Here is a 57,671-nt window from a genome sequence, read left to right as displayed (position 1 = left end):
ACAGCAGGCACGTCCGGGATTTTGATAGAAGTCTGAATGAGGTTGCTCGTACATTTGGCAATGATTTTTCCTTCCGTACTGACAATTTCCCCTTCCACATGCACGATGTTTCTGCCCGAACGGATCACTTTGGATTTGGCAATGATAACCTGTCCGGGAACGGCCGGGTTCAGAAAGTCACAATTCAGGTTTACAGAAGTAAATGCAAATTCCCGGCCCATTGCATAAACCATCGTGCCGACGATGTCATCCAGAATCGTGGCTGCAATGCCGCCATGCAACGTCCGCATCGGATTGCACATGTCTTCCCGAACGACGTATTCTATTTGCATGAAGTCCATGCCTACATCCATAAGCTTGCCGTTCAACCAGTTGGCTACCGGCGAAAAATCCTGGCTTGCCGGCTTTCCAATAAATTGCTTAAGGAAATCAATCCTTTTGTTTTCAGAATCCATTAAGGAATTAGATATGTGCACGTTTGAAAAGTCACCGTTCTATACGGCAACATTATAAAAATAGTAATTATCTCAGAAAGATACAGGGTAATCCGTCATTGATATGGATTTTATTGCTACGTATCAAAGGTAATTACTACCTTTGCCGGAGTTTTTGCCAGAGATAAAAGCATACTCATATATGAATTTTACGTTATCGCAAGTTCCTGTCCGTACTGAAAAACCCAGGGAAAAGGGGATCACCATGGTAATGGATAAAGGACTAAGTATCAGGGAAACAGAAGATATGATTTCCACTGCATCGCCTTATATAGATATCGTAAAGCTTGGCTGGGCCACTTCTTTTGTAACTCCGAATCTGAATGAAAAACTGGCTGTTTACAAAAGCGCCAACATTCCCGTTTATTTTGGCGGAACGTTGTTTGAAGCCTTTGTTGTAAGAAACCAGTTTGACGATTACCGAAAGCTGCTTGACAAATACGATCTGAAATATGCGGAAGTTTCCGACGGTTCCATTGAAATGGCGCAGGATGTCAAATGTGAATATATCCATACGCTTTCCAAGCAGGTGACCGTACTTTCCGAAGTAGGCTCAAAGGATGAAAACAAGATCATTCCGCCTTACAAATGGATTCAGCTGATCAAATCGGAACTTCAGGCAGGCGCATGGAAAGTAATCGGCGAAGCCAGAGAATCCGGAAATGTAGGTTTGTTCAGGGCAAGCGGTGAAGTACGGCAAGGACTTGTTGAAGAAATCCTGACCGAAATCGCTTTTGAGGACATGCTCTGGGAAGCACCTCAGAAATCGCAGCAAGTCTGGTTTGTAAAACTTCTGGGCGCCAATGTAAATTTAGGAAATATTGCCCCGAGTGAACTCATTCCGCTTGAAACAATCCGTTTGGGACTGCGTGGAGATACTTTTAATCACTTCCTGAATACAAAAACCAAGCAAAAGTGGAAAATCGATTCCAAATAATATCACATACTTAAATACAGACTTGTTAAATTAAATTAGCTATGGAATTTTTAACGCAGTTCATTGATTTTTTTCTTCATCTGGACAAGCATTTGTTCAATATCGTGGAACAATACGGCACGCTTACTTATGTCATTCTGTTCCTGATTGTTTTTACTGAAACCGGACTTGTAATCATGCCTTTGCTGCCGGGCGATTCACTGTTATTCGCTGCCGGAGCCATTGCGGCTAATCAGGGAACCGGCCTGAATGTCTGGCTGATCATCATTGTACTGATCATTGCGGCGCTTCTGGGCGACAATGTCAATTACTTTATGGGTAAAAAGTTTGGCGGAGAAATCAAGAAACGGGAGCGTATATTATTCCTGAAAAGAGAATACCTTGAAAAAACCGAGGCATTTTATGAAAAGCATGGCGGAAGCACTGTAATCATGGCACGATTCATTCCGATTGTGCGTACAGTTGCTCCGTTCGTAGCCGGTGCCGGAAGTATGAATTATTCAAAATACATTGTCTATTGCGTCATAGGAGCCGTTTTGTGGGTTCCATCGCTTACATTGCTTGGCTTTTTCTTTGGCAATATGGAAATTGTTAAAAAGAATTTCGAGCTGGTTATTTTCGGTATTATCGGATTCTCTATTCTTCCAATGATCTTTCAGTATTTTAAAAGCCGCTTTACAAAACCGACTGCTGCGTAGGCGTTTGGCTGTTAGCTGTATAAATTGACCTATTTATATCGTAATTAAAAAGAGCTGTTAACTATGCGTTAACAGCTCTTTTCTTGTCAGGATAAAAAAACTGCCAGCTCAGAGCCGGCAGTTTTTTGTTTTTATTTGTTGAAAGCTCTTGGCCGTTAGCGTCTAGCCAAATAAAATGTACGCTAACAGCTAAAAGCCAAGAGCTAACCGCTAAAAGCTAATAGCCAACAGCTTACTATGATTTCGAAGAGTAATTTGGTGCTTCTTTCTGGATCATGACATCGTGCGGATGACTTTCTTTTACTCCGGCAGAAGTTATTTTTACAAATTGTGCCTTTTGCAATTCGGTAATATTGGAAGCACCGCAATAACCCATTCCGGCTTTCAGCCCACCAACCATTTGATAAACGATTTCCGATACTTTCCCTTTAAACGGAACCCGTCCGACAATTCCTTCCGGAACAAGCTTCTTGATATCATCTTCCGCATCCTGAAAATACCGGTCTTTGGAACCGTCTTCCATCGCTTCAACGGATCCCATTCCGCGGTAAGCCTTGAACTTCCGTCCTTCATAAATGACGATTTCGCCCGGCGCTTCATCGCTTCCGGCCAGCATGGAACCGATCATGATTGTACTTGCACCGCCGGCCAAAGCCTTTGTAATATCACCTGAAAAACGGATTCCGCCATCGGCAATCACAGGAACGTCTGTGCCTTTCAGCGCCTCGGCCGCCCACATAACGGCCGTAAGCTGCGGCACCCCGATACCGGCAATGATCCGTGTTGTGCAGATACTTCCCGGTCCCACTCCTACTTTCACTGCGTCCGCGCCGGCTTCTGCAAGTGCTTTTGCACCTTCGCCGGTTGCTACATTCCCTGCAATTACGTCCAGTTTCGGGAAGTGCTGTTTTACAGATTTCAAAGCTTCAATTACACCAAAAGAATGGCCGTGCGCCGTATCAAGGCTGATGACATCCACTCCGGCTTTTACCAGTGCTTCCACTCTTTTCAACAAATCATGCGTTACGCCTACTGCTGCTCCAACGCGCAGCCTTCCGTATTCATCCTTGCACGCATTCGGGTGCGATTTGCGTTTGAGTATATCTTTGTAAGTGATCAAGCCGGTAAGGCGATACTCAGCATCTACAATCGGAAGCTTTTCAATTTTGTATTCCTGCAGGATTTTTTCCGCGTCGTCCAACGACAAACCTTCGGATGCTGTAATCAGCTTTTCCTTGGTCATGATTTCGGTTACAGATTTTGACATTTCTTTTTCAAAACGAAGATCCCTGTTTGTCAGAATACCGATAAGCTTGTGATCTTTGTCAATAACCGGAATACCGCCGATTTTGAACTCACGCATGATCTGATGCGCATCGCCTAACGTTGCAGTATCTGAAAGTGTAATCGGGTCGAGAATCATTCCGCTTTCCGAACGTTTTACCTTCCGCACCTGCTCCGCCTGAGCTTCAAGGCTCATATTTTTGTGAATAATACCGATTCCACCTTCCTGCGCCATGGCAATAGCAAGGTCAAATTCAGTTACAGTATCCATTGCTGCAGAAACCAGGGGAACGTTCAGCTCAATGTTACGGGTAAGTTTGGTTTTTGTTGTTGTATTGCGAGGCAGGATCTCTGAATAACCAGGTATTAGAAGAACGTCGTCGTAAGTGAGTGCCTCAAGGAGGACTTTGGATAGCTCTGTGCTCATAGCAAATAAACGATTGTTATTTGCCGGGCAAAATTATGAAGAAGTTTGCAGTAAATAAAATAAATTGCACTTTCCCGATAAATATTCTTGGCAAAGTTTTTCAAAGCGGCAAAATTCAGGAAACCAGCACCCTCACTTTCTTGATCCTTTTCTTGTCAGCCGATTGTACTTTAAAAGTGATTTCCCTGTGAACGGCAATTTCTCCTGTACGCGGCAATCTTGAAAACAGTTCCAGCAGCAGGCCCGCCAGCGATTCGCTGTTTCCGCGGACTTCATCAAAATAGTCCGTTTCAAGGTTCAGGATTCTGCAAAGATCGTTAATGAGTACTTTTCCCTCAAAAACGTATGTATTGTCATCAACCTGCGTGTAATTTACTTCTTCATCTTCATCGTATTCATCGTTGATATCGCCAAAGATTTCCTCTATGATATCTTCCAGCGTAATGAGGCCGCTGGTTCCGCCGTATTCATCCACAACAATGGCCATATGCACACGGCGGTTCTGGAAATCTTTCATCAGATCGTCGAGGTGCTTGCTTTCCGGAATAAAATAGACAGGCCGTAAAAGTTTCTGCCATTGAAAATGCTCGTCCAGATGAATATGCGGCAGCAAATCCTTTACGTTCAGAATTCCTTCAATATGGTCGAGATCATCACGGAAAACGGGAACGCGCGAATAACCGGATTTATTGATCTTATCCATCAGCTCATGAAAATCCAGTTCAATATCAAAAGCGGTAATATGCAGCCGCGCCTGCATGGCTTTTTTGGCGTTCGTCTGCCTGAAATTGGCAAGTCCTCTTAAAAGGTCCGTTTCTTCTTCGCTTTCCGCTTTGGCTTCCAGCATTTCCGTTGAAATGTCGGCACCTTCCGGAGTAAGCACGCCAAAAGAATAGCCAAGGTTCATGATCGGCTGAGTAAGCGGACGACAGATTTTGATCAGAAACTGTGTTGTTCCTGCAATTCTGGGAATAAGTTCGTTGGCTCGCCGCGCACAGTTATACCGTACAACTGCATCCAGCCAAACCCAGACAGCAATGCTGCCGATTGCAATCCAGTGAAGCAGCTCCGTTGTACTGTTTTGAAATTGCAGCCAGAAAAGTCTTGCAGCCAGCAACAACGCAAGCAATGTAACCGCTCGCTGAACCAATGAAAGTGCCAATTGCTGAATCCGGCTTGGAACGTTGCTAACGGATTCGTTTTTGCGTTCCCATGGATTTTCCATTGCCCCGGAAGCAGCATAGGCGGCCCGTACACCCGAAAGAAAAACAGAAATAAAGAAGAAAACAATGATAAGAATAAGGTCGTATGGAGCCAGAAAATCAGTGGGTATGATGACTCCGGCTAATACAGCTTGCGTACATTTTCGGGGATATGAAATCCCCGTACGCGTTCGGGCGAGAGGATCGTCACTTTCAGTTGATTCTTTCACGAAATGTCAGGAAAAGTTTACAACAAACTTTCATTTGTTTAAATGTAGCGATTCTGCTCATAAATATTATTCCAAATAGTTTCAAAAATTGAAATAAGCATTTTTCCGGGCAGAACCGCTTTCATAAACAGGAATGTTATATATCAGAACGGCAAATCATCGTCATCGTTGCCTGCTGCCAGTGCCGGCGGAATCGGATCGGATGAACGCGCAGGCTGACTGCTTCTTGGCGCTAATGATTGGGTATAACCCTGATTCGGGTCGGTTCCTGCGCCGGAGCCGGCCGGGCCGCCGAGTAAAGTCATGCTGTTGGCACGAATGGTTATTCCGGTTCTTTGCTGTCCTTCCTTGTCAGTCCAGCTATCGGTACGGATACGGCCTTCGATATAAACCTGATTCCCTTTTTTAAGATATTTTTCGGCCACTTTGGCAAGCCCTTCCCACAGTTCAATCCGGTGCCATTCGGTATTGTCAACTCTTTCGCCGTTTTTATTGGTATACGATTCCGTCGTAGCAATGTTGAATTTAGCCACTGCCGATCCGCTTTCGAGGTATCTTACTTCGGGATCACTTCCCAGATTTCCTATTAAAATTACTTTATTAACACTTCCTGCCATGATTTCTGATTGTCAATGATTTTTAAAAACAGATTTTAAAGATAACGGATCCGAAAGCTTTTTATACCTTCCTACCAATTTTAAACGAATGAATCCTGTAAAAATACTTTATAGATGTGAAATGATACCGGCATAAACAATATCCGGATTCTTTTACAAATAATGCACTTCTTTCAAAACGGTATCGATCAGGATCGGTTTTGGCAGTTCTTCCACTTCTTCTTTTGAGTAAAATGCAAGGTTTTCAGGCAAATCCGGACTTTTTTCCAGCGGAACTGTGATCCACCAGAAATGCACATGCAGCTTCTGATGTGAAAGTACGTGGATGTATTCTTTAGGTATTTCCCTGATGATGCCTGTTTGCGACAGTTCATTCAGCGTTTTATAACCGGCAAAATCTTCAGGTGAGACGAGCGGCTTTGCGGATTCTACAAGAAAGAAGTCGTAAAGCCCTTTCCAGATATCCTTTGCAGTTCTTTCCCTAAGGGCAAGCTTTTCTCCTTTCTGAATGATGAAATAATTAAAGAAACGCTTTTTTACAGCTCCTTTTTTGGATTTAACCGGAAGCTGATTCTGCATTTTAAACGCATATGCATAACAGATGTCATTAAAAGGACAAACGGAACAATCCGGCGATACGGGCACACACTGGATAGCACCGAACTCGATCATGGCCTGGTTATAGGTTGCCGGATCTTCATGTGAAACAAGCTCTTTTGCCAGCGCTGCAAACTCCTTTTTACCTTCATTGCTCAGCATGTCCGACTGAATTCCGAAAATTCTCGACATAACGCGGTATACATTGCCGTCGATGGCAGCAACTGCTTCGCCGAAAGCAAAGGAAGCAATGGCGGCTGCAGTGTAGTTTCCAAGCCCTTTCAGCTTTGACAGTTTTGCAGCCGTTTCAGGAAATCTGCCTCCGTATTCATTCACAATCTGCCTTGCTGTAAAATGCATGTTTCTTGCTCTTGAGTAATAGCCAAGTCCCTGCCAGAGCCGCAGCACATCGCGCTCATCCGCATTGGCCAGGTCGAATACAGTCGGATAATGATGCAGGAATTTCTCATAATACGGAGTTCCATGTGCCACGCGTGTCTGCTGTAAAATTATTTCAGACAACCATATTTTATACGGGTCGGTAGTCTGTCGCCAGAGCAGCGGACGATGGTTTTTGAGATACCAAGATTTAAGTTTTTTATTAAAATCAATTACCTGAAAATGATCTGGTACCATAATGTTTGTACTTATGTACGCTGTTTTTTAACCATTTAGAAAAAAAATGAAAATGCCATTCTTTTAAATTCTGGTAAAATTACCGTACCTTTGTGTTCCCAAATTTCAGAGGAGCAAGTAAATAAATGAAATAATATCCACTTAAAGTAAACAATCAAAGTGACTAAGGCAGACGTAATCGCACAGATTTCTGAGAAAACAGGTGTAGACAAGGGCGATGTTCAACAAACGCTAGAATCGTTTTTCACCGTAGTAAAGGACTCCCTTTCTGATGGTGAGAACCTTTATGTAAGAGGTTTCGGTAGTTTCATTAATAAAAAGCGTGCGCGTAAGGTTGCCCGTAATATTTCGAAGGGAACTTCAATGATTATCGATGAGCATTTTGTGCCAAGCTTCAAGCCTGCAAAAGTTTTTGTTGAGCAAGTTAAGGAAAGTGACAAACTGAAAGCAGTCGCTGAAAAGTAATTCCCTGAAAAGGCGTAGGTTATAAAAGTATGAAAAAGTCTATTTTACTTTCATGTGTATTTGCAGTAGCGCTGGTTGGAACGCTTTTCAGCCTTCCCAAGGTTGTTGTGAATACAAAAGGAAAAGAAATGGACAAAGAGAGAAGCCAGACGGCCGCAGCTGCAAAACCATCTGCTCCGGAAACATCTCCGCAGTCGCATGATGGAGCCACTTTATCACCGGATCAGCAGAAAATAGTCGATCAGCTCAGAAGTGGCTTCATTCAGGCGGGTGAAAAAGAAAAGATAACGGCCGGATTGAAGTTGTCCGATAAATTTGCAGAACTTCAGAAATTTGACAGTGCCGCTTTCTACGCAGAGAAAGTTACCCTTTTATCTCCGACCATTGACAATCTTGTAAGAACCGGCGATCGTTATTACGAAGCATACGGTTTTGCAGTGGATGATCAGAAAGCAAAAAATCTCGGCGCTAAAACCCGGGAATATTACCAGAAAGCAATTGACCAGAATCCTGGCTTACTCGCTGCAAAAGCCAACATGGCTATGACTTACGTAAATACAGAAAATCCCATGCAGGGTATTCTGATGCTGCGCGAAGTCATTGATACGGATCCTACCAATGAACTTGCATTGTTCAATCTGGGGATTTTATCCATGCGGTCCAACCAGTATTCCAAAGCTGCCGACAGATTCAGACAGATTTTAACGAATAACCCTGCCAATACAAAAGCAAAATTCTATTTGGGGCTGACTCTTGTAGAACTGGGCGATAAGGAACAAGCGCGTAAGATTCTGTCGGAGGTCAAAAAAGAAGAAAAAGATCCGGTTATTCAACAGGCTATCGGCGAACTGGAAGACCGGATGAATAATGGATAAACAGAAATAAGAAAATCATTTTTTATTTATAAACGACACAAGTTATGCCTTGCGGAAAGAAAAGAAAAAGACATAAGATTTCCACTCACAAGAGAAAGAAACGCCTTAGAAAAAACAGACATAAGAAGAAATAATAATCATGACCGGATTTTGACAAAAAATCCGGTCATGCCTTCTTCACCTCGTATGTATTGCCCCTTTCAGTCTTGAAATGCGGGAGGTTAATTATCAACATTATATAGCCATTCAGTTGGTTGAACATTGAGTAACGAATTACTAATCAATTCTACTCAAAAGGGAGAACGTATAGCCCTTTTGCAGGATAAACGTCTTTTAGAATATCACGTCGAAACACCGGATCAGAGCTTTACCGTCGGGGATATTTATCTTGGTACGGTCAGAAAGCTGGTCGCGGGGCTGAATGCCGCGTTTGTGGATGTCGGATTTGAAAAAGATGCGTTTCTGCATTATCTGGATTTAGGGCCTAACATCAATTCTCTCAACAAGCTTACAAAGGATGTAATTTCCAAGCGTGTCAATTCAGGCAAACTGAACAATTTCAAGATGGAACCTGAAATTGAAAAGCTTGGAAAAATTGATAAAGTCCTTTCAAAGAATCAGCCGATTCTTGTACAGATCGTCAAAGAGCCTATCTCTACAAAAGGCCCGCGTCTGTCCTGTGATATTTCCATAGCAGGCCGTTACATTGTACTGGTTCCTTTTTCCAATTCTGTAAACCTTTCCAAAAAGATTACGGATAAACAGGAAAGAAACCGGTTACAGCGCCTGATGTCGTCCATCAAGCCGGCCAATTTCGGTGTAATCATCCGCACCGTTGCGACCGGAAAAGATGTGGACGAACTGAACAAGGATTTGCAGGATTGCCTTGATAAATGGGAAAACGGTATTAAAAACCTTCGTGATGCCAAGCCGCGCGACCGCGTAATCGGTGAAATGAATCGTGCCTCTTCCATTATCCGTGACATGCTTAATGAATCTTTTGACAGCATTACTGTGGATTCAAAAGAGGTTTACGACGACATCAAAGCCTATATTCACAACATTGCGCCGGACAAGGAAAACATTCTCAGGTTACATAATGGCAAAAACAAGATCTTCGAACAATTCGGTCTGGAAAAACAGATCAAATCCTTGTTCGGACGTTCTGTAAGCTTGCCAAACGGCGGTTATCTGATCATTGAACATACCGAAGCTTTACACGTTATTGACGTTAACAGCGGAAATAAGTCCAATTCGGAAGAAGATCAGGAAGCTACTGCTTTAAGCGTGAATGTGGAGGCAGCCAAAGAAATTGCCAGACAACTGCGTCTTCGCGATATGGGCGGAATTATCGTCGTGGATTTTATCGACATGAAAAAAGCGGAAAACAAACGTACGCTTTTTGATATCATGCGCGATGAAATGAAAGGCGACCGTTCGAAATACACGATCCTTCCGCTTTCAAAATTCGGCCTGCTGCAAATTACACGCCAGCGCGTACGGCCGGAAATGAATATCGTAACGCGTGAAACCTGCCCTACTTGTGGCGGAACGGGTACGATTCAGGCTAGTATTCTTGTATCGGATGTGATTGCCAACAATCTGGATTATATTCTGACCAAGCAGAACGAGCGGGGAATCACAATTTCACTTCATCCCTTCCTTCACTCCTACTTTACAAAAGGGCTGATTTCAGAACAGGTGAAATGGCTTTTTCGTTACAAAACATGGGTTAAGCTGATTAAAGACTCGTCTCTTGGCGTTGTGGATTTCAAATTCCATAATCAGTACGGAGAAGAAATAGAGATTGTTCCCGGAAACTAGAACGGCATTTGAAAGTCGGCGTTGCTATTTACCTTTCCAGACAGGAGTTCTTTTTTCTTTGAAAGCCCGTGTGCCTTCTCTTGCATCTTCCGTTTGAAGCAAATGATCCAGTTGTGCTTTAAGAAAAGCATGCTGCTCATTTGGAGGAATATTCCTTAATTTTGTCAGTGCTTTCATTCCCGACTGAATGGCCAAAGGTGCATTCCGGCAAATTTCTGTTGCAAGCGTTTTTACGTGTTCAGCAATACTTTCCTTTTCTGTAACTGAAGTAACAAGTCCTGCCTGAAAAGCTTCATCGGCATTGTAGGATTTACCGGTTATTGCCATTTCCAGTATCTTTCTGGGCGGAATAATGTTCAGCAATGAAGCCATAACCTGCATCGGCCATATGCCGCGTTTTACTTCCGGCAGACTGAAAGTGCATTCATTGGTACAAACTACGAATGTGCAGCCGCAAACCATCAGAAATCCTCCCGCAATAACAGCGCCTTCCACTTGTGCAATGCTTGGTTTCAGCAATTCGGCAAAGGCATCTCCGAGCCTTATTTCTTCACGCGCAGCCGGCAAGGAAGTGTTTTCTGTATCCGCGGCTAAGTCATGAAAGGCATTCAGGTCAGCTCCGGCGCAGAAAACAGGTCCTTCTGCATTGATGATAATGCACCTTACATCGCTGTGATAATGTGCAAAGGCCAGCGCAAAAGTAATTTCGGCAGCCATGGAAGGAGTGAACGCATTGCGCTTGTGCGGCCGGTTCAGCGTTATGGTAAAAGTGTGATCCGCCAGAGAAGTTTTAATATATAAAAATCTGGCAGCATCAAATGACCGAACGTCTTCTTCTGTGTAAAATCGCATGGCAATTAATTGTCTTTCAGTTTAAATAAAAGATAATTTCCTTAATCTGCGGTAACCTGTTCCAGCATTTTTATATACTGCGCAATGCCTTCTTCTATTTCCCGGAGATAAATAAATTCATCTGCACTATGCGATCGTGCTGAATGACCGGGTCCCATTTTCAACGACGGACAATCCAGTAGAGCCTGATCGGAAGTTGTTGGCGAACCGTAAGCAGTCCGGCCGAGCTTCAAGCCTTCCTGAACAATCGGATGTTCCATCGGAATGCTGGACGGACGCAGCCGGATTGATCTCGCGGAAACCTCAGACTGAATATTGTTCTGAATCACTTCAATTATTTCTTCAAGCGAATATTGTTCCGTAACCCTAACATCAATCGTGAAAGTACAGGCGTCGGGCACTACATTATGCTGCGTTCCCGCATTGATAATTGTGACCGACATTTTGATCGGGCCCAGCGTCGGTGAAACTTTCGGAAAACGAAAATCTGAAACCCACTGAATATCATTCAGTGCTTTATAAATGGCATTTTCTCCTTCTTCCCTTGCTGCATGTCCGGATTTTCCTTTGGCTGTACAATCCAGCACCAGCAAGCCTTTTTCAGCAACTGCAAGGTTCATTTCCGTGGGTTCGCCCACGATAGCAAATGAAATTTCGGGCAGTTCAGGAATGACGATTTCCAAACCGTCTTTTCCGGATATTTCTTCTTCAGCCGTTGCAGCCATAACCAGATTATAACGCAGATCTTCACGATTATAAAAGTGACAAAAAGTTGCAATCAGTGAAACAAGGCATCCTCCGGCATCATTACTTCCCAAACCAAACAATTTTTCATCATCAGTAATGGCTTTGAAAGGGTCCAGCGTCCAGGATTTATTGGGCTTTACCGTATCATGGTGGGAATTCAGCAAAATCGTAGGCTTTCTTTCATCAAAATGAAGGTTATAAGCCCATATGTTGTTTTTCCTGGTGTGAAAAGGAATATTCTTCCTGGTAAAAAAATCAACAATCAATGCTGCAGTCTGCGTTTCTTCCCTGCTGAACGAAGGCGATTCAATCAACTGCTTTAAAAGCGTAATTGCTTCTTCCGAGTACAACTTTAAATTTTCCTGCGTCATTACCATCTTACCTGTCCGTCCCCTTTTACAATCCATTTTTCAGTCACGAGCTTTTCCAGCGCAAACGGCCCTCTTGCATGTAATTTCTGCGTAGAAATCCCGATTTCCGCGCCAAGTGCAAAAACGCCGCCGTCTGTAAAACGGGTAGAAGCATTGGCGTAAACCGAAGCTGCATCCACTTCTTTAAGGAATGTTTCAACTGCATGTTCATCTTCGGACACAATAGCCTCGGAATGACGTGAAGAATACATTTCGATATTTTTCAATGCATCGTCCAATCCGTCCACAATTTTTACCGAACATTTGAAATCCAGAAATTCTCTTCCGAAATCGTCCGGTTGTGCTTTTTGCAAGTACGGATAACCTGCGTTTTCCAGAATTTGATAAGAAGTTTCATCTGCGAAAACCTCCACATTCCATTTGATAAAATCCTCTTTTAATTTCGGCAAAAAGCTTTCTGCGACCTCGCGATCAACAAGGATTGTATCCAGCGCATTGCATGCCGAGGGTTTCGACACTTTCGCATTGACCACAATCTGCACTCCTTTATCCAGATCGCCTGTTTTTTCAATATACGTATGACAAACGCCGGCTCCGGTTTCAATCGTCGGAACAAGCGAATTTTGCCTAACATATTTAATAAGTCCTTCCGATCCACGCGGAATAATGATATCTACATATTGCGTGGCTGTGAGCAGTTCGCCCACAAATTCACGACCAGTCGGCAACAACGTGACAGCCGCAGCCGGAATGTTAAACTGCTCTAGCGCTTTATGAATCAGACTTACCAGATATGTATTGGAATAATGCGCTTCCTTTCCGCCTTTAAGTACGCATGCATTGGCAGAACGCAGGCAAAGCGAAGCCACATCAATCGTTACATTCGGGCGGGATTCGTAAATGACACCCACAACGCCGAGCGGCACGGCAATTTTCTTTAAAGAAAGCCCTTGTTCAATCGTTTTTTCAGGAAAAATATCGCCGGAAGGATCGGGCAGTGCGGCTACATCACGCAGACTCTGCGCCAGATCTTTTATTCTTTTTTCATTCAGAAGCAGCCGGTCCTTTTTCGGGTCGGCATCGTCCATCAATGCAAGATCTTTCCGGTTTTCCATGATGATGTTTTCGGTATTGGATAAAACCAGTTCAGAAAGCGCAACAAGCAATTCGGAACGCTGCCCGTCCGACAGACGGCGAACTGCGGCAGATGCATTTCTGGTTTCTTTTAAAAGAGGTAAGATAGATTCCATCAGAGTAAAACGATATCGTTGGCATGCGCCACTTCAAAATTCAGTGTTTTCAGGTTTTCACGTATGGCCGAGGAAGTTTCCCTCGCTCTTGCCACGGCAATCATTTCTTTTTCGTGCGAATAAATTTCGATGATTTCTCCGGATTCAAAATCACCATCCACTTCGGTCACGCCCACTGCCAGAAGACTTTTTCTTTTTAACAAAGCCTTCGAAGCGCCTTCATCAATCTGTAATCTGCCGGATACGAGCCCTCCGCTTCCAAGCCAGCGGTTGCGGGCGGATAATGTACTTTTCCCCGGCTGAATAAGCGTACCGGCATTTCCCTGCAATGCTTCCAGCAATTCATCCTTTCCGTTCATTCCAAAAATAATAACCCGGATTGCCATACGCGCTGCAAGTTTGGCAAAGGTAAGTTTGGAAGCCATTCCGCCAAGTCCGAGGAATGATTTATCGGTTCTTACAAATTTAAAAACTTCATTCACATTGGATACGTTCCTCAAGATTTTCCCCTGCTCATCAAGAAGCCCGCCTACCGACGTGCAGAACATCAGTATTTCCGCGCCGAAGCCGACTGCCAGCAAAGTGGCAAGTTCGTCATTATCCGAAAATTTCAGCTCACGGTCACTAACCACGTCATTTTCATTGACAATCGGAATGATATTGTTTTCCCAGAGTTCTTCAAACGTTTCCTTTAACTGAAGAAATTTACTTCTGTTTGCAAAATGCTGCCTTTCACAAAGACTTTGTGCAATATATATTTTATTAGGCGCAAAGTGCGTCGCATACAACCCGACAAGCAACGGATTTCCGACTGAAGCAGCAGCTTTTCGCTGCGTCATCGTGCCTTTGTAATCCTGAATGTATGCTTTTCCAGCACCTACCGCTCCGGAGGAAACAATGATAATGCGATAGCCGGAATGAATTTCCGAAACCTGGCGCGCTATTTCCGAAATGATCCGGATATCCGGCTCGCCGGAAGGAAGTGTAATAGAAGCTGTACCGAACTTTATTACTAGTATTGGTTTTGACACTTTAATATCTGAAATAATGGCATGCTGCAAGTTCCGCACATGCTTTTTGAAAGCCGATTTTGGGCTAAAAATAAATCATTTCGAATGAAATTGGATACATTACTGCTTTATACCGGCATTATTTGAATCAGAACGGGTTTTCAGGTACGCTTCCGTCGAATTTTATTTTCAGTTTCAAGGCTTGTTTCAAAAGTTCAAGATAGGTGTTTCTGGGAATTTCAACGGCGCCGTAACGCAGCACATTGTCATTCATGAACTGGGTATCCAGCAAAGCAAACCGGTTTTTACGCAAGATCTGGATCAGATAATGAAATGCAACCTTGGAAGCATTGCTCTCTGCCGAAAACATGGATTCCCCGAAAAATGCACCGTTTATAGATACACCGTAAAGCCCGCCCGCCAGCTTGCCGTTCCGGTAAGCTTCCACACTGTGTGCAAAGCCCATATGATGCAATGCGGTATACGTAGCGATAATTTCTTCCGAAATCCAGGTTCCGGATTCATCGGCTCGCGGCCCTGAGCATCCCCGCATGACGCCTTCAAAATCGGTGTTTACTCTTATTTCAAACTGTTTTTTATTCAGAACCGGACGCAATGATTTGGCAGGCTTATAGATTTCAATAGGAATAATGGCCCTTGGGTCCGGTGAATACCAGTAAATGGTGCCGTCTGCCTCAGCCATCGGGAATATGCCGTTGATATATCCATACAGTAAATCATCGGTTGTAATCTCTGACATTGAAGCAGTTGGTTAGTATTTCTTGGCAGCTGTTATAAATTAATGCATCAAACGAACCATAAAAATATATTTTCTGTTTCTTTGGAGTGACAATTTTTTTTTCAAAATTTGCACCTTACTACGACACACAACAAAATCAATGAACAACAACGGCATACATACTGTTCTTCATACTACGCCTTTCCGATTCAGGTCCCCCCGGACCGCATAATTTTCTTTTACCTACGTGGTAAAGCTTTTATACCCCTTATTTCTTTATAATTCCTGAAACGTCCCATCGTTTTTATTCTGGGTATATTAATTATTGTTTCGAACATTTTTGTCAGAGTAGCCATCAATGAAAAATACCGAAGTAGTGGGCAGTAAGTTTATCGTTCAGACTGCCAATGAAAATCATTTCCGTTTTGCCGATATTATCTGTGCAGAAATGGAAGAGAGCGCTAAAAAGCGTGGTACCGGAATAGCCAAACGTTCTCCTGTTTATATCATGGAGAAAATGGTAGAAGGAAAAGCAATTATTGCAACAACGGAAACCGGCGAATGGGTTGGTTTCTGCTATATAGAAACGTGGGAACACGGAAAGTTCGTAGCCAATTCGGGCCTTATCGTACATCCTGATTTCCGCAACAGCGGCATGGCCAAGGCGATCAAGCAAAAAGCGTTTGAATTGTCGCGCACCAAATACCCGGATGCTAAAATTATTGGTATTACGACGAGCTTGCCGGTGATGAAAATCAATTCGGATCTGGGTTACGAACCCGTTACATTCAGCGAACTTCCTGCGGACGACGCGTTCTGGAAAGGCTGTGCAAGCTGCGTGAATTATGATGTTTTGACGCGTACCGGCAGAAAGCACTGCCTTTGCACCGGAATGATGTACAACCCGGACGAAAAGAAAAAACCGGAAGTGGAAAAAACCTCGTGGGATTTCCTGAAAGAGTCAAGCCTTTATGAGCGCTGGATGCGTATCAAGCAACGCATTTTATTGCGAAGGGAAGAACGCGCCAAAAAGAAAAACGCCGGGGCCGTGCTCGTACATTAAAGTACCGCATTCATTTACAGATTTTATATATCTTTTAAATACCTCGCCCGGCAGCCAAAGCAAGCCGAAGCGAGGTATTTTTTGTTACTTTGTAGTTCCATTTCCAGCATTTAACAGAATCCCGTTTTTATAATGTCACAGCCAAAAGTAGTATTAGCGTTCAGCGGAGGATTAGATACCTCCTTTTGTGTTAAATATTTAGCCGAGGATAAAGGTTATGAAGTTCATTCTGTTCTGGTGGATACCGGCGGCTTTTCCGATGAAGAACTAAGAACGATTGAAGCCAATGCGTACGCTCTTGGCGTAAAAAAACATGCAACGATTTCCAAGACGAGCGATTATTATAACGATTGCATTAAATACCTGATCTTCGGAAATGTTCTTAAAAACAATACGTATCCGCTTTCCGTAAGTGCAGAACGCGTGTTTCAGGCGGTTGCCGTTGCTGAATACGCCAAAGAAATTGGCGCAAATGCCATTGCACACGGAAGTACCGGAGCCGGAAACGATCAGGTTCGTTTTGACATGGCTTTTCGCATCATCATTCCGGAAGCTGAAATTATAACGCCGATCCGCGACCTTAAACTTTCCCGCGAAGCGGAAATCGAATATCTGACCAATAAAGGCGTCGGCCGCGAATGGGCGAAAGCAGCTTACAGCATCAATAAAGGACTTTGGGGAACTTCCGTTGGCGGAAAAGAAACACTGACTTCTGAACAATATCTGCCGGAATCGGCATGGCCTACGCAGGTTTCCAAAACCGAGCCTGAAAAAATAACGCTTGAATTTGTAAAGGGCGAATTGAAAGCAGTTGCTGGAGAGACTTTCGAGAATCCGGTTCAGGCCATTCAGAAGCTGGCAGCAATTGCGCAGCCTTTCGGAATCGGGCGAGATATTCACGTCGGCGATACGATTATCGGTATCAAAGGCCGTGTCGGCTTTGAAGCTGCTGCGCCATTGATCATCATTAAAGCGCATCATACGCTTGAAAAACACGTGCTAAGCGAGCAGCAGCTTTACTGGAAAGAACAACTTTCAAACTGGTACGGAAGTCTGCTGCATAAAGGTCAGTTTGTAGAACCGGTGATGCGCAACATTGAAGCTTTCCTAACGGACACGCAATCGCATGTTACGGGAAAAGTTCATGTTTTTCTGGCACCCTACCGTTTTCATGTGGAAGGAATCAAATCACCGTTTGACCTGATGTCCTCCAAATTTGGCAGTTACGGCGAAATGAACAATGCCTGGACCGGCGATGACGTGCGCGGGTTCTCAAAAGTAGCTTCCAACCAAGTGATGATTTTCCAGAAAGTAAGTGAGTCTGCAGAAGATTAAATGAGTTACAATTTTTAAACAAGTTTAATCCATGGACTCATTAATAAATAACATTGCAAATCCTATCAACATAGGAATAATTGGTGCGGCGGGATATACAGGCGGGGAACTGATCCGGATTCTGATTAATCATCCGAATGTAAAAATCGCTTTTGCACATAGTAAAAGTCAGGCTGGAAAACCGGTTTATGCAACGCATACGGATCTTCTGGGCGATACAGAACTGGTTTTTACTGTAAATGATATTCAGACATTATTGAATGAAACGGATCTTCATGCCATTTTCCTTTGTTCCGGACATGGCGAATCAAAAAAATTTCTGTCCGAATTTTCCGTTCCGGATGCTGTAAAAATTATTGATCTAAGTACCGATTTCCGGAATGAATCGGAAGGATTTATTTATGGTTTGCCGGAGCTGCAAAGAGAAAAAATAAAATCTGCGACCAAAATTGCAAATCCCGGCTGTTTCGCAACAAGTATAGAACTGGCAATTCTTCCATTGGCAAGTGCCGGATTGATTCAGGATGAAATTCATGTCAGCGCAGTTACGGGAAGTACAGGCGCAGGTCAGGCATTGAGCCCGACAACGCATTTTACATGGCGGAACAACAACGTTTCGATTTATAAGGCGTTCACGCATCAGCATTTAACCGAAATCAACATGAGCGTCGGGAAATTGCAGAACGGATTTGATCAAGCCATTAATTTTATTCCATACCGCGGCGATTACACGCGCGGTATTATGGCCAATGTTTACACGACTTTCAGCGGCACCATTGAAGAAGCAAAAAGTCTGTACAAAGATTATTACGCATCGCATCCTTTTACGCATGTAAGTGATATGCCGGTTGATCTGAAACAGGTTGTTAATACCAATAAATGCCTGATCAGCCTGGAAGTTCATGATGGAAAGCTGTTGATTACAAGCATTATAGACAATCTCACAAAAGGTGCTTCCGGACAGGCTGTACAAAATTTAAACCTGCTTTTCGGATTGTCGGAAGATGCCGGATTGAGACTGAAAGCACCCGCTTTTTAATTATTAAGTAAAAATCAGAAGACATCTTAATCAAACGGAAATGTCACATTTATTTGATGTATACCCTATTTACGATATAGAGCCGGTCAAGGCGCAGGGCAGCTATTTGTGGGATCAGAACGGGACTAAATACCTGGATCTGTATGGCGGGCATGCTGTTATTTCCGTCGGCCATTGCCACCCTTATTATGTTGAAATGCTGACCAAGCAGCTTCATGCAATAAGCTTTTACTCCAATTCGGTTAAAATATCCTTGCAGGAAGAACTTGCTGAGAAACTTGGCGCACTTTCCGGATATCCTGATTACAAGCTGTTTCTATGTAATTCGGGAGCGGAAGCCAACGAAAATGCGTTAAAACTGGCTTCTTTCCATAACGGACGCACAAAGGTTGTTTCCTTCACAAAAAGTTTTCACGGACGTACTGCAGGTGCCGTTGCTGCAACGGACAATCCATCCATTGTTGCTCCGGTAAATTACAATAAGCATGTTTCTTTTCTGCCTTTCAACGATGTTGAGTCATTGGAACAAGGCATTACGGATGAAGTTTGTGCCGTTATCGTAGAAGGGATTCAGGGTGTTGGCGGAATCAATGTTTGTACAGATGAGTTTTTACAGGCATTGAGACGCAAATGCGATGAAACCGGAGCTATTCTCATAATGGATAGCGTACAATGCGGTTACGGGCGTACCGGAAAGTTCTTTTCTTTCCAGTTCAGCGGCATTGAGGCGGATATTATTTCCATGGCAAAAGGAATGGGCAACGGGTTTCCGATCGGAGGAATTCTGATTTCTCCCAAATTCAAGGCAAGCTATGGTTTGCTGGGAACGACTTTTGGCGGAAATCACCTGGCATGTGCCGCCGGCGTTGCTGTTCTGGATATTATGAAAAATGAAAACCTGATGGAAAATGCAGCCGAAATTGGCAATTACCTTTTTAAAGGAATTGAAGAAATCGGCGGATACAAGGAGTTGAGAGGACGCGGGCTGATGATCGGAATAGAATATGATTTTGCAGTGAAGGATTTACGGAACAAACTGCTGTTTGAACATAAAATGTTTACAGGAGTTGCCGGCGCAAATACAATCCGGTTGCTGCCTTCGCTGGCATTGGGCAAAAATGAAGCCGATATGTTCCTCGAAGCTTTGAAAAAAGAAGTATCGGTTGCTGCCATTTGAATTTAATAATTACACCTGAATATTGATATAAAAAGGAACGGTACCTATCCGGAACTTTGCTACTGATCTGAACTGATGAAACATTTTCTTTCCATAAAAGACGTAACCGACTTGAATCAGCTTATTACAAACGGCATCGCTGCAAAGCGTGATCCTTTCAGTAATATAGAGCTTGGTAAAAACAAAACGATCGGACTGCTGTTTTTCAATTCAAGCTTGAGAACCCGGATCAGCACGCAAAAAGCGGCGCAGAATCTTGGGCTTAACGTGATTACAATGAATGTGGGACAAGATGGCTGGGGTCTGGAAATGGAAGAAGGTGTCATCATGAACGGTGATAAAGCGGAACATGTAAAAGAAGCGGCGGCGGTAATCGGCAGTTATTGCGACATGATCGGAATCCGGTCATTTGCGGGTCTTCAGGATCGGGAAAAGGATTACTCAGAAATTGTTTTCGAGCAGTTTAAAAAATATGCCGACGTTCCGATCATCAATCTGGAGTCTGCGACAAGGCATCCGCTGCAATCCCTTGCGGACTGCATTACCATTGAGGAATTCAAGATAAAACAGCGCCCCAAAGTTGTGCTGACATGGCTTCCGCATTTCAAGGCATTGCCGCAGGCCGTTGCCAATTCTTTTTGCGAATGGATGAACCCGATGGATGTTGAGCTGGTTATCACGCATCCCGAAGGCTACGATCTGGCACCGGAATTCGTCGGCAAAGGGCAGGTTATTTATGATCAGGACAAAGCACTGGAAGGAGCCGATTTCGTATATGGAAAAAACTGGTCGTCATACCAGCATTACGGACAAGTACTTACCAGCGATCCTTCCTGGATGATTACCGAAGCCAAGATGGCTTTGACCGACAATGGAAAATTTATGCATTGCCTGCCTTTACGGCGCAATATGAAAGTGGCCGACGAAGTGCTGGACGGCCCGAGATCGCTTGTTATTGAACAAGCGGCAAACCGTGAATGGTCTGCGCAGGCTGTACTTCGCGAAGTGTTGCTGGAATTGTAGTAATTGCAATTCCGCAAACGAACTTTTAAAGATCAGGATGCAGTTAATATTAAATCAGCATCTTCAAAATACCTGAAACCAATACTTGTAATGAGTACCGAAACACTGACTCAGCCTCTAAGAACGACTAAAAAATCAATTCATAAAACGGGCGTTCTGATTGTAAATCTGGGAACGCCGGATACGCCTTCTGTTCCTGACGTACGTAAATACCTGCGTCAGTTTTTAATGGATGAAAGGGTTATAGATATTCCTTATCTGAACAGATGGATGCTTATCAATCTGATTATTGCGCCGTTTCGCGCTCCGAAATCTGCAAAAGTGTACAAGCAGCTCTGGCGGCCTGACGGTTCTCCGCTGAAAATCTATGGCTATTCGGTAAAAGACAAACTCCAGAAAGTGCTTGGTAACGATTATGTCGTGGAACTTGCCATGCGTTACCAAAGCCCGAGCATTGAAAACGGTTTGAAAGAATTAAGAAAACAATGCCTTTCTGAAATTATTGTAGTGCCGTTTTTTCCACAATATGCGTCTGCCTCAACGGGTTCGGTTTACAAAGAAGTCATGCGTGTTGTGCAGGACTGGGAAGTGCTTCCTGAAATTCGTTTTGTAAACCGCTTTTTAGATCATCCCAAGTTCATTCAGGGTTTTGTGGATTTAGGCAAGAAATACATGGCTGAACGTGAATACGATCATTTCGTATTCAGTTATCACGGTTTGCCTGAAAGACAAATTACCAAAGGTGACGTCACGGGAAGTTTTTGTCAGTTTGGAAGCTGCTGCAATCAGCTTGATCACAGAAACCAGCATTGTTACCGTGCACAATGTTTTGAAACCACACGGCTTTTGGTGAAAGGACTCGGGATTCCAGAAGGGAAATACACAACCTGTTTCCAGTCAAGGCTTGGCAAAAATCCATGGATCAAGCCCTACACGGATGAAGTAATTCCTGAACTGACCAAAAAAGGCGTAAAAAATGCACTGGCATTTTCCCCGGCTTTTGTTTCCGACTGTCTGGAAACGACGATTGAAGTGGGTGAAGAATATAAAGAAATTTTTGAAAAAGAAGGCGGCATTCACTGGCAGCTTGTAGAAAGCCTGAACGACAGCGACATCTGGATTGAAGCGCTGGAAGATATGATTAAAAATCCGGCTGTATAATACAGCCGGATTTACGTTTTACAGAGCGATGCTTTCTTTGCGGTACAATGCCGCAAGCGTATTTACAGCATAATCTATTTCTTCTTCAGTATTGTATTTGCCAAATGAAAAACGAACATTGGCGCGGTCCGGATCAATCTGAAGCTCGTTCAGCACATGCGAACCAATTTCCGTTCCGCTCGAACAGGCGCTGCCGCCAGACACGGCAATTCCGGCAATATCCAGATTAAACAGCAGCATATCGCTGATTTCAGAAGGCGGAAGACTTACATTCAGAACTGTATAAAGGCTTTTATCAAGATCGGCCGAATTGCCATTGAAAGTAACGCCTTCAATATTCCCGCGCAGTTTTTCAATCATGCGTGCTTTAAGACCTTTGATGTGCTTTTCATGCGAGTCCATGTCACGATAAGCAATTTCCAGCGCCTTGGCAAGACCGACAATTCCGTAAATATTCTCTGTTCCGCCCCGCATATTGCGTTCCTGAGCACCTCCATGTACAAACGGCACTATCTTGATGCCCGGCCTTACGTATAAAAACCCTACTCCTTTCGGACCGTTGAATTTATGCGCTGCGCCAACAATAAAATTGGTTTTCAATTGCTGCAGATCATGTTTATAATGACCCATTGTCTGTACCGTATCGCAGTGAAAAACCGCATTATGTTTTTCACAGATTGCTCCTGCTGTATCCAGGTCGAGCAGATTGCCGATTTCATTGTTGCCGTGCATCAGGGAAACAAGTGAACGCGGATTTGCAGCCAGCAATGTTTCCAGATGCTCAAGATCTACTTCCCCTTTTTCATTGATATCCACATAACTAAGCTGGATCTGGCCTGTTTTATGAAGATGTTCAAGCGTATGCAGAACGGCATGGTGCTCGATTCGGGAAGTAATGGCATGTTTCAGCCCGAGTGTTTCAATACTGGAACGGATTGCCGTATTATCTGCTTCGGTACCGCCTGAAGTAAAGAATATTTCAGCAGGCGCTGCATTCAGAATACCTGCAATACTCTTTCTTGCTCTTTCTATTGCTGAACGTGCTGCACGTCCCTGTGAATGAATGGAGGACGGATTGCCGTATTGCTCCGTCATGATTGGTAACATTACTTCCAGTACTTCCGGATCAAGGCGGGTAGTGGCAGCATTATCGAGGTAAGCTTTCATACTCAATAATTTAATAAGTCAAACAATGGCATGAAACCAAAGTGTAACTTCATTTTAACAAAAATCACCCGCGGAACGGGTGAAAGTATTTTACAATATGCGGTCATAAAACCGGATTGCTGTTAATTTTTGGGCTCCGAGATAATTTCCTTGATGTCAGAAATAATCTTGTTGGCAAGGTTCGTAGCGGTAGTCTGCGTTTCCGATTCGGAGTATATTCTGATGATCGGCTCTGTATTGGATTTTCGTAAATGCACCCATTCGCGGTCGAATTCAATGCGGACGCCATCTATGGTATTCAGCGGTTGTTTGGAATACCTGGCCTGAATGCGGCTCAATATGTTATCAACATTAATTTCAGGCGTGAGTTCAATTTTATTTTTTGAAATATAATAGTTTGGATAAGACCTGCGCAGGACTGAAGCCGTTTTGCCGAACTTGGCCAGATGAGAAAGGAACAATGCAATTCCCACCAACGCATCCCGGCCATAATGGCTTTCCGGATAAATGATGCCGCCGTTTCCTTCTCCGCCGATAACGGCATTGTTTTCCTTCATTGCATTCACGACATTGACTTCACCAACTGCCGAAGCAAAGTATTTTCCACCGGCTTTTAGGGTAACATCCTTCAATGCAGCTGTGGATGACAAGTTGGAAACCGTATTTCCGGGCGTATTTTTAAGTACATAATCGGCTACGGCCACAAGTGTATATTCTTCTCCGAACGGACTTCCGTCTTCACACATCAGCGCAAGACGGTCCACATCCGGGTCCACAACAATTCCGAGGTTAAATGATCCGTCCTTTAATTCTTTACTGATTTCACGGAGATGCTCCGGAAGCGGTTCCGGGTTATGGGCAAAGTTTCCGGTAGGCTCGCAGTTGAGCTTTTTTATATTTTTTGGAGAAACACCAAGTGCTTCCAGCAACATGGGTACGATAAAGCCGCCTGTGGAATTTACGGCATCAACAACAATTCGGAAATTGGCATTTCTGATCGCGTCAACATCAACCAAAGGAAGTGCAAGTACCTGATCCAGATGTTTCTGAATATAGGTATCATCTGAACTGTAACTTCCCAGTTTTTTAACATCTGCAAATACGAAATCTTCCTGGTCAGCGATTCTTAAAACTTCTTCGCCTTCGGACTCTGAAATAAATTCGCCGTCATGATTCAGAAGTTTAAGTGCGTTCCATTGAATAGGATTGTGACTTGCTGTAAGAATAATTCCGCCTGCTGCTGCCTCGGCAATAACTGCAATTTCTACGGTCGGCGTAGTAGAAAGACCAAGGTCTATAACATGCAGTCCAACGCCCTGCAATGTACCTGCTACCAGCCGGCTGATCATTTCACCCGATAACCTTGCATCTCTTCCGATCACCACTTTGGTATTCTGTGGATTGGTGCGTCTGAGCCAGGTTCCGTATGCCGCTGAAAATTTAACAACATCAATCGGAGTCAGCGCCTCACCCGATTTTCCACCCACAATACCTCTGATTCCTGAGATAGATTTGATTAATGTCACGATCTAGAATTCCTCTTTTTGTTTGGTTGCAAAAATACTAAATTTCCCTCTCTGCTGCCGGTTTTTCTTCAAACAAAAACAACATTCGGATTTGTGTATTTTCTGCCGGTCAAAGCAGCTCTATACGTACGTTCGTCAGCAAACGGGAACCTGAATAGCCGAGAAAAGAACCCATAACCGGTGCCAGCTTGTCGAAATCTGCCGAAGCACCCATACTTATATGCCTGTCTACTACGGATTTGCCTTCTGTCGGATCAAAGCCCCGCCATCCTGCGCCGGGCAAATATACTTCCGCCCATGCATGCAATTCGTGTGCCTGCTGAGGATTTCCGTACAAATAACCACTTACAAATCTTGCCGCAATACCTGCACTTCTGCAAGCACTAATGTACAACCGGGCAAATTCCCGGCATGAACCGCTGTGGCTGTCCAGTGTCTCAGCCGGTGCAAAGGCACTTCCGTATGCACGGCTCCGGTATGTAAAAGTGGAACTGATATGCCTGCTGAGCTCTACAAGAAACGGTATGGTTTGCCCATCAACCTGATCAGCAATTTCCTTTGCAAATGTTTCAACCTGAGCAGTCAGGTCACTTTTATCAAGGTAAGGAATCAGATATTTGAAGGTGCTGTTATCATATAGAAAAGGAATCCTGCTTGTCTCGAAAGGAAACAGGACAAAATCAAAAACATTCACAGGCTCCGAACTGACCGTCATTTCGGCTTCCACCAGCAAACGGCTGCAAGGCTGATTGTAAAAATAGACAAGATGCTGAACGTTCCCCTCGGCATCCACATTTTTTACCACTTTGGAAGGCAGCGGATCAATATACAGGGAATAGTCCAGCAATCGCTGATGCGGATAGGACCTCGGATAAAGATAAAGTACATGCGTTGTCAGTACAACCGGGGAGTCGTACCGGTATTCAAGCGTATGCCGGACTTTCAGTTTCATGAAATTTCTATTTTCCAAAAGCGGTATGAATCCGAACAGACCTGAAAAGCAGTTGTTTCAACATTAATTCATCCATTGCGTCCTGAAATGGCCCGAAGAAGTTTGTCCCATCGACTGGCTTTGCGACTGTCCGGTATCCAATCCGAAGTACATGTCAAAAATCGCATTGTCTACTTCGTTATTTTTTACCTGAAACTGGTCCAGATATTCATGCAAACCCATTTTGAACACATCTTCCACTTCGGTAAATTCCAGTTCACTGCGGATTTTGCTCAATGCACGTTCAGCCGGGTTCGTATGTCCGCGTTCGGGAATAGAACCTGCAATGGCGTACAGAGAAAGTTCCGCCTGCCGTACACAGTAGGCAATGGATCTTGGAAAAAGCTTGTCCAGGATCAGAAATGCCACAATGTTCATGGGCGTCAAGGCTCTGTGCGTTTGCCTGTACATATTATAAGCACTTACGGATTTCAGCACCGCTGTCCAGAGCATCAGATCAAGCGTGGAACCGGAAGTTCCGGAATCCTGAAGAAGCGTAAAATACTTGACGTCGAGAAAGCGCGAACATTTGTCTGCACGCTCGATATGCCTTCCGAGCCGGCCAAAATGCCATGCTTCGTTGCGTGTAATGGAAGCGTCCACAACGCCGTGAAAAAGCTGGCAGTTTTTACGGATGTCCGTAAAGTAGGATTGCATATGATCCATATTCCGGAAATGGTCCGGTGAAGTTCCGCGTATCGAAAGGTAAAAAGTATTGATGCTTTCCCACATTTCCTTGGAAATGGTTTCCCGTATCGTGCGGGCATTTTCCCGGGCTTCATACAGGCAGCTTATGATGGAATTGGGGTTCCGCTTGTCAAATGTCATGAAATGGATAACATCTTCCTTTGTAGGCTTTTCGTAATATTTGTAAAAAAGGAAATGATCGGCAGTTGCAATCAAAAGCGGTTCCCATTGCTCATCAACATCCGGAGGAAGATCCAACGCAAGATTAAAATTGACTCCTACAAAACGGGCATAGTTTTCAGCCCGTTCCATGTAACGATTCATCCAGTAAATTGAATTGGCAACTCGGCTAAGCATAAATAAAAGGTAATATCTTTAAAATGATTAATCAAAATAATTACTAAGCAGTCAATTCAAAATACCTAATAAAATTCTGCAAATACAAGGATATGCGAAAAGTAATATAAGTTCACAAAAGATTCTAATTCTGGCGTTTTCTGATGAAATGCCCCGGGCCTTTCTGAAAAGGTTAATTTTCGTAAATTAACAGGTCTTAAATCATAACCCGTTATTCTGTGTCAAATAAAGAACAATTTATTGCAGCCATTCAGAAATCGTACAAAACGGACAGGCCCGTTATCCATTTGGGATCAGCTATTCTGGATGGTGAAATACTAACCGAAGCGCGCGTAAACCTGCCCTTGCGGATGATGAACAGGCACGGGCTCGTTGCAGGTGCTACCGGCTCCGGAAAAACCCGTACCCTGCAGTTGCTTGCCGAACAGCTTTCGGCGGCGGGGGTGCCTGTTTTCATGTCGGATATCAAAGGAGATTTGTCCGGGATTGCACAGCCGGGAACAGTCAATGCTGCCATGCAGGAACGCTCCGAAATACTCGGAACTTCCTTTGAACCAAAGGGCTATCCGGTCGAACTGTATTCACTGAGCGGACAGAAAGGTGCGCAGATGCGTGCTACTGTTCTGGAATTCGGTCCGGTGCTGCTTTCTAAAATATTCGAGCTGAACGAAACGCAGTCGGGTGTTTTGTCGGTTCTTTTTAAATATGCTGACGACAAGGATCTGCCGATGGTTGATCTGAATGACCTTAAAAAAGTACTCCATTATCTGGCAGAAGGTCCGGGTGCAGCCGAAATCAAAGCGGATTACGGAAGCATTTCATCTTCCACAGCGGGTACAATCTTAAGAAAAATCGTTGCGCTGGAACAACAGGGTGTCGGAACCATATTCGGGGAAAAATCTTTTGAAATTACCGACCTGATCGACCGTGTGGACGGACAGGGCGTAATCAGTCTGCTCAATATTTCGGATGTTCAGGACAAGCCCGCCTTGTTCTCCACGTTCATGCTCAGCCTGCTTGCCGAATTGTATCAGAAACTGCCGGAAGCCGGCGATCTGGACAAACCGAAGCTTGTATTTTTTCTCGATGAAGCGCACTTGCTTTTCAAAGGTGCACCCAAAGCGTTTCTGGACCAGATTGAACAGGTTGTCAGACTGATCCGGTCAAAAGGCGTCGGAATTTTCTTTTGTACCCAAATGGCGCAGGATATTCCCGTTTCGGTACTTTCCCAGCTTGGAAACCGTGTCCAGCATGTATTAAGGTCGTTTACACCGCAGGATGCAGATGCTTTAAAACAAACGGTGAAGACTTATCCGAAATCGGACTTTTACGAAATTGACCAGATTCTTACAACACTCGGAATCGGGCAGGCACTGATCACGGTTTTGAACGAAAAAGGAATTCCGACGGAAGTTGCTGCCACACATTTGCTGCCGCCGACATCGGTTATGGGTCCTATGGTGCAGGCAGATTACGAAAACCATATCAGGCAGTCGAGCCTTTATGCCAAATACAAAGATCCTGTCGATCCTGAAAGTGCTTACGAAATACTGACCCGAAGAATGGAAGAACATGCCCGAACGGAGGCTGTCAGCAAAGAGGAAAAAAAGCCTGCTCCCAGAAGAGAGAAAGAAGAAAAAAGCGTTGTTTCAGAAGCATTGTCGTCGCCATTGGCCAAGCAAATCGGCCGGGAAGTTGTACGGGGTGTTTTCGGAATGCTGTTTGGCAAATCCACTTCGAGAACCAGAAAAACAGGCGGAGGCTTGTTCGGGTTTTAACAGATAAAAAGCCGCAGCCGTTGATGTACGGCTGCGGCTGTAAACGTTGTTAATCCGTTATTTTTACCGAAATCTTCTGCCCGGCTGCGGGAACATCAAAAGCGCAATCAGTGAATTTCGGGGCGGAGAATTTCGGACGGAAGTCTTTGCTGAAACCGTACGGTTCCTTTGGTATTCCGACCAGATTTTTATCCATTTCATTGTTGTTGTTCAGATCGTGATAAACAGCCAGTGCATACCGGCCGGGTTCCAGTTCAAAGGTAGCGTTCTGATTTCCGGCAGACTGAACATCAATCAGCTTGTAAATGCCCGGTTTGTCGCCACCAAATTTTTCATTGGGTTTGTAGATTCCGATCCAGAGTTTGCCTTTAGCCTTTTTTACATTCGTAATTTCTACATTCAATGTAGTTTTTGGCGCTGAGCCAAAATTCAGAAATGCGTACAGAACAGATAAAATCAGTAATTTCATTTTGCGTCTTTGTTTTTTGTTTGCCATCCGACCACACATCGGTGATCGGAAAGTTTATCCAGATTTTCTTTTACTGCGAGCCTTGTTTTTGCGTTATCAAAGGCGTGCCGGTATGTTTCCTTCAACTCTCTCCGCTTGATTGCTTCCAGAAACCGGCGCGCATCTTCCTCATTTTCCAGCAACAGTTCCGGCACAAGCGCTGGTTTGTCATCACTTCCTTTTGCAACCATGGTCACATAGGACGTATTGGTATGGCGCTGGATCCCGGTACGCACATTTTCTGCAATCACCCGTATTCCGATCACCAGCGAAGTTCTTCCGACATAATTAACCGATGCATGCAGTGAAACCAGATCGCCCACTTCAACAGGCTCTAAAAAATCCACGCCATCCACAGAAACCGTAACACAATAATTTCCGGCATGCCGCGCCGCACAGGAATAAGCAACTTTATCCATCAGCGAAAGCAGGATTCCGCCATGTATTTTCCCGCCGAAATTAGCATAAGAAGGAATCATCAGTTCAGTTAATGTAGTCTGCGAAAAACGTACGGAGCGAGGTTCCATATTCATAAAATAGAGGGCAATGAGCTTATTTATTTAAGAAAACCGTCTTGCCGGATTTTGCAGAAGTCCTGGCTGCTTCCAGAATTTCAACCACCGTTACATTGACCGGCAGTCCGTACAGATCATTTTTATCCAGCTTCAGTCGCCCCTGAACGACGTCGGCCAGAACGGAAAACGGATCGGTATAAGGAGCAGGCCGCGGGTCCAGCTTAATGGTTTCTTCGGGTGATTTTTCATTAAGCCTTTGTCTTACAACCGTTGGATTTACGGCAACAGCATAGCCTTTGTTTCCATACACTTCCATGTCTTTTCTTGCAAAAGACCAGTTCCACGAGCCCTGAATGATGCATTGCGCTTTCGGGTATTGCAAAATAATGGATGCTTCGTCATCCACGTTCTTGTAAATGTCCGGCTTATTCTGATGCGTAACGGCCGTTACGGAAACCGGGCGCTCCCCTTTCAGCAGCCAAGTCATGAGATTGGCACCGTAACATCCGAAATCGATCAATGCGCCTGCGCCGTTCTTTTCCGGATCGGTCAGTATCTCAAAAAATTCCTTACTAACACCGATTTCCTTTGGTCCCTGATGACCGTCATTGACCATTACTTTTCTTATATCGCCCAGTTTCCCCTGCTGCACCAGATCATTGACGTACTGATTACTTGCATACCAGGAAGTCTCGTAATTGGTCAGTACCTGAATGGCATTCTGTTCCGCGAGTTTCCGAATTTCCTTTGCATCAGAAAAAGTGGTGGCCAAAGGTTTTTCCACCATCACATGGATTTTCCGGGGTGCGCATGCACGGACAATCGTAATGTGTTCATTTATTGCCCCAAATGCAGAAACCGCTTCCGGTTTTACCTGGTCCAGCATTTTGTTGAGATCTGAGAAAAACAGTTTTTTATCCAGTTTGTATTTTTCGGCAAAAAGATTCACCAGTTCAGGATTCGGCTCATAAATACCGACGAGTTCCATGTCTTTCTTATCAGCGCGGTTAAATACCCAGCCTACATGGCCATGACTCAGGCCGGCCACTGCAAGCCGCACGGGCGACTGGGCCATTGTATTTATACTTAATAAACCCATCAATAATAACAATGCTGTTTTCATAATTCAGGACAATTTATCAATGATATCTTTAATGACTTCCTGCAGATAGGCGCCGTTGTATGGCCCGTACCAGTTCATGGTTTTGGTTTCATAAAGGTCGCGGTCAAAATACTTGTCATGCGTAATGTATCCGATATACCCCCCGTTGAAACTGGTTACGATCAGATTAAGACCCTTTGTTTTGGCATATGCATCCAGACCGGCCACGAGCTCGCCGGAAAAGTCGCACGGCATGCCGACCAGCAGCATATTCCCGATCCTCAATGCTTTTATATAAACAGGATATTCGCCGAATGCTTTTTTGAAAGCCCACGGACGCAAAACAATGTTCATCGTGAGCCGGGGCGTAGGCTCACGCAGCGGAAGCGGCAATGTCACGGCCTCCAGAACGGCGCCTTTCGTTTCGGCTTTTACCGAATTTTCGGAAAGTATTGCCTGCTGTACGCCGTATGCCTGGTTTTTCACTTCATCAAAATCGTCCTTGCCTTTTTCTATCGGGCCCATGCTTCCTACTGCTCCGGCCATATACATGGCAAAATCATACCGGTCTTTTTCAAGCGAATCCACGAGCATGCCCGGATAATCGCGTGACAAAACGATGTTGGATGAATTCAGGACTGTGGAATGCGCCGCATAGGAACTCAGAATGGCTTTTTTACCATTCTTTGTCACAAAAGCTGCCGAACGGATTTCCGGATCTATTTCTCCTTCTTCGCCTACAAGCCTGTTCCGGATATCCAGCGAATCCAGGGATTCCATATAAGTAAGCTGCGCGGGTTCCATTTCGGCTTTTGCCTTTACAATGGCCTGATAAAATGCATCAGCAAGCCTTTCCACTGTTTCGGGATCGTATTTCCCTGAAAAAAACAAGGATGAAATTCCGGTTCCCCAGCCGCCCACGCTGTTATGGCTGTGCGTTGCACCGAAAAAAACCTGATCAAACGGAATTTCCTTTTCGGTAAGCCGGGATTGTAATAGTTTAATGACGGTCGGCGGAATAATGAGCAGGTCGGCAGCGACAATTGCTGCCTTTGTAATGCCGTTATCGAGCACAATTGCTCTTACATATACCGAATCATGCACGCTGGTGTAAACTTTTCCTCTTCTTTTGCCGTATCCGGCTGTCGGTGTCGGTGAAGGCGGCGTAATATTCACTTTTGCCCATCCTGCCCTGAATTCCTTGTTTGCTCCCGAAGTATCGGATTTTACCTGACCAATAATCTTTTTCCATTGACGATAGTAAGGCATTTCCCTGTAAGGCGTGCTGTCCATGGTTGTAATCATGGTGGCAACTGTAAGCAATAAAAGCAGAATTACTGAACCAATTACAATAAAAAGGATTTTAACAAATTTCATTTGCACTTTTCTTTGGAAGGTTATTCACGTAAAGATAAATAAACAGCCTGAATAAAAATGATAATAAAAAAGGGAGGTCTTCGGAATGCCGGTTATCACAAAAAAACCCGGCAAAGCCTTGAAAAGCTGTCGGGTTTCCATTACGATATCAAAAATGATCCGAAATCAGGATTGTTTTATCAGTTGTATGCTGGCAATCAGTTTTACATCTTCACCGATTACAAGTCCGCCGGCATCGGTAAGCTGCATGTAGTTCAGGCCGAACTCCTGCCTGCTGAGCCTTCCTTCTACGTCGAAACCTACGCGTATATTCCCTTCTGCATCGCGTTCGGAGCCGTTGTATTCGGCATCCAGTTCAATGGGCTTGGTGATTCCTTTCAAGGTCAGAAGTCCCGAAAGCTTGTAGGCATCGCCTTTCACCTTATGAAAATAATTGGACTGAAACGTAATGTGCGGATATTGCTCGGCATCAAAAAAATCAGCCGATTTCAGGTGCTCGTCACGCTTGTCCACGTTGGTATCGATACTGTTTACGTCCAGTGAAAAGTGTATTTCTGCATTTTCAAAGTTATTCAGATCCGAAGTCGCCCCGCCTTCGAAATTGTTGAAAGAGCCGGTGATTGTGGAAATTACAAGATGCTTGATCTTGAATTGTACATCAGAATGTACCGGGTCTACTATCCATTTTGTGACTGACATAATAATTAATTTAGGGATTTCACAATGCTACTATTGGCTGAAATTAATATTCCTGTATGACAAACACTCATTAAAATATTTTAATCCCGGATGCGGGAATGTAATTCAAAATAATGGCACGCAATTTATTATTTGCATGTTACAATGAGATTTACAAAGCTTCACTAAAATCGAACAATACATGAAAATGAAGGGAAGAAGCATATTTACGTATGACGTATATGCTCCCACTACGGTAACAACCATGTTACGCCCGCGACGTCAGGAAGGACAGTCTATTATCATGGAAGGCTTCAATATCGAACCTTCCGTTCCATTTACCGAATACACGGATTTGTACGGCAATCCATGCCAGCGTACGATTTTACCTGTAGGAAAAGTAACCATCACAACCGAAGTACAGGCGCAGGTAAATCCAACCAAACCGATTCCGGACCCGGCACCCGCATACGTGCTGGTGGGCGATTTGCCCGATGATGTCATGCATTATATTCTGCCAAGCCGCTACTGCCAGTCGGATTTGCATGAAATCAACATGCTTGCCATGGAAATAGCCGGGAACCTTACGCCCGGATACGCGCAGGTGGAAGCCATCCGAACCTGGATTCATCAGAACATAAAATATCAGTACGGCGTTACAAATGCAAGCACGACTGCATTGGACGTTGCCCGGAACCGTATAGGCGTCTGCCGTGACTTTACACACCTGGCGATTGCGCTGTGCCGGAATTTATGCATCCCTACGCGTATGACCGTCGGTTATCTCGACAGACTGGAAGTAATGGATCTTCATGCCTGGTTTGAAGTTTATATTGGCGGAGAATGGTTCACTTTTGATGCGGTACAGGAAAAAACCGATGGTTACCGCATTGAAATTGCGCATGGCCGTGATGCCGCAGATGTAGCCATGGTAACGCAGTATGGAAACGCAACGCTGCAATCCCTGCATGTGGAGGCCGAATTGCTGGAACCTGAGCCTGCACAGTAAGTACTAACTATTTATAAAAAAAGGCCATTAACCGGAACAATTTCCTTTTAATGGCCTTTTACTTTGATTAATATATGAGCACTTCATTCATCAGATCACATTCAGATCCCGTCCTACTTTCGTAAATGCAGCAACAGCCTTTTCAAGATGTTCCTGCTCATGTCCGGCAGAAATCTGAACCCTGATCCGGGCTTTGCCCTGCGGTACAACGGGGTAAAAAAATCCGATTACATAAATGCCTTCTTCCAGCAGTCTGGCGGCAAATTCCTGCGCCAGCTTTGCATCATAAAGCATAACGGGCACAATGGGATGCTCGCCGGGAAGAATATCAAATCCGGCATTGGTCATTTCTTTGCGGAAGTAAGCTGCATTTCTTTCCAGTTTGTCGCGCAGATTTGTAGAAGCAGAAAGCAGGTCCAGTACTTTTATGGACGCTCCGACAATAGAAGGTGCAAGTGTATTGGAAAACAGATAAGGCCGTGAACGCTGGCGCAGGATTTCAACGATTTCCTTTTTTGCTGCCGTAAAACCGCCCGATGCCCCGCCAAGTGCTTTCCCGTACGTTCCGGTAATGATATCAACCCTGCCCATTACATTCCGGAATTCGTGTGTTCCACGGCCTGTTTTCCCCATGAATCCGCTTGCATGGCATTCATCAATCATCACCATTGCATTGTATTTGTCGGCCAGGTCGCAGATTTTATCAAGCTGTGCGATGGTTCCGTCCATGGAAAAAACGCCATCCGTTACAATCAGGATGCGGCGGCTTCCTTTGGCCTGTACGAGTTGCACTTCCAGATCTTCCATACTGTTATGCTTGTAACGGAAACGCTTCGCCTTGCACAACCGGATTCCGTCGATCAAAGACGCATGATTCAGTTCATCCGAAATAATGGCGTCCTCTTCATTCAGTAACGGCTCGAACAAACCGCCGTTTGCATCGAAAGCGGCTGCGTACAGAATACAATCTTCCATGCCCAGGAATTCAGCCGTTTTCCATTCCAGTTCTTTGTGAATATCCTGCGTTCCGCAAATAAAGCGTACAGACGACATTCCGAAACCATGCGTATTGATCGCTTCGATCCCGGCGCGGATTACTTCCGGATGCGAGGATAATCCAAGGTAATTATTGGCGCAAAAATTAAGCACGTCTTTTCCGTCGGTTGCAATACTTGCCGACTGCGGCGTGGTGATCACGCGTTCCTTTTTATATAATCCGGCTGATCTGATACTTTCCAGCTCCTGTTGAAGTTCTTCCTGAATTGATTGGTTCATAATTTCAAATAAGTATTTGCCAAAAATTAGTTGAGGTCAATTGGCTTATATAATTTATTGCATATCAGATATTTATTTTCCTAATGGCTAACTGCTAACAGCTATTTACAAAAACGCACGTTATTGTTTACTGACAGCCTGATATTTCTTTTGTAACTCCGAGATCATTTCTTCCGTCATTTTATCCAGATTGTAAGCCGGCCGCCATGCCCAGTCATTTCTTGCCTGTGCATCGTCTATTTGCCGGGGCCATGAATCCGCGATCTTCTGCCGGAAATCCGGCTTGTAAACGATGCTGAAATCCGGAATTGTTTTGCGGATGCTTGCAGCAATTTCTTCCGGTGAAAAGCTCATTCCGGCCAGATTGTAACTTGTGCGCACTGTAATTTTCTGCTGAGGCGCTTCCATCAAACGGATTGTGGCGTCCATGGCATCACTGATATAAATCATTGGAAGTACGGTGCCTGAGTTCAGAAAACATTCGAAAACTTCCTTTTTAACCGCTTTATGATAAATGTCAACCGCGTAATCCGTAGTTCCTCCGCCCGGCATGGACTGATAACCGATGATTCCGGGATATCTTAATGAACGGACATCAAGCCCGTATCTTTTAAAATAATAATTGGACCAGTTTTCACCCGCAGATTTGCTGATTCCGTAAACAGTTGCCGGATCGAGATAGGACCATTGTGCGGCTTCATCACCGACATGTTCTCCAAAAACGGCAATGGAACTTGGATAAAATACTTTTTTAACGCCGTTTTCTCTGGCTGCTTCCAGTACATTGAAGTACGTCTGCATATTGATATGCCACGTTTCCAAAGGGTTCTGCTCGCCTTTTGCCGAAAGGATGGCAGCAAGATGGTAAATCTGCGTTACTCTGTATTTCCTGACCATTGCAGCCAGCGACGCGGCATTGGTTGCATCCAGTATTTCAAAGCGGCCATTCCGGATCTCGGGAAATTTCAGATCGGAAGCAATCACATGATCACTGCCGTAAATTCCGCGGAGATATTCTGTCAGTACGGATCCGATTTGTCCGTTTGCACCTGTAATCAATACATTTTCATATACCATAATAGCATGTCAGTAAAGCATAAAACACTTGCAATTTGACATTTAAGACTATAAAATTCAATATTTTATACTTTTCCAAGCAAATATTACTGCACTATACCTATTTTGCAAAAAAAATTACTAGTATTTATTAAAATAGCGGCTTTTACAAGTAACTATTATTCAAGTATGGAACAACTGGATAAAATGGATACCAAAATCCTGCGGATCCTTCAGAAGGATGCCAAAAAAACAACCAAGGAAATTGCAACCATGCTTAACCTGACGGTTTCGCCTGTTTATGAAAGAATCCGCCGGCTGGAAAGTCTGGGATTTATCAAACAGTACGTTGCCATTCTGGACAAAAAACTGATCAACAGGCATATTACCACGATTTGCCAGGTTTCCATGCGTTATCATAACGAAGCTTTTATAGAGAAATTTGAGCAGGAAGTCCAGAATCTGGAAGAAGTACAGGAATGTTATCATATGGCGGGGCAAGTGGATTTCCTGCTGAAAATCAACGTAGCCAGCCTGGACGAATACCATGATTTTGTAAAATACAAGCTTTCCAAAATCGATAACATCGGCGTTCTGAACAGCACTTTTGTACTTAAGGAAATCAAGCACACGTCAGAATTTTACATCTGAGCATTGTCGGGATACGGAAAATGTCAGAAGTTTCTTTTCCCGACTTCGAAAGACAGTTTTTTAATGCCGGGAATTCCGCCGGATGTAATTCCCTGAATAATCACATCGTATTGGCCGGTTTGGTCCGAAGTATAAAACTCGATTAATGCCTTTCCGGAAGCATCCGTTGTAACGTCGGGCGCCCAATGCAACAGATTCCGGAAATCGGGAATCCGGCTTGCAGCGTTGCCCGAATCGTATTTGGGCGAATAAAATTCTCTTTCCGCCTGGATTCCTTCGTATGGCGTAACGAAAACATTCGGATCAAGCTCAAAGCCCGCCAGGTCATTCTGGTAAGTTGAAAAACTAACAATTCCTGTAAAGGTTGCCGAACCAAGATAATAGCGTGCGTTCATGAGTTCGATCTTTTTTATTTTAAGCGGATCAAATTGCATGATTTTATCTGCACTAAAAATAGGAATTCCGTCCAGCAAAATCAAAGGGTCTGTTTTATAAAACGTGTTGGGCAGCAGCTTGTCCACCATTCGGAAATGGAATTCTTTCTGGCTTTTTCTTACAAGAACACCTCTTACGTATTCGCGGAGCACTTCTTCCATCGTTGGGAACCTTGTAAAATCATCGAGCATATACTTTTCATCCGGTACGCCGAAGAAGGCAAGCGAATCGCTTGACAATGCCTTAGGCTGTGTAAACACAGTTGGCTGAAATGCATTGGCCGTCTGCATGTTGATCGAACGTGTAAGCAATTGATTTTCCAGTGTTTTATCAAAATAAAAAGGCGGCAGCGTTACGGCTGAAAACTGCTTTGAAAACGGGCTGGCAACTTCGAAACGGTACGTGATATTCCGGCTTTGATCTGCCTGCAGTGTAATTTCTTTCGGCCCTGTAAATTTCCTGACTTCGAACATCACTTTGCCATCCTCGTCACTTTGCGCAGCGTACAGTCTGGCCGGGACGTCAAGCGCTGCCAGAAATGCCTCCACTCCTTTTACCGGCGAATCATCGGCTTTGTTAAGAATTTTTGCATGGATAAAATGGCCGTCATATTCCGGAAGAAACTCGGCCTGCACAGCCTGACTTACAAAAACGTTTTCCCACTTGAATTTTCGCCAGCCGTGCGTGAGCATCAGATTATCAAGCTGCTGATCCGTTTCTTTGGAAGTATTCTGAAAATAGTATTCAGGCGTTTCTACATTCCCGCGCAGGTCGGATGTTAGCCACAGATAACTCGAAATATCCTGCTGCGGCTGCGCATGAATGGAATCCGACAAGTAAATGGCAACGGACATATCTGTCATTTCAGGAGCGGCGGCTGCAACGTTTGCCGACAATTCCAAACTGACTTTTTCTCGGGTTATAAACGATTTATTTAACCGCGCTTCTATGGAAAGCTGTTTTTGAGGCCGTCGGAAATATAAGCGTTCGCAAACAGGTTTTGTTTTTTCGTTAAAAATAGTCAGATGTGAAATGCCTTCGCCGAATTTGTTTTTATCCAGAAGAAACACGGCGCGGCCCTTGTTCAGAAACTTTCTTTCGGCTACAAGGTTTGCCTGGCGCGTATGGCCGAGCAAATACACATATACCGGTTCGTCCGATTCCACATTTCCGGAAACGGTTATTTTTAAAATGTTACTCGTTGAATCGGTTACTTGCATGGCATAGCCCTGCTCTGCTGCAGCCGGCAGCGCATACTCATATTGCTGTCCTTTGCTGTCCGTAATGACTGCTTTATAACTGCCTTCCTGCGGCGTATGCATAAAAAACCCGATTCCGTTCTTTTGCGGGCTGAATGTCTGCAGCGTATCGTTCTGATTGTTCAACAGTACACCTTTGAAATTTATTCCGAGACCGTCCTGGCTTGTGGCGCGGAAAGCAACTTTGCTTTTGATGTTTCTAACCAGATGCCCGCCTTCAGGGAAAAACTGCAAATCATACTTTCCTTCTGCTTTTACAGTACGCCCGGGATCAAATCTTACAAACGGATTGACGATGGAAACAAATGTTTCATAATAGTAGCCAGGATCAAAATTCTTCATCCAGTTTGTATAGCAGCGGACTTTGTAAACGCCGCTCACCAAAGTAGACGGAATCAGAAGCGAGCCGTTTCCCTTGCCGCCTGAAAGGGCGAACTTGGTTTGTATCAATGCATTGTTTTCTGCATCGAGCACTTCAAAATAAGCCACTTTGCTCATATCCAGAAAACGATGCGACGAACCGCTTAGATTATACGCTTTGAACCATACGGTTTCCCCGATCAGATAAAACGGACGGTCCAGATGAACGTACATTTTTTCCTGGATCATGTTTCCCGTATAAAGCCCGAACCTTTGCTGAATGGATTTGACCATGGCATCATCCTGTGCAAATGCCTGAAAACAGCAGACAGAAATTACAAAACAGAGAAAAACAGCAATTCTAGCTTTCATGGCAATCGTTGTAAACAATGAACATATTTGCTTCAAGGCTTCTCTGGATCAAAACCTGAAATTGTAAGTAACGGTTGGAATGGGCTGGCCAAAAATCGACAGCTGGTACCCATTGACTTTCCCTCCAACGGTCTGAAAATAAACGGAAGTCGGATTTTTCCTGCCCAATAAATTATACACAGCGAATGTCCATGAACTGTGCGCCAGTTTTTTCACACGGTGGTTTCCTTCAATATTGATGGCAACGTCTGTTCTGTAATAATCCGGAATGCGGAACTGATTGCGATCTGCGTAATAAACCCGCTGTGCGCCATCAATCATGTATTTCCCGATCGGAGGCGTATACGGCCGGCCTGTACTGTACGTGAAATTGAACGAGAAGCTGAAACGGTGCGAAAACCGGTAGTTGGAAATCAGCGTCAGATCATGCGGCTTGTCGTAGTTGCTCGGGTAAAAATTACCGTCGTTCGGTGCATCGGGCGATTCGCGGTCAACAGCTCTCAAAAGTGTGCGTGCATACGTGTAACCAAGCCATCCGTTCAGCTTTCCGGTCATTTTCTTGATCATGAATTCAATTCCGTATGCTTTGGCTTTGGTCGTAATTACCGCAGCTTCAATGTTGTGGTTCATAATCAGGGAATCACCGCCTTTGTAATCCAGAAAGTTCTGGATGTTCTTGTAATATCCTTCCAGTGAAACTTCCACTTTATTGCCCCGCAGGTTTCTGTAAAGCCCCACGGAAATCTGATCACCGATCTGCGGCTTGATGTACGAATCGCTCAGTTTCCAGATATCAGTCGGAGAAACGGTCATGGTATTTGTGAGCAAATGAATGTACTGCCGTAAGGTATTGTAACTGACTTTCAAAGACAGGTTATCAAAAATGCTGTAACGTAACGAAGCACGAAACTCGGGGCCGCCGTAGGTTTTGATCTTTTTACCGGCTTCATACTTCTGAACGCCTTCCTGATAAATATAGTCGATCGGAAACCCCGGCAGATAGGTATTTACATTCCTTGGCCCCAGGTACTGAAAAAATGAATAACGGATTCCGGCGGTAATGGAAAGGCGCGGGCTTACTTCAAATTTATCTTCAATGTACAAGGCACTTTCGGTTCCCTGCTCGGGTTCCAGTTCATCGGGAACAATGAGCGACTCGGCTCCTTTTGGCTGGAAAGAGCCGGGATGTAATTTGTAGTAAGTCGTGCTGAAACCGAAGTCAACCGTATGTTTCGGATGCAGTATATAACTGAGGTCCGCCTTGAAGCTGGACTGGTTAATGTCAAATTTCAGGTCAAAGGAATTAAGCGGTAAACCTGCTGCGCCCATTGCGTACTGATATTTGCTGTGCGAAGCGGTAAAAACACTGTAAAGTTTTGCATTGAAAGTATGTTTCCACTTCAAGGAAGCCAGCTGGTTCTGATAAGTATAAAGCGTGTCGCCGTATAAACGGAAACGGTCGTCACTGATATATCCTGTCAGGAAAAGGCTGTTTTTTTCATTGATTTCATGACTTACATGCAAATTGACATCGTAAAATGAAGCCGAACTTTTGTTGAAATTCTCATTATCCAGCGTTTTGATAAGCCAGTTGGAATAAGTGGAACGGCCACCGATCAGAAAGGAGGTTTTGTCTTTTACAAGCGGTCCTTCTAGCGTAAGCCGGCCCGTTACCAACCCGATTCCGCCGGAAGCATTGAATTTTTTCTTGTTCCCGTCGCGGCTGTTGATGTCCAGTACCGAAGACAATCTTCCGCCGAACTTTGCAGGGATCGTGCTTTTATAAATTTCCACATCTTTCAGAACATCGGGATTGAATGCCGAAAAGAAGCCGAAAAGGTGGGACGGATTGTAAATAACTGCATCGTTGAACTGAATAAGATTCTGGTCCGTAGAACCTCCTCGTACGTTCAGGCCGGTACTGTTCTCTCCTACCGATTTGATGCCGGGCAGCGTAAGTACGGTTCTTAAAAGGTCCGTTTCTCCAAAAACCGTTGGGACCTGTTTGAGGTTTTTGATCGTCAGTTTTACAGTTCCCATCTGCGTTCCGACCACGTTTCGGTCCATTCCGGCTTTTACCGCTACTTCTTTCAATGCAATAACACTTTCACGCATTTCAACGTCCAGCTTTCCGTCGGAATAAAGTACAACCTGACGCCGGGTTTCACGCATACCGGTGCTTTTTATTCTGACCTGCTGCTTGCCGCGCGGGATAGTCAGCGAGTAAAATCCGAGCGCATCGGTGGAGACACCGATTGAAGGCGACTCGATGAAAACAGCAGCACCAATGACCGGCTCGCCGGTGACCGCATTGCGTACATACCCGGTTATGGTCGAATTTCCAGGCGTAATCCGGTGCTTTTTAATCCCGATTTCATGAATTTTGCTTTCAGCCGTTGACAGCAGCTTATCCTTCGCATCACTTTCCGGACCATAATAGGCAACTGCACTCGAATCATCCGCTTTGTCTGGTTCAAAAAGGCCCGGTGTAAGCTGCGTAATGATTCTTTTTTCCTGTGTGATGTAGACCCTTTTCTGCGCATCAATGGCATATTCAAATTCAGAGCCTTTGAAAACCTGATCCAGTACTTCGCGCACGGACAAATCCTTTACGTCAAGATCCAGCGTAAGGCTGTCGAAGCGGGCGGCATCGTAATAAAAATAGTAACCCGTCTGCGTTTCCACCTGATTTACAAAATCAGCAAAGCGTGCAGAATCGAGGCGCATGGTCAGCTTTTTTTCAGCAGTTTGCTGTGCAAATGTACTTGCAGAGAAAAAAAGTGAACAAAACAGAACGGTCAGAAGTAAAGTTATTTTCATAGCCTGGCTAGTTCGTCATAAGCTGCAACAATCCTGGCAATAGCCAGTTCGCGGTTCTTTTTGAAGCTGATCTTCTGATCTTTCAGTACTTTCCGCAGTTCTTTTTTATGTTCCGGAAACAGGTTGAAAACTGATTTTCTGGAATGGACCGCATTGTAGCGCCCGTCTTTACTGATATAAAAAAAGTCTTTCTGCGGAAAGAGCGCAGTTACTCTTTTTTCCTGAATCGTTTCCTGCCGCTGTTTGGACCGGCGGACAAGCGTGCGGGTTTTCCCATTGTATAAAATGTCATAAAATCCGGTCCGCATTTGTTCATTTATTTGCTTACCGGCTTCAAGCCTTTCAAAATGATGCCCGTTCACCTCGAAATAATCCGTTTTTTCAGATTGCAGCAGCAAATCATCGCCGTTGAAATGCTTGATAACCAACTCATCTTTAAAAATATCGTAAAGCATCGGAATGCTGTCGAATCGCTGGCCGTCGTAAAATATACTTCCCTTTTTCCATTTTCTGTCCTGAAAAAACTGGTGTTCTTCTGACTTGGAGTCATAGACGTAATATTGCCTTCCATTGTAAAGATTCTGCGATTGCGCAGTGGCCGCTTTGTACAATGCAACCGGATACGCTATCGTTTCCCTGACCGAAGATGCGTTTGTAAGTTCGTTCTGGCCAAAGGATTTCAAGGCAATACAAACCGACAGAATAAAGAAAGAAATAGATAAGCGCATGTATTGTGAAATTTTTGTTCAACACCATTAAAACAGATTTACTGGATGCAGTTCGGGGATGTCAATTAAAGTTGTGAGCATGAGTTACATACTTCATTTCAAAAATATTTATTTTATTCAGAATTAATAATTTAAATGTATTTACGGGATAATATAAATGTGATACGCATTCATACCTGTTCTTGCAGAATCTCCTACCTTTGACTTTTCATTTATTCACACATTCTCGTTTTTCAAACTTTTATGAAAATTTTAATTACTGGGGGCGCCGGATTTGTAGGATCTGCTTTGGCGATTTCTTTAAAAACGAATTACCCTGATTATCAGGTTTATGCACTTGACAATCTTAAAAGGCGCGGTTCCGAGCTGAACCTCAGCAGACTGAAAAAACACGGCGTCGAGTTTGTTCATGGCGATATACGCAATAAAGAAGATTTTGATGCGATTCCTGCGGTGGATACGGTCATAGAAGCTTCGGCGGAACCTTCGGTACTTGCCGGACTGGATGGGACGCCAGATTATCTGATCAATACAAACCTTGTCGGAACTGTCAACTGCCTGAATTATGCACTGAAACACAAAGCGGGCTTTATTTTTCTTTCCACAAGCCGGGTTTATCCGATAAAAACAATTGAAACGCTGAATTTCATTGAAGAAGAAACACGGTTTGCCCTGTCGGACGAGCAGCCGGTTGCGGGTGTTTCTGCCAAAGGAATTGCCGAAGACTTTCCGCTGAATGGCGCGCGTTCTTTGTACGGAACTACGAAACTTGCTTCGGAACTGATTATTCAGGAATACAATGAATTTTACAACCTGAAAACGGTGATTAACCGCTGCGGCGTCATTACCGGTCCGTGGCAAATGGGAAAAGTAGATCAGGGCGTGATGGTGTTATGGATTGCCAAACATTATTTTGAACAGCAACTTGGTTACTTCGGTTACGGCGGTACCGGAAAGCAGATCAGAGATATGCTGCATGTTGCCGATCTGTACCGTCTGATTGACTGGCAGCTCCACAATCTGGATCAGGTTAACGGAGAAATCCTTAATGCCGGCGGCGGTCTGGAAAGCAGTGCTTCTTTACAGGAACTCACCGGAATCTGTCAGGAAGTAACCGGCAAAACCATTCCGATCAAAGTTGTTCCGGAAAACCGTACTGCGGATATACGTCTTTATGTTACCGATAACAGTAAGGTTACAGCACTTACAGGCTGGAAACCGCAGATTGGCATCCGGCAGATTGTTGAGGAAATTACAGCATGGCTGGCTGAAAACGAAAAAGAGCTTGCCCCGATTCTGAAATAAGTAGCTTTTAGCTTTTAGCTTTTAGCTTTTAGCTTTTAGCTTTTAGCTTTTAGCTTTTAAAGGAAAAATCGTTTGATGAAGACTAAGTTTCAAAAACTTGTAGTTTCAAATGGTTCTTTGTAATTACTTGACTGATTTTATAAAACGGTTATGGAAAGGACATGAAAATCATCGAATGTCCGCGGGATGCATGGCAGGGCTTTCCGCATTTTATTCCGACGGAGAAAAAAGCCGCTTACCTTAATCAATTGCTGAAAGTCGGATTTCACACGATTGATTTCGGAAGCTTTGTTTCGCCTAAAGCAATGCCACAGGTAAGCGATACGGCCCGGTTGCTGGATCATCTGGACCTTTCAGGAACTGATTCCCGGCTGCTCGCCATTGTTGCCAATGAACGGGGCGCCATGGAAGCCTGCCGCTTTGGGCAGATTCAGGTTCTGGGCTATCCTTTTTCAATTTCGGAAACGTTTCAGCTGCGGAATGCAAATGCTACGGTCCGGCAATCTTTTGAGAAAACCCGAAGCATCGCAGCATTGTGCACGGAAAATGGCAAAGAACTTGTGATTTACATTTCCATGGGATTTGGCAATCCTTACGGTGATTTCTGGAATGTAGCCTATACGCTGGATAAAATACATGAACTTGCCGAATTGGGAATTACAAAATTCTCTCTTGCCGATACAATCGGGATTGCCCGGGAAGATGATATTCACGCCCTGTTTTCACAACTTATTGCAGCTTATCCAAATCTGGAATTCGGTGCCCATTTTCATTCCAAGCCTGGCAACTGGAGACAAAAAATAAATGCCGCATATACCGCAGGCTGCCGGCGTTTTGACGGCGTGCTGCTCGGCTATGGCGGCTGTCCGATGGCGCAGGATGAGCTTGTAGGAAACATCCCGACCGAGCATCTGATTGCCTTTGCTGACGAAAAAAAAGAGCTTCTGAAAATCAATTCAGAAGCTCTTGTAAATGCCCGGGAATTGTTCCTGCGGTTAGTATCGGCGTATGCTCAGGGTTAAATTAAATATTAGCTTGCAATTTCAGGCAAATTTTCTTTTTACAATTGCCAGCAATGCAGATACGGCTTCCCCATTTACATCCCATGCATACTTGGATGCATACCGGTGCCAGATCAGATTTTGCGCTTCTTCAAAACTCTTGACCATATCCAGTTCGTAAATTGCTTTTTCAAAATGCTCGCTGTTTTTGTTAAAAAGCTGATTTACGAACATAAAACGCTGGCCCAAAGGAATGGAACCGGCAATACTTTCTACTTTAACAGGAACATTTCCGTAGGATTTGTCTTCGGTCGGCTTTGGAATATCAACTTTGAAACGATTGTTCAACGAATCCCTTTCCGGCGTGCTTGTCTTGGAAACGATCTCGCTGATAACGGCAGAAACCGGCTCGGCGCGGGAAGGCCCGGGCTTAGCAGATGAAGGTTCCAGTTCATTCAGAGCAGAATCAAAAAAGGATTTGGATTCATTCTTTATATTGGACTGGACCGGTTTCCCGATTTCTTTCGGCCTGAGTTCATTCAGATTGATCGGGAATATATCAGAAAACTGCAACACATAAGGTTCTGTATCGTCCAGCAAATCCGGATTGGCCTTGATTTCATATAACCAGCTTACGGCCTGTGTCTGATAAACGGAAACGGAGCCGCTGTCGGTAAGACGGCCAAGCATTGCTTCTGCAATTCCTTTATGGATATGTGTATATTTTAACAGCTGCTCCGCTTTTTCATGTGTAAATTCAGAATCCGGCGTAGCCCTGATTTTTTCTTCAAAATAGGCAATGGGTGTAAGCAGCAATTTCAGGGATTCCTTTACAGAATCGGTCAGCAAAGGTTCAAGATCCTGACGTTTTACAGCAATATGTTGCGAGGCCGTGTTCATAAATGCCTCAAGAGCTTCCCTTACTTCTTCATTCGCATAATCAAAATACGGACTCCGAAATGTTTCCGCATTGTTTTTCCATTCTTCAAACAACCTGTTTAAAATCCCCAGATTTACTTGTCTGACCGGCGTAAGTTTCAGCAAACCCGCTCCGGTAATTATATCCTGCGTCCGGTATACTTCATTTAAAACAGTGGTAGTAAACCTCGCGGCATATTGGTTAAGTGCATTTACGTTTAAATTATCCGGCATAACGAATATGAGCTTTTGATAACGATTGTGTTTAAAGAAAATATGTTTGATTTGTAAAGATAAAGAAAAATGACTGTTCAGAAGGTCAGTATTGTATCAAACATGTTTATAGAACCATTACACAGAAAAGAAAATATTAACCCCCGAACCGGCTGGATCGAAGTAATTTGCGGTTCCATGTTCTCCGGGAAAACCGAGGAATTGATCCGCAGGCTTAACCGCGCCAAAATCGCACGTCAGAAAATACAGATTTTTAAACCTGCTCTCGATAAACGCTATCATGAAGAGAACATTGTTTCGCACAACGACAATTCCATACGCTCCGTTCCTGTTCATGCCTCTTCCGAAATAATGACACTTGCCAAAAACAGTGAAGTCATTGGCATTGATGAAGTACAGTTTTTTGATGAAGCCATTGTGGAAGTCTGCAATGAACTGGCAAATACCGGAAAGCGCGTGATTTTGGCCGGACTGGATATGGATTATACCGGAAAGCCGTTCGGATGCATGCCGCAGCTCATGGCCATTGCCGAATTTGTGACCAAGGTGCATGCGATATGCATGGTCTGCGGCGAAGTTGCATCTTACTCCTACCGCCTTTCGCCTTCCAGTGAAAGGGTATTGCTGGGCGAAACCGATTTTTACGAAGCCCGCTGCCGGCGCTGTTTCAATCTTGGAGAGAACGCGTGATTACCTTTTGAGTACAAAAACAAAAAGGCCGCCATGAACATGGCGGCCTTCGATATATTTTGACAGATTAAACTTTACACGTTCACCTGATTCATTACTTCTGTTTGCTTGCGAATGGATTCCATGTGAACAAGCTTGAAAAGTTCGTCAACAAGGTTCGGATACAGATTCATGCTTTTTCCCCAACCGGCACGCGTTTCCAGTACTTCACGGAAACGATCCACCTGATAAGCAGCAACGTTATTGTCACGTTTGTATTCGGCAAGCTTTTCAACGAAAGTCATCCGTGCAGCAAGTGTTTCCAGCAATTCGCGGTCAAGGTTGTCTATTTTTCCACGGATGATTTCCAATTGAGACTGGTAATCGCTTCCATATGATTCCTTGCGGACATGCAGGTCATGCAGCATCTGGCTCAGGGAAGCGGGTGTTAACTGCTGGGAAGCATCCGACCACGCCTTGTCCGGATCGCGGTGCGATTCGATGATCAGACCGTCGTAATGCAAGTCCAGTGCGCGTTGTGCCAGTTCATACAAATAGGCGCGTTTCCCTGCCATATGGCTTGGATCACCGATGACAGGCAATTCAGGGAAAATAGTCTTTAATTCAATGGCAATGTTCCACATCGGAGAATTTCGGAACTTGGTTTCCTGCGCATTTGAAAATCCGCGGTGGATTGCACCCAGTTTTTTTACACCCGCCTGATTCAGACGTTCCAGGGCGCCAACCCATAACTGAAGGTCAGGGTTTACCGGATTTTTTACAAGAACAGGAACATCAATTCCTTTCAGGGCATCAGCAAGTTCCTGAACATTGAACGGGTTCACAGTTGTACGCGCACCAAGCCAGAGAATATCCACTCCGTATTTCAATGCCAGTTCAATATGCTGCGGCGTTGCTACTTCAACCGCCACGGGCAATCCTGTCTGTTTTTTAACAGCCTGCAGCCATGGCAAAGCTGCTTCACCCATGCCTTCAAAGCTACCCGGACGAGTCCTCGGCTTCCAGATTCCGGCACGGATCACATGCGCAAAGCCTTCTTCCTTGATCTGGGTTGCGGTTTCCAACATTTGTTCTTCGGTCTCTGCACTGCAAGGCCCGGCGATTACCAAAGGCTTACCTTCGGTATTGATCCAACTGCTTAACGGAAGGATATCTAAAGAAGCATTCATATTCAAAAACTGTCCTTAATAAAAATTGATAACTGTAATATTTTGATCCGGTATTATGTGTATTTCTGGGATTGACCGTACATTTGATATCTAAAAGCAAAAACTTCAAGTGCCTTTTAATTTCTTATTGTGATTACCTATTACAACAAAAACTCACGTAAGAAAAACTTTCAATAAAATGACATATCTCTCACCAAAAGACCATATCCCTGTATTTTTCGAAGACACTTCCGTCGCTTTTGCATCCAAATCGGACGACAGTCTCAGGAAAACCTACTGGTTGTTCAGCCTTATGAATCAGGCTCGAGTGGTAAATTTAGGCACTTTTTTTATAAAGCTTGCACTAAAACTCAACTTACCCATAAAAAATCTTATCCGCATCACTATTTTTGAACAATTCTGTGGTGGTGAGACGATTAACGATTGTGATGATACCATTGCAATGCTTGGCAACTCAGGCATCGGGACCATACTGGATTATTCCGTTGAAGGAGAAGAAAGTGAAACCAGCTTTGAAACAACCGCAGCGGAAATCCTGAAAACCATTGACAAGGCTTCTGTATCGGATACCATTCCGTTTTCTGTATTCAAGGTTACAGGCATTGCCTCGGCGGAACTTCTGGAAAAAATTCAGCGGGACGAGCACCTGTCAGAGCAGGAACAAAATGCATATACGCTGGTCAGGCAACGCATCGAACGGCTCTGCAGGTATGCCAGAGAGAAAGATGTACGCATTTTTATTGATGCTGAAGAAAGCTGGATACAGGGCGTTATCGATGATCTTGCCTACGAAATGATGCAGAAATACAATAAGGAGAAAGCAATCGTTTACAATACTTATCAGCTTTACCGCCACGAAACGCTGGATGCATTGAAAACGGCTTTTCTGATGGCACGCCAGAAAGGTTATTTCCTTGGCGGAAAGCTGGTCAGAGGTGCATATATGGAAAAAGAGCAGCTAAGGGCGAGGGAAAATGAGTATTTTAACCCGATTCATGCTACCAAAGAGGCTACGGACAAAGATTACAATTCCGCCATTGATTTCTGTCTGGATCATCTTGAGCATATTTCCATATGCCTCGGCACACATAATGAGTACAGCTCTCAGTATTGCGCATTGAAAATGAAAAAATTGCGAATCAGTCAGAATGACAACCGGATCTGGTTTGCGCAGTTGCTCGGTATGAGTGATAATATTTCCTTCAATCTTGCCAAAGCCGGGTACAATGTTGCCAAATACGTGCCTTATGGTCCGATTGATGCCGTATTGCCTTATCTGATTCGCCGTGCGGAAGAAAATACATCTATTGCGGGCCAGAGCAGCCGTGAGTTTTTGCTGGTTAAAAGTGAATTGAAGCGGAGGAGAAGTGGTTCTTTATAGCTATCTTATTACTTTCGCGTTATTAAATTTCAATTGTTTATAAAACAGAATGAATCAATCCAGAAATCCGGCCCCGTTTTTACTTCTGAGTTTACTGCTTATCATTATAGATCAGGCATCAAAGCTCTTGGTTCATTACTATATGGAACCCGGGTTTTCAGGTCAGATTTCACTGATCGGAAACTGGATGAAACTTCATTATGTGCTTAATCCGGGCATGGCTTTCGGCATGCAGCTCGGGCACGAATACGGCAAGCTGTTTCTAACGCTTTTCCGTCTGATCGCCATGTTTGCAATTGGCTGGTATCTTGTACATCTTGCCCGATCTGGTGCTACAAAGGGCTTGCTCTGGGCACTTACCCTGATCCTTGCCGGCGCTGTCGGAAACGTTATTGACAGTACTTTTTATGGTGTTCTGTTAAACAACGCGCCATATGGCTCTCCGACACCCTGGTTTCACGGACAGGTTATCGATATGATTTTTGTTGATTTCTGGGAAGGATTTATTCCGGACTGGGTTCCGGTCTGGGGCGGGCAATATTACTCCACCCCGATTTTCAACATTGCCGATTCCTGTATTTTCATTGGTGTATGCAGCATCCTGATCTTTCAGGGCAGCTTCCAGTCAGCGGGAAGCCATTCTGAACAGGAAGATTATAACAAACATAAGGATGAAATTTTGCAGGATGAATCCCAGCAGATAACAGCCGCAGATGACCAGATCAATCCTTCCCCGATTTCGACCCCTGCCATAGAAAACCAAAGTGATGAAAACAAAAAAGAGAGCCTGTAAGCTCTCTTTTTACCTTAATTATCATCCTTGGTCAGCGGAATAAAATCCTTGAATGCCTTTTTGATCGCGGTATCCGTCGCTTCTTTTTTATTTTCCCAGTTCGCATCCAGTTCCAGCGCAACCAAACCGCTCAGGTTCATCAATGATTTGAATTCATCCAGTTTACGGATAAAGTCCGGCTGGCGTCTTGCCGATTTCTGTGAATATTCCCTTGCAAATACATCTCCTTTGTTCTGCAGTTCATTCTTTTTCTGCATTACATAGTTGAACCGGTCGAGCAGCCCGTTAACGGATTTACCGATTACTTCGGTTGCTTCCAGCGTTCCAACCGTTGCCACCGTTGTTCCTCCGATTGTAGTTATATAACCTCTTACATTCTGATCCGTTGCCACAACCGGGGCCAGGCCCGTCGTTGCACCAAGCGAAGCATTCAATAGAGAACGGCTTCTTTTGCCTTTTTTAGCTTTGGAATATGCCTTTTTCAATTCTCCTTCTTTCTCCGTCATTTGTTCCAGAAGCCCCCAGGCATTTACCAGAGCACCACGGTACAAATTATAAACATAGTTGTCACGAACGCTTTCATCCACTGTATTCTTGATTACAAAGTGAACAGTACGTTCTTTTTTATTCTGCGCTTTATCCAGAACATAAAAAGTGATGTTAAAAGCCAGTGTATCAAACGGATCTTTAACAAAATTATAGCCGGGTTCCCAAATAAATTCATAGCTCGTAGCCGTATTCTTCACCAGAGCTTCGGAAGGCACTTTCTTGTTTTCGGAAATAAAGTTGAATGTCACGATATCATCCTCTCCATTTGGATCAGATAATGTAAATCTCAGGTTGATCCGGTTGTTTTCAGCACTGTAAATAACCGAATTCTGCGGAATGATCGTAAAATCAGGCGCAAGGTCCATTTGTGTAATATCCAGCTTCAGACGGCCTTTTGTCCGTTCCTTTGACGGCTGGTCTTCCACATAGAACTCCATGTATTTCGGGCCTTTTTTAAGCATACTAAACTGCGCAAATGAAGGTTCCCAGGTAATTTCTCCGGCAGCAGTCATTTTCATTGCTTCGGGCATTTCTTCCAGGATGGGAACAAATACAAATGGATCGCCGTCCGGGTCCCGGATTGCGCCCATATCTATTTTGTATACGTTCTGCGTTTTATACTGCACATAAAAAGGTTGAAGCTCATCTATCTGAGGAGGACGGTTTACATGCATTACTTTAAGCACAACTTCGCGTGAAGCACTTTCACCGGAAGAAGTTTGTGCCTCGAACACAATCGGGAATGATTTCGAAGTATTGATACGGTCCGCTATATCAAAGGAAGGTGTCCACACAAAATGTCCCGCTGAATCAAAATTCATTTCCTTGACCTGTCCGCTGCTGATGCTGTAAGTAACGGAATCGCTTTTTCCACCTTTCGTCTGTAAATGGAAATTGATTTCCTTTCCTTCCTGCAATACATTCCAGTCGGTTTCGGCCGGGACAATAATCTGTAAAGGGCTGGCAACAGAACTTTTCATACTATCCTGTCCCTGAACCTTGGTAAACAAAAAAAATGTGGTCAGAAGTATCAGTATTTTATGAAGGTGTTTGATAATCATAACGCAAAAAATATAATTAATTCTAAGGGTGAAGAATATTTGATCTTAACGCAAAACTAACAAATCCTATATAAAAGCATTGTGAATACTTGAAAATTGAAATATGTCCCAGAAACGATTCGGCATGAAAAGAAATGCTTCCTGCCAAATCCAGACCCAACCTATACTCAAATCACTACAAAGCAAAAATACCGGAGAACAGTCATTAAACAGACTGCTCTCCGGTATTTTAAGTTCAATACGCCTTTGTTATTTTTTCTTGGGCGTGGTTGTCGATGTGGCCGGAGCCGTTGTTGCCGGAGTAGTTGCTGGCTTTGCCGGTGCCGTTGCTGCCGGTGCTGCTGCCTCCACTTTGTCAGGATCTACGCCCAGTTTCCTCAGGATCAGATTGGTTGCATTGTTTTCTTCCGATGCTGCAAACAAAATGATCGGTGTTGTTCCTTGTCCTGCATCCATGTTCAGGATGTAAAGGAAACCGCTTTCTTTACCAACTTCCTGAATGGCATTGTTCACTTTTGTCAGGATCGGTTCCAGAAGTTGTTGTTGCTTGGTTTGCAGGGAAGTCTGTGCGTTGTTCTGCATTTCCTGAATTCTGGTCTGCAAGTTCTGCAATTCCTTTTCTTTATCTGCACGGATTACGTCAGTCATGTTCGCACCGTTTTTTTGGTACGCTTCATATTTCTCCTGTGCTTCTTTATATGTCTCTCCTAACGCTTTGTCCAACTGTGCCTTTGTAACTTCCAGCTGATTCTGCATTACTTTGCTTTCGGGAAGTTTGCTGATTACATAATCAACATTGGTATAACCGATTTTTGTAAGTCCGCTTGCAGGGGTTGTTTGAGCTAAAAGAGGAGTTGTGACAATGGCCATCAAGACCATAAAAGCTATCAATCGTTGTTTCATTGCTTTGTTACTTATTTAAGTTTACTGGTTCTACTTTTTTGTTTTGGTGAGTTCTGTGTTGGTGTTGGTACTTTCGTCTGTGTCTGTTCCGGCTCATCTGTTCTGCTTGCCTTTTCTTCATTTCCGGACTTGTTGTTCTTGGGATCAATTCCCAGTTCTTCCATTACGTAATCCGAATAATCGTGTTTGGGATTGGTGTAGAGCATGCCGATGTCACTGGATTTATCAAACATAAAGTCAAGACGCCGCTGGCTGCAAACCTTCGTTACTGCTCTCTGCACTTTTTCAAGAACCGGTTTCATCAGTTCTTTTTTCTTCTGGAAAAGTAAACCCTCCATCCCAAAGATTTTACTGTTGTATTCTCCGGCTTCGAGTTCTTTTTCCTTTATTTCGTTTTGCCTTGTTCTTTTCAGATCTTCCGTCAACAAAATTTCTTCGGCCATATAAGCCCGCTGCATCCGGTCTATTTCAGCAAATTTGTCCTGAATCTCTTTTGCCCATTTTTCGGAAAATTTCTTCATTTCCGTTTGGGCCAACTGATACTCAGGCATTTTACTGGTTATAAATTCCATGTCGGTATAACCAATTTTCTGCGCCCATGACGCTGATCCACATAGAATTGACAAAACTAGTAAAATAAAAAACTTCTTCATGGCAGAGAGGTAACAATTTGCAAACTTCTTAACGAAACTTCTGGCTCAGATATTATCTGATCTGTTGTCCAATGGTGAAATGGAACTGAGGACCGCTTCGTTTCGGCTCGCCTTGTATTCTGTCAAATCCGTATCCCCAGTCAATTCCCAACAGACCAAATGCAGGCATAAAAATACGTGCACCCACACCGGCAGAACGCTTAAGATCAAACGGGTTAAACTCCTTATATGTTCCCCAGTTGTTACCGCCTTCGGCAAATCCGAGAATAAATATGGTTGCCTGCGGGTTCAGTGAAACCGGATAGCGAAGTTCCATTACGTACTTGTTATAAACAATACCGCCACCAGATGCCGGATAACCGTTTGCTGCCAATGGACCCACTTTCTGATCCTGATAACCGCGAAGACCAATGATATCCTGATCAGCCAGCGAGAACGAACCCTGACCGGCAAGTCCGGAACCACCCACAATAAAACGTCCAAACGGACTGTATCCTACTTTGTCGCCGTACGCACCGAGAAAACCCATGTGCGTACGTGCACTTAACACCAGTTTTCCGGTAATTGTAGCGTAGTAACTGGCATCAAACATCCATTTATGGTATTCAACCCAGCGGTAAGTATCGGTTTTATCCACAAAATTCTTTTTTCTTAAAGCAGAATAAGGCGGCGTAAATGTTCCGCTCAACGAAATGTTGCTTCCGCTTCTCGGAAACTGAAAATCACTTAGTGTATTTCTTGAAATGGTGGTATTGAATGAAATATTGTTCGACACACCGTTACTGTATCCAATTCTGAATATGTCCAGATCGTCCAGCCTGTATCGCTGATACGAAAGCGAGTGCGTCATCACCAGGTTACGATCCGGTTCTTTTAGACGACGGCCAAGCGATAATGTAATCCCGTTATTGAAGTAGCCGCCACGATAGTTCAGGCCTCTACTGCCGCCATTCAGTCCCTGCGTATAAAACTGATTGTAATCCGTCATTCTGTAAACAGTCCGCTGCAGAGAAACGCCGAAGTTGATCGGTTTTTTTCCTCCAAGCCACGGCTCACTGAACGAAAGTGAATAAGTCTGGTATTGCTTTCCGTTTGCCTGAAAACGCAATGAAAGTTTTTGTCCATCGCCGGAAGGCAAAGGTCTCCATGTTTCGCGGTTCGGGATGTTTTTCAAAGAAAAGTTATTGAATACCAAACCAAGCGTTCCTACAAAACCGATGTATCCGCCCCATCCACCGGACAATTCAATCTGGTCAGAAGGCTTTTCCTCTACGGTATATTCAATATCAACCGTTCCATCGGCCTGGTTCGGGATCGGATTGATCTGGATTTTCTCAGGATCAAAATAGCCCATCTGGGATAACTGACGCTGCGTATTGATGATCTCCGTTTTGCTGAATTTTTGTCCCGGCAATGTAAAAAGTTCTCTTAATACAACGCGGTCGCTTGTTTTGGTATTTCCGTTCAGCAGAATGCGGTTGATTGTTGCCTGTTTTCCTTCAAACATTCTGAGTTCAACATCAATCGAATCACCCTCAACGGCTTTTTCAGTCGGCTCAATCCGGAAATACAAATAACCGTCATCCATATAAATAGAGCTCACATCCGCTCCGGGAATGCCGTTGATTTTTTTGTCAAGTTCTTCCGGATTGTAAACATCCCCTTTTTTGATACCGAGCCTTTCACCCAGATATTTGGACGTATAAAGGTAATTTCCGGACCAGGTTATATCGCGGTAAAAGTATTTGGAACCTTCATCCACTTTCAGGTCAATGCTAATCGTTTCGTCACCGTTCCGGATCGAATCAAATTCTATTATAGCATCACGATAGCCGTTTTTGCGGTAATAAGCGATGAGCTTTTCCTTGTCTTCATCGTATTTTTTGGGAATGTATTTGGAAGGATTAAAAAGGCGGCCGATCCTTTTCTGCTTCGTTCCTTTCATCTTGCGTTTAAGTATTTTATCACTTATCGCCGTATTTCCCTCAATATTGATTTGCTCGATTTTTACCTTTTTGCCTTTAGTTATCGTAAAGTTCAGCGTTGCCTGCCCTCTTGTCGAATCCGGAATCTGCAGCACCTTTACTTTGGTGTTGTAAAAACCTTTATCCATATAGTATTTCTTGATGACAAGCTGGGTATTTTTGATGACTGTCGGCGTTATAACCCGGCCTTTGATCAGCTTTACCTTGTCATTCAGCGTTTCCCTTTCTCCTTTGCGTATTCCCGAAAAAGACACTTTGTAAAGCCTTGGCCTTTCCTTGATATGAATGTTAAGCCATACCTTTTCCTCCTGAATTTTGGTAGCCAGAATCTCCACATCATCCAGTGTTCCGAAATCCATCATACGCTTGATGGATGAAGTTACGGCCGGGCCCGGAATTCTTATTTTGTCACCCGGTTTCAGTCCTGAAATGGAAACCATGGAATTCGGATCCAGAAACTGGGTTCCAGAAACCGTTACTTCCGCTATGGTATATTCCTTGGGATTTACCGGATCAATTCCCATATTGGCCACCGGCGCAGCAGGCTTTGGTGAAGCGCCCAGGCCAACACGCTGTGCATGTGCCGAAAAGCAGCAGCAAAGCATCAACACGGCCAGAGTACCTTTAAGATGTGTTAATGGTTTATTCAAATTTTTCACAAAGTTCATATTGTTCTACTTGGCACTGTTTTCTTTTATTTGTTCACCCGTCTTCCCAAAACGCCGTTCTCTGTTCTGATAGGACAAAATTGCTTCATATAAGTGTTCACGCCTGAAGTCGGGCCAGAAAAGATCTTCGTAAAAATACAGTTCGGCGTAAGCAAGCTGCCACAGCAGGAAGTTGCTGATTCTGTGGTCTCCGCCAGTGCGCAGCATCAGATCCACTTCCGGACGCTCCTTGGTTGAAAGGTTTGCTGCTACAATATCTTCGTTAATTTCTTCCGGCAGTAAAATCCCTTTCCGAACATCCTCCGCAATCTTTTTCGCAGCCTTTGTAATGTCCCATTTGCCACTGTAACCCAATGCAAGAATCAGATTAAGGCCCGTGTTATGCTGTGTGGCATCAATGGCTTCTTTCAATTGTTTCTGACAACTACGCGGCAGACTTTCCGTATCTCCGATGGTATCCAGTTTCACATTGTTTTTGAGCATGGTAGGAAGCTCGTTCCGGATCGATTGAACCAGCAACTCCATCAAAGCCCTTACTTCAAACTCGGGACGTGCCCAGTTTTCGGTAGAAAACGCATAGAGTGTCAAAAATGAAACTCCAAGTTCTGCACAACCTTCCGTTACTTCTCTTACAGCCTTGATCGCATTGCGATGGCCGAATATGCGCGCTGCTCCCTGGTTTTTGGCCCATCTTCCGTTACCGTCCATGATAACGGCGATGTGCTTTGGCAGATTGCCCGTATCAATGAGCTCCTTCATTATTCCTGACCCCTTTAACCTTTTTTAACAAACAATTGAACAATATTTCAGGCTTTTACCAATTCTGAGGAATTTTTATCACAATGGCATTTCAGGAATCACTTTGTCTCTCACCGATACGCAGTCTGAACCCATTTTGTTACGGAATCCAGGAAAATTCCAGCAATCCAAGTGCACTGAATAACCTTAAACCTTCTGATGAACAGTAGATTAACCTTAAAATTATAATGGAATTTAAAATCAGGGCGCAATTTAGGAATAAGTATTACGGCATCAAAATCATTATTTTCAAGCTGAAGATCCTGTAACCGAATTAATTATCAAGAAGATGACGGATGGCTTCGCTGTAAGTACTGCCGCTGGCAAGCTGGGATGCCCGCCGGTCGCGCATAATAACCATAAACTTGCCGTTAAAATGCTTTTGAATCTCTTTGATATGATGTGAATTGACGATTCCTGCACGACTAATGCGCAAGTAATGCTGCGGCAGTTTTTCTTCCAGCGAAGTAAGCGTATAATTCAGCAGATATTTCTGTCCATCGAGCGTATTCAAGAAAACATATTTTTCTTCGGCTTCAAAATGCGTGATTTCCGTTAGCGGAATAAGCAGAATTCGGTCGCCTGTTTTTACGGAAAGTGAAAATATCTCTTTTTTAGGCTTCATTTCTTCCAGTAACCGGATCAGATTTTCCGAATACGGATTCACGTTTCCGTTTGCATTGATTCCGGCATTGATAATGTTCCTAATTTTATCAATGGTTTTGATCAGCCGGTCATTTTCCACCGGTTTTAACAAATAGTCTACGGAATTTTCTTCAAAAGCCCGGATTGCATACTGATCGTAAGCCGTTGAAAATACGACCAAAGGCATTTTGGTCAGCTTGGAAAGCATTTCAAA

51 protein-coding genes (2 of these 51 only partly in view) are annotated in these 57,671 nt (G+C 44.1%); 19 read left to right on the top strand and 32 right to left on the bottom strand.

Annotated elements, in window-relative coordinates; all coding sequences use genetic code 11:
- Nucleotides 1-455, bottom strand: partial view of a PaaI family thioesterase gene (locus FEM55_RS18300; RefSeq protein WP_138282839.1) — the 5' portion only. 13 nt of this gene lie to the left of the window's left edge; the window shows 455 of its 468 coding nt (coding positions 1-455); the start codon lies at nt 453-455; its stop codon lies off the left edge, out of view.
- Between the two features lie 181 nt (nt 456-636).
- On the opposite strand from FEM55_RS18300, the gene FEM55_RS18295 reads away from it, so the two are divergent.
- Both FEM55_RS18295 and FEM55_RS18290 read left to right on the top strand, forming a co-directional pair.
- Nucleotides 637-1,431 carry a phosphosulfolactate synthase gene (locus tag FEM55_RS18295; protein ID WP_138282838.1) on the top strand — a complete coding sequence of 265 codons (795 nt, stop codon included), beginning with the start codon at nt 637-639 and terminating at the stop codon, nt 1,429-1,431.
- Nucleotides 1,432-1,472: 41 nt separating this feature from the next.
- Nucleotides 1,473-2,129, top strand: a complete 657-nt coding sequence (locus FEM55_RS18290) for a DedA family protein (protein ID WP_138282837.1) — start codon at nt 1,473-1,475, stop codon at nt 2,127-2,129.
- Nucleotides 2,130-2,364: 235 nt separating this feature from the next.
- On the opposite strand, the gene guaB is transcribed toward FEM55_RS18290, so the two are convergent.
- From guaB to mutY, 4 genes are all read right to left on the bottom strand, one after another.
- Nucleotides 2,365-3,840 carry an IMP dehydrogenase gene (gene guaB / locus FEM55_RS18285; protein ID WP_138282836.1) on the bottom strand — a complete coding sequence of 492 codons (1,476 nt, stop codon included), beginning with the start codon at nt 3,838-3,840 and terminating at the stop codon, nt 2,365-2,367.
- Between the two features lie 115 nt (nt 3,841-3,955).
- On the bottom strand, nt 3,956-5,272 hold the full coding sequence (locus FEM55_RS18280; protein WP_138282835.1) for a transporter associated domain-containing protein: 1,317 nt from the start codon (nt 5,270-5,272) through the stop codon (nt 3,956-3,958).
- 143 nt (nt 5,273-5,415) lie between these two features.
- A complete protein-coding gene (locus tag FEM55_RS18275; RefSeq protein WP_138282834.1) occupies nt 5,416-5,889 on the bottom strand; it encodes a single-stranded DNA-binding protein in 474 nt (157 codons plus the stop codon).
- A 153-nt stretch (nt 5,890-6,042) separates the two neighbouring features.
- Entirely contained in the window at nt 6,043-7,122 is a 1,080-nt protein-coding gene (gene mutY, locus FEM55_RS18270) for an A/G-specific adenine glycosylase (protein WP_138282833.1), read from the bottom strand.
- A gap of 159 nt (nt 7,123-7,281) precedes the next feature.
- Between mutY and FEM55_RS18265 the strand changes: the two genes are divergently transcribed.
- From FEM55_RS18265 to FEM55_RS18255, 3 genes are all read left to right on the top strand, one after another.
- Entirely contained in the window at nt 7,282-7,587 is a 306-nt protein-coding gene (locus FEM55_RS18265; protein WP_015813879.1) for an HU family DNA-binding protein, read from the top strand.
- A gap of 29 nt (nt 7,588-7,616) precedes the next feature.
- The gene (locus FEM55_RS18260) at nt 7,617-8,462 is read left to right on the top strand and encodes a tetratricopeptide repeat protein (RefSeq protein WP_138282832.1); all 846 of its coding nucleotides are present in this window, start codon (nt 7,617-7,619) and stop codon (nt 8,460-8,462) included.
- A gap of 261 nt (nt 8,463-8,723) precedes the next feature.
- Nucleotides 8,724-10,286 (top strand): Rne/Rng family ribonuclease, encoded by a 1,563-nt coding sequence (locus FEM55_RS18255; RefSeq protein WP_171036603.1) that lies wholly within the window; start codon nt 8,724-8,726, stop codon nt 10,284-10,286.
- Between the two features lie 24 nt (nt 10,287-10,310).
- Here the strand turns inward: FEM55_RS18255 and FEM55_RS18250 are convergent, their stop codons facing one another.
- The 5 genes from FEM55_RS18250 to aat form a co-directional block, all read right to left on the bottom strand.
- Nucleotides 10,311-11,138 carry an enoyl-CoA hydratase/isomerase family protein gene (locus tag FEM55_RS18250; protein ID WP_138282831.1) on the bottom strand — a complete coding sequence of 276 codons (828 nt, stop codon included), beginning with the start codon at nt 11,136-11,138 and terminating at the stop codon, nt 10,311-10,313.
- A gap of 41 nt (nt 11,139-11,179) precedes the next feature.
- Nucleotides 11,180-12,262, bottom strand: a complete 1,083-nt coding sequence (locus FEM55_RS18245) for a M20 family metallo-hydrolase (RefSeq protein ID WP_138282830.1) — start codon at nt 12,260-12,262, stop codon at nt 11,180-11,182.
- A complete protein-coding gene (locus FEM55_RS18240; RefSeq protein WP_138282829.1) occupies nt 12,256-13,506 on the bottom strand; it encodes a glutamate-5-semialdehyde dehydrogenase in 1,251 nt (416 codons plus the stop codon). Before FEM55_RS18240 ends, FEM55_RS18245 begins: the two co-directional genes overlap by 7 nt.
- Nucleotides 13,506-14,537 (bottom strand): glutamate 5-kinase, encoded by a 1,032-nt coding sequence (gene proB, locus FEM55_RS18235; protein WP_138282828.1) that lies wholly within the window; start codon nt 14,535-14,537, stop codon nt 13,506-13,508. The genes FEM55_RS18240 and proB overlap by 1 nt, the downstream gene beginning before the upstream one ends.
- Nucleotides 14,538-14,664: 127 nt before the next feature.
- Nucleotides 14,665-15,276 carry a leucyl/phenylalanyl-tRNA--protein transferase gene (gene aat / locus FEM55_RS18230; protein ID WP_138282827.1) on the bottom strand — a complete coding sequence of 204 codons (612 nt, stop codon included), beginning with the start codon at nt 15,274-15,276 and terminating at the stop codon, nt 14,665-14,667.
- A gap of 337 nt (nt 15,277-15,613) precedes the next feature.
- Here aat and FEM55_RS18225 point away from each other — a divergent pair, with 337 nt between their 5' ends.
- From FEM55_RS18225 to hemH, 6 genes are all read left to right on the top strand, one after another.
- A complete protein-coding gene (locus FEM55_RS18225; RefSeq protein ID WP_138282826.1) occupies nt 15,614-16,318 on the top strand; it encodes a GNAT family N-acetyltransferase in 705 nt (234 codons plus the stop codon).
- 132 nt (nt 16,319-16,450) lie between these two features.
- A complete protein-coding gene (locus FEM55_RS18220; RefSeq protein ID WP_138282825.1) occupies nt 16,451-17,653 on the top strand; it encodes an argininosuccinate synthase in 1,203 nt (400 codons plus the stop codon).
- A 31-nt stretch (nt 17,654-17,684) separates the two neighbouring features.
- Nucleotides 17,685-18,692: an N-acetyl-gamma-glutamyl-phosphate reductase gene (gene argC, locus FEM55_RS18215; protein ID WP_138282824.1), complete on the top strand. Its 1,008-nt coding sequence runs from the start codon at nt 17,685-17,687 to the stop codon at nt 18,690-18,692.
- A gap of 40 nt (nt 18,693-18,732) precedes the next feature.
- On the top strand, nt 18,733-19,869 hold the full coding sequence (locus FEM55_RS18210) for an aspartate aminotransferase family protein (protein ID WP_138282823.1): 1,137 nt from the start codon (nt 18,733-18,735) through the stop codon (nt 19,867-19,869).
- Nucleotides 19,870-19,944: 75 nt separating this feature from the next.
- Nucleotides 19,945-20,892, top strand: a complete 948-nt coding sequence (locus FEM55_RS18205; RefSeq protein ID WP_138282822.1) for an N-acetylornithine carbamoyltransferase — start codon at nt 19,945-19,947, stop codon at nt 20,890-20,892.
- 90 nt (nt 20,893-20,982) lie between these two features.
- The gene (gene hemH, locus FEM55_RS18200; protein WP_138282821.1) at nt 20,983-22,053 is read left to right on the top strand and encodes a ferrochelatase; all 1,071 of its coding nucleotides are present in this window, start codon (nt 20,983-20,985) and stop codon (nt 22,051-22,053) included.
- A gap of 18 nt (nt 22,054-22,071) precedes the next feature.
- On the opposite strand, the gene FEM55_RS18195 is transcribed toward hemH, so the two are convergent.
- From FEM55_RS18195 to FEM55_RS18180, 4 genes are all read right to left on the bottom strand, one after another.
- The gene (locus FEM55_RS18195) at nt 22,072-23,220 is read right to left on the bottom strand and encodes a cysteine desulfurase family protein (protein WP_138282820.1); all 1,149 of its coding nucleotides are present in this window, start codon (nt 23,218-23,220) and stop codon (nt 22,072-22,074) included.
- A gap of 122 nt (nt 23,221-23,342) precedes the next feature.
- On the bottom strand, nt 23,343-24,746 hold the full coding sequence (gene glmM / locus FEM55_RS18190; RefSeq protein ID WP_138282819.1) for a phosphoglucosamine mutase: 1,404 nt from the start codon (nt 24,744-24,746) through the stop codon (nt 23,343-23,345).
- 109 nt (nt 24,747-24,855) lie between these two features.
- Nucleotides 24,856-25,698, bottom strand: a complete 843-nt coding sequence (locus FEM55_RS18185) for a transglutaminase family protein (RefSeq protein ID WP_138282818.1) — start codon at nt 25,696-25,698, stop codon at nt 24,856-24,858.
- A 63-nt stretch (nt 25,699-25,761) separates the two neighbouring features.
- Entirely contained in the window at nt 25,762-26,781 is a 1,020-nt protein-coding gene (locus tag FEM55_RS18180; RefSeq protein ID WP_138282817.1) for an alpha-E domain-containing protein, read from the bottom strand.
- 218 nt (nt 26,782-26,999) lie between these two features.
- On the opposite strand from FEM55_RS18180, the gene FEM55_RS18175 reads away from it, so the two are divergent.
- Nucleotides 27,000-28,559, top strand: coding sequence for a helicase HerA-like domain-containing protein (locus FEM55_RS18175; RefSeq protein ID WP_138282816.1), 1,560 nt, complete (start codon nt 27,000-27,002; stop codon nt 28,557-28,559).
- A 49-nt stretch (nt 28,560-28,608) separates the two neighbouring features.
- Here FEM55_RS18175 and FEM55_RS18170 read toward each other — a convergent pair whose 3' ends face one another.
- The 5 genes from FEM55_RS18170 to FEM55_RS18150 all read right to left on the bottom strand — a co-directional run bounded on the left by FEM55_RS18170 (nt 28,609) and on the right by FEM55_RS18150 (nt 32,760).
- Complete coding sequence (locus tag FEM55_RS18170; protein WP_161597083.1) at nt 28,609-29,028, bottom strand: DUF2141 domain-containing protein; 420 nt, start codon at nt 29,026-29,028, stop codon at nt 28,609-28,611.
- Nucleotides 29,025-29,594: an acyl-CoA thioesterase gene (locus FEM55_RS18165; protein WP_374756483.1), complete on the bottom strand. Its 570-nt coding sequence runs from the start codon at nt 29,592-29,594 to the stop codon at nt 29,025-29,027. The genes FEM55_RS18170 and FEM55_RS18165 overlap by 4 nt, the downstream gene beginning before the upstream one ends.
- A 25-nt stretch (nt 29,595-29,619) precedes the next feature.
- Nucleotides 29,620-30,705, bottom strand: a complete 1,086-nt coding sequence (locus tag FEM55_RS18160; protein ID WP_138282813.1) for a Gfo/Idh/MocA family protein — start codon at nt 30,703-30,705, stop codon at nt 29,620-29,622.
- A gap of 3 nt (nt 30,706-30,708) precedes the next feature.
- Nucleotides 30,709-32,061 carry a neutral/alkaline non-lysosomal ceramidase N-terminal domain-containing protein gene (locus FEM55_RS18155; protein ID WP_138282812.1) on the bottom strand — a complete coding sequence of 451 codons (1,353 nt, stop codon included), beginning with the start codon at nt 32,059-32,061 and terminating at the stop codon, nt 30,709-30,711.
- 165 nt (nt 32,062-32,226) lie between these two features.
- On the bottom strand, nt 32,227-32,760 hold the full coding sequence (locus tag FEM55_RS18150; RefSeq protein WP_138282811.1) for a YceI family protein: 534 nt from the start codon (nt 32,758-32,760) through the stop codon (nt 32,227-32,229).
- Nucleotides 32,761-32,941: 181 nt separating this feature from the next.
- Here FEM55_RS18150 and FEM55_RS18145 point away from each other — a divergent pair, with 181 nt between their 5' ends.
- On the top strand, nt 32,942-33,748 hold the full coding sequence (locus FEM55_RS18145; RefSeq protein WP_138282810.1) for a transglutaminase-like domain-containing protein: 807 nt from the start codon (nt 32,942-32,944) through the stop codon (nt 33,746-33,748).
- Nucleotides 33,749-33,838: 90 nt separating this feature from the next.
- Here FEM55_RS18145 and kbl read toward each other — a convergent pair whose 3' ends face one another.
- Both kbl and FEM55_RS18135 read right to left on the bottom strand, forming a co-directional pair.
- Nucleotides 33,839-35,023, bottom strand: a complete 1,185-nt coding sequence (kbl, locus tag FEM55_RS18140; RefSeq protein ID WP_138282809.1) for a glycine C-acetyltransferase — start codon at nt 35,021-35,023, stop codon at nt 33,839-33,841.
- 120 nt (nt 35,024-35,143) lie between these two features.
- Nucleotides 35,144-36,100 (bottom strand): NAD-dependent epimerase/dehydratase family protein, encoded by a 957-nt coding sequence (locus FEM55_RS18135; RefSeq protein WP_138282808.1) that lies wholly within the window; start codon nt 36,098-36,100, stop codon nt 35,144-35,146.
- A gap of 168 nt (nt 36,101-36,268) precedes the next feature.
- On the opposite strand from FEM55_RS18135, the gene FEM55_RS18130 reads away from it, so the two are divergent.
- Nucleotides 36,269-36,730, top strand: a complete 462-nt coding sequence (locus FEM55_RS18130; RefSeq protein ID WP_138282807.1) for an Lrp/AsnC family transcriptional regulator — start codon at nt 36,269-36,271, stop codon at nt 36,728-36,730.
- Between the two features lie 23 nt (nt 36,731-36,753).
- On the opposite strand, the gene FEM55_RS18125 is transcribed toward FEM55_RS18130, so the two are convergent.
- The 3 genes from FEM55_RS18125 to FEM55_RS18115 are packed head-to-tail and all read right to left on the bottom strand — an operon-like array spanning nt 36,754 to nt 42,704.
- Complete coding sequence (locus FEM55_RS18125) at nt 36,754-39,156, bottom strand: hypothetical protein (protein WP_229209324.1); 2,403 nt, start codon at nt 39,154-39,156, stop codon at nt 36,754-36,756.
- Between the two features lie 48 nt (nt 39,157-39,204).
- Nucleotides 39,205-41,976 carry a TonB-dependent receptor gene (locus FEM55_RS18120; RefSeq protein ID WP_138282806.1) on the bottom strand — a complete coding sequence of 924 codons (2,772 nt, stop codon included), beginning with the start codon at nt 41,974-41,976 and terminating at the stop codon, nt 39,205-39,207.
- Nucleotides 41,973-42,704: a hypothetical protein gene (locus FEM55_RS18115; RefSeq protein ID WP_229209323.1), complete on the bottom strand. Its 732-nt coding sequence runs from the start codon at nt 42,702-42,704 to the stop codon at nt 41,973-41,975. The genes FEM55_RS18120 and FEM55_RS18115 overlap by 4 nt, the downstream gene beginning before the upstream one ends.
- A 243-nt stretch (nt 42,705-42,947) precedes the next feature.
- Between FEM55_RS18115 and FEM55_RS18110 the strand changes: the two genes are divergently transcribed.
- Both FEM55_RS18110 and FEM55_RS18105 read left to right on the top strand, forming a co-directional pair.
- The gene (locus tag FEM55_RS18110) at nt 42,948-44,009 is read left to right on the top strand and encodes an NAD-dependent epimerase/dehydratase family protein (protein ID WP_138282805.1); all 1,062 of its coding nucleotides are present in this window, start codon (nt 42,948-42,950) and stop codon (nt 44,007-44,009) included.
- Nucleotides 44,010-44,170: 161 nt separating this feature from the next.
- Nucleotides 44,171-45,031: a hydroxymethylglutaryl-CoA lyase-like TIM-barrel protein gene (locus tag FEM55_RS18105; protein WP_138282804.1), complete on the top strand. Its 861-nt coding sequence runs from the start codon at nt 44,171-44,173 to the stop codon at nt 45,029-45,031.
- 21 nt (nt 45,032-45,052) lie between these two features.
- On the opposite strand, the gene FEM55_RS18100 is transcribed toward FEM55_RS18105, so the two are convergent.
- The gene (locus FEM55_RS18100; protein ID WP_138282803.1) at nt 45,053-46,162 is read right to left on the bottom strand and encodes a DUF8457 domain-containing protein; all 1,110 of its coding nucleotides are present in this window, start codon (nt 46,160-46,162) and stop codon (nt 45,053-45,055) included.
- A gap of 102 nt (nt 46,163-46,264) precedes the next feature.
- Between FEM55_RS18100 and FEM55_RS18095 the strand changes: the two genes are divergently transcribed.
- Entirely contained in the window at nt 46,265-46,852 is a 588-nt protein-coding gene (locus FEM55_RS18095; protein ID WP_138282802.1) for a thymidine kinase, read from the top strand.
- Nucleotides 46,853-46,926: 74 nt separating this feature from the next.
- On the opposite strand, the gene FEM55_RS18090 is transcribed toward FEM55_RS18095, so the two are convergent.
- A complete protein-coding gene (locus FEM55_RS18090) occupies nt 46,927-48,021 on the bottom strand; it encodes a chorismate mutase (protein ID WP_138282801.1) in 1,095 nt (364 codons plus the stop codon).
- Nucleotides 48,022-48,199: 178 nt separating this feature from the next.
- Between FEM55_RS18090 and FEM55_RS18085 the strand changes: the two genes are divergently transcribed.
- Complete coding sequence (locus tag FEM55_RS18085) at nt 48,200-49,402, top strand: proline dehydrogenase family protein (RefSeq protein WP_138282800.1); 1,203 nt, start codon at nt 48,200-48,202, stop codon at nt 49,400-49,402.
- Nucleotides 49,403-49,451: 49 nt separating this feature from the next.
- Complete coding sequence (locus tag FEM55_RS18080) at nt 49,452-50,195, top strand: lipoprotein signal peptidase (RefSeq protein WP_138282799.1); 744 nt, start codon at nt 49,452-49,454, stop codon at nt 50,193-50,195.
- A 14-nt stretch (nt 50,196-50,209) separates the two neighbouring features.
- Here the strand turns inward: FEM55_RS18080 and FEM55_RS18075 are convergent, their stop codons facing one another.
- The 6 genes from FEM55_RS18075 to FEM55_RS18050 all read right to left on the bottom strand — a co-directional run.
- The gene (locus tag FEM55_RS18075) at nt 50,210-51,805 is read right to left on the bottom strand and encodes a hypothetical protein (RefSeq protein WP_138282798.1); all 1,596 of its coding nucleotides are present in this window, start codon (nt 51,803-51,805) and stop codon (nt 50,210-50,212) included.
- Nucleotides 51,806-52,054: 249 nt separating this feature from the next.
- Nucleotides 52,055-52,708, bottom strand: a complete 654-nt coding sequence (locus FEM55_RS18070) for an OmpH/Skp family outer membrane protein (protein ID WP_138282797.1) — start codon at nt 52,706-52,708, stop codon at nt 52,055-52,057.
- Nucleotides 52,709-52,719: 11 nt separating this feature from the next.
- A complete protein-coding gene (locus FEM55_RS18065) occupies nt 52,720-53,361 on the bottom strand; it encodes an OmpH/Skp family outer membrane protein (RefSeq protein ID WP_138282796.1) in 642 nt (213 codons plus the stop codon).
- A gap of 52 nt (nt 53,362-53,413) precedes the next feature.
- The gene (bamA, locus tag FEM55_RS18060) at nt 53,414-56,014 is read right to left on the bottom strand and encodes an outer membrane protein assembly factor BamA (protein ID WP_138282795.1); all 2,601 of its coding nucleotides are present in this window, start codon (nt 56,012-56,014) and stop codon (nt 53,414-53,416) included.
- A 6-nt stretch (nt 56,015-56,020) separates the two neighbouring features.
- Nucleotides 56,021-56,773 carry an undecaprenyl pyrophosphate synthase gene (gene uppS / locus FEM55_RS18055; RefSeq protein WP_138282794.1) on the bottom strand — a complete coding sequence of 251 codons (753 nt, stop codon included), beginning with the start codon at nt 56,771-56,773 and terminating at the stop codon, nt 56,021-56,023.
- A 313-nt stretch (nt 56,774-57,086) separates the two neighbouring features.
- Nucleotides 57,087-57,671 carry the 3' portion of a LytR/AlgR family response regulator transcription factor gene (locus tag FEM55_RS18050; protein WP_138282793.1) on the bottom strand. 198 nt of this gene lie beyond the right edge of the window, so the window shows 585 of its 783 coding nt (coding positions 199-783); its start codon lies off the right edge, out of view; its stop codon occupies nt 57,087-57,089.

This window comes from Dyadobacter sediminis (genome assembly GCF_005860765.1).
In the GTDB taxonomy this organism is placed as follows: Bacteria; Bacteroidota; Bacteroidia; order Cytophagales; family Spirosomataceae; genus Dyadobacter; species Dyadobacter sediminis.
The sequence above is the reverse complement of the archived record's forward strand: the minus strand, read 5'-3'. Positions and strand labels throughout refer to the sequence as shown.

Excerpts from the sequence above, each read along its gene's own strand:
- FEM55_RS18125 (WP_229209324.1), bottom strand. The coding sequence starts at position 39,156 with ATGAAAGCTAGAATTGCTGTTTTTCTCTGTTTTGTAATTTCTGTCTGC.
- FEM55_RS18100 (WP_138282803.1), bottom strand. The coding sequence starts at position 46,162 with ATGCCGGATAATTTAAACGTAAATGCACTTAACCAATATGCCGCGAGG.
- aat (WP_138282827.1), bottom strand. The coding sequence starts at position 15,276 with ATGTCAGAGATTACAACCGATGATTTACTGTATGGATATATCAACGGC.
- FEM55_RS18245 (WP_138282830.1), bottom strand. The coding sequence starts at position 12,262 with ATGGTAATGACGCAGGAAAATTTAAAGTTGTACTCGGAAGAAGCAATT.
- FEM55_RS18260 (WP_138282832.1), top strand. The coding sequence starts at position 7,617 with ATGAAAAAGTCTATTTTACTTTCATGTGTATTTGCAGTAGCGCTGGTT.
- mutY (WP_138282833.1), bottom strand. The coding sequence starts at position 7,122 with ATGGTACCAGATCATTTTCAGGTAATTGATTTTAATAAAAAACTTAAA.
- FEM55_RS18250 (WP_138282831.1), bottom strand. The coding sequence starts at position 11,138 with ATGCGATTTTACACAGAAGAAGACGTTCGGTCATTTGATGCTGCCAGA.
- FEM55_RS18105 (WP_138282804.1), top strand. The coding sequence starts at position 44,171 with ATGAAAATCATCGAATGTCCGCGGGATGCATGGCAGGGCTTTCCGCAT.
- FEM55_RS18075 (WP_138282798.1), bottom strand. The coding sequence starts at position 51,805 with ATGATTATCAAACACCTTCATAAAATACTGATACTTCTGACCACATTT.
- FEM55_RS18180 (WP_138282817.1), bottom strand. The coding sequence starts at position 26,781 with ATGCTTAGCCGAGTTGCCAATTCAATTTACTGGATGAATCGTTACATG.
- argC (WP_138282824.1), top strand. The coding sequence starts at position 17,685 with ATGGACTCATTAATAAATAACATTGCAAATCCTATCAACATAGGAATA.
- uppS (WP_138282794.1), bottom strand. The coding sequence starts at position 56,773 with ATGAAGGAGCTCATTGATACGGGCAATCTGCCAAAGCACATCGCCGTT.
- FEM55_RS18240 (WP_138282829.1), bottom strand. The coding sequence starts at position 13,506 with ATGGAATCTATCTTACCTCTTTTAAAAGAAACCAGAAATGCATCTGCC.
- FEM55_RS18195 (WP_138282820.1), bottom strand. The coding sequence starts at position 23,220 with ATGAAAGCTTACCTCGATAATGCTGCCACTACCCGCCTTGATCCGGAA.
- FEM55_RS18210 (WP_138282823.1), top strand. The coding sequence starts at position 18,733 with ATGTCACATTTATTTGATGTATACCCTATTTACGATATAGAGCCGGTC.
- bamA (WP_138282795.1), bottom strand. The coding sequence starts at position 56,014 with ATGAACTTTGTGAAAAATTTGAATAAACCATTAACACATCTTAAAGGT.
- FEM55_RS18290 (WP_138282837.1), top strand. The coding sequence starts at position 1,473 with ATGGAATTTTTAACGCAGTTCATTGATTTTTTTCTTCATCTGGACAAG.
- FEM55_RS18120 (WP_138282806.1), bottom strand. The coding sequence starts at position 41,976 with ATGAAAATAACTTTACTTCTGACCGTTCTGTTTTGTTCACTTTTTTTC.
- FEM55_RS18150 (WP_138282811.1), bottom strand. The coding sequence starts at position 32,760 with ATGTCAGTCACAAAATGGATAGTAGACCCGGTACATTCTGATGTACAA.
- FEM55_RS18130 (WP_138282807.1), top strand. The coding sequence starts at position 36,269 with ATGGAACAACTGGATAAAATGGATACCAAAATCCTGCGGATCCTTCAG.
- FEM55_RS18275 (WP_138282834.1), bottom strand. The coding sequence starts at position 5,889 with ATGGCAGGAAGTGTTAATAAAGTAATTTTAATAGGAAATCTGGGAAGT.
- FEM55_RS18095 (WP_138282802.1), top strand. The coding sequence starts at position 46,265 with ATGTTTATAGAACCATTACACAGAAAAGAAAATATTAACCCCCGAACC.
- FEM55_RS18165 (WP_374756483.1), bottom strand. The coding sequence starts at position 29,594 with ATGGAACCTCGCTCCGTACGTTTTTCGCAGACTACATTAACTGAACTG.
- FEM55_RS18205 (WP_138282822.1), top strand. The coding sequence starts at position 19,945 with ATGAAACATTTTCTTTCCATAAAAGACGTAACCGACTTGAATCAGCTT.
- FEM55_RS18220 (WP_138282825.1), top strand. The coding sequence starts at position 16,451 with ATGTCACAGCCAAAAGTAGTATTAGCGTTCAGCGGAGGATTAGATACC.
- guaB (WP_138282836.1), bottom strand. The coding sequence starts at position 3,840 with ATGAGCACAGAGCTATCCAAAGTCCTCCTTGAGGCACTCACTTACGAC.
- FEM55_RS18065 (WP_138282796.1), bottom strand. The coding sequence starts at position 53,361 with ATGAAGAAGTTTTTTATTTTACTAGTTTTGTCAATTCTATGTGGATCA.
- FEM55_RS18110 (WP_138282805.1), top strand. The coding sequence starts at position 42,948 with ATGAAAATTTTAATTACTGGGGGCGCCGGATTTGTAGGATCTGCTTTG.
- FEM55_RS18135 (WP_138282808.1), bottom strand. The coding sequence starts at position 36,100 with ATGGTATATGAAAATGTATTGATTACAGGTGCAAACGGACAAATCGGA.
- FEM55_RS18070 (WP_138282797.1), bottom strand. The coding sequence starts at position 52,708 with ATGAAACAACGATTGATAGCTTTTATGGTCTTGATGGCCATTGTCACA.
- FEM55_RS18185 (WP_138282818.1), bottom strand. The coding sequence starts at position 25,698 with ATGAAACTGAAAGTCCGGCATACGCTTGAATACCGGTACGACTCCCCG.
- FEM55_RS18085 (WP_138282800.1), top strand. The coding sequence starts at position 48,200 with ATGACATATCTCTCACCAAAAGACCATATCCCTGTATTTTTCGAAGAC.
- FEM55_RS18155 (WP_138282812.1), bottom strand. The coding sequence starts at position 32,061 with ATGAAATTTGTTAAAATCCTTTTTATTGTAATTGGTTCAGTAATTCTG.
- FEM55_RS18225 (WP_138282826.1), top strand. The coding sequence starts at position 15,614 with ATGAAAAATACCGAAGTAGTGGGCAGTAAGTTTATCGTTCAGACTGCC.
- FEM55_RS18115 (WP_229209323.1), bottom strand. The coding sequence starts at position 42,704 with ATGCGCTTATCTATTTCTTTCTTTATTCTGTCGGTTTGTATTGCCTTG.
- FEM55_RS18295 (WP_138282838.1), top strand. The coding sequence starts at position 637 with ATGAATTTTACGTTATCGCAAGTTCCTGTCCGTACTGAAAAACCCAGG.
- FEM55_RS18090 (WP_138282801.1), bottom strand. The coding sequence starts at position 48,021 with ATGAATGCTTCTTTAGATATCCTTCCGTTAAGCAGTTGGATCAATACC.
- FEM55_RS18080 (WP_138282799.1), top strand. The coding sequence starts at position 49,452 with ATGAATCAATCCAGAAATCCGGCCCCGTTTTTACTTCTGAGTTTACTG.
- hemH (WP_138282821.1), top strand. The coding sequence starts at position 20,983 with ATGAGTACCGAAACACTGACTCAGCCTCTAAGAACGACTAAAAAATCA.
- FEM55_RS18160 (WP_138282813.1), bottom strand. The coding sequence starts at position 30,705 with ATGAAAACAGCATTGTTATTATTGATGGGTTTATTAAGTATAAATACA.
- FEM55_RS18145 (WP_138282810.1), top strand. The coding sequence starts at position 32,942 with ATGAAAATGAAGGGAAGAAGCATATTTACGTATGACGTATATGCTCCC.
- kbl (WP_138282809.1), bottom strand. The coding sequence starts at position 35,023 with ATGAACCAATCAATTCAGGAAGAACTTCAACAGGAGCTGGAAAGTATC.
- FEM55_RS18170 (WP_161597083.1), bottom strand. The coding sequence starts at position 29,028 with ATGAAATTACTGATTTTATCTGTTCTGTACGCATTTCTGAATTTTGGC.